Annotated in this window: 61 protein-coding genes and 1 other annotated feature (1 of these 62 only partly in view); of the genes, 41 read left to right on the top strand and 20 right to left on the bottom strand. The window is 48.3% G+C overall.

What is annotated here, in order from left to right; all coding sequences use genetic code 11:
* A protein-coding gene (locus B3S86_RS11220; protein WP_214852417.1) for an SGNH/GDSL hydrolase family protein crosses the window boundary here: on the bottom strand, positions 1 to 649 show its 5' portion. 92 nt of this gene lie to the left of the window's left edge; only the first 649 of its 741 coding nucleotides appear in the window; it begins with the start codon at positions 647 to 649; its stop codon lies off the left edge, out of view.
* A gap of 42 nt (positions 650 to 691) precedes the next feature.
* Between B3S86_RS11220 and B3S86_RS11215 the strand changes: the two genes are divergently transcribed.
* Together B3S86_RS11215 and B3S86_RS11210 are read left to right on the top strand one after the other, a co-directional pair.
* Positions 692 to 1,753, top strand: coding sequence for an acyltransferase family protein (locus B3S86_RS11215; protein WP_035410164.1), 1,062 nt, complete (start codon positions 692 to 694; stop codon positions 1,751 to 1,753).
* Between the two features lie 56 nt (positions 1,754 to 1,809).
* Positions 1,810 to 2,142 (top strand): Asp23/Gls24 family envelope stress response protein, encoded by a 333-nt coding sequence (locus B3S86_RS11210; protein WP_029342549.1) that lies wholly within the window; start codon positions 1,810 to 1,812, stop codon positions 2,140 to 2,142.
* Between the two features lie 38 nt (positions 2,143 to 2,180).
* Here the strand turns inward: B3S86_RS11210 and B3S86_RS11205 are convergent, their stop codons facing one another.
* Entirely contained in the window at positions 2,181 to 2,942 is a 762-nt protein-coding gene (locus B3S86_RS11205; protein WP_290752527.1) for an SLAP domain-containing protein, read from the bottom strand.
* The gene (secA2, locus tag B3S86_RS11200; protein WP_290752524.1) at positions 2,926 to 5,289 is read right to left on the bottom strand and encodes an accessory Sec system translocase SecA2; all 2,364 of its coding nucleotides are present in this window, start codon (positions 5,287 to 5,289) and stop codon (positions 2,926 to 2,928) included. Before secA2 ends, B3S86_RS11205 begins: the two co-directional genes overlap by 17 nt.
* 278 nt (positions 5,290 to 5,567) lie before the next feature.
* Between secA2 and pgmB the strand changes: the two genes are divergently transcribed.
* Positions 5,568 to 6,239: a beta-phosphoglucomutase gene (gene pgmB, locus B3S86_RS11195; protein ID WP_035410155.1), complete on the top strand. Its 672-nt coding sequence runs from the start codon at positions 5,568 to 5,570 to the stop codon at positions 6,237 to 6,239.
* 91 nt (positions 6,240 to 6,330) lie between these two features.
* Here pgmB and B3S86_RS11190 read toward each other — a convergent pair whose 3' ends face one another.
* The gene (locus B3S86_RS11190) at positions 6,331 to 7,815 is read right to left on the bottom strand and encodes an N-acetylmuramoyl-L-alanine amidase (RefSeq protein ID WP_290752521.1); all 1,485 of its coding nucleotides are present in this window, start codon (positions 7,813 to 7,815) and stop codon (positions 6,331 to 6,333) included.
* 293 nt (positions 7,816 to 8,108) lie between these two features.
* Between B3S86_RS11190 and B3S86_RS11185 the strand changes: the two genes are divergently transcribed.
* The 4 genes from B3S86_RS11185 to chrA are packed head-to-tail and all read left to right on the top strand — an operon-like array spanning position 8,109 to position 11,979.
* The gene (locus B3S86_RS11185; protein ID WP_035410150.1) at positions 8,109 to 8,510 is read left to right on the top strand and encodes a hypothetical protein; all 402 of its coding nucleotides are present in this window, start codon (positions 8,109 to 8,111) and stop codon (positions 8,508 to 8,510) included.
* Positions 8,511 to 8,569: 59 nt separating this feature from the next.
* A complete protein-coding gene (locus tag B3S86_RS11180; protein ID WP_290752517.1) occupies positions 8,570 to 9,613 on the top strand; it encodes a glycosyltransferase family 4 protein in 1,044 nt (347 codons plus the stop codon).
* Positions 9,614 to 9,671: 58 nt separating this feature from the next.
* A complete protein-coding gene (locus B3S86_RS11175) occupies positions 9,672 to 10,775 on the top strand; it encodes a DUF418 domain-containing protein (RefSeq protein ID WP_290752515.1) in 1,104 nt (367 codons plus the stop codon).
* Between the two features lie 52 nt (positions 10,776 to 10,827).
* A complete protein-coding gene (gene chrA / locus B3S86_RS11170) occupies positions 10,828 to 11,979 on the top strand; it encodes a chromate efflux transporter (protein ID WP_290752513.1) in 1,152 nt (383 codons plus the stop codon).
* A gap of 49 nt (positions 11,980 to 12,028) precedes the next feature.
* Here the strand turns inward: chrA and B3S86_RS11165 are convergent, their stop codons facing one another.
* The 3 genes from B3S86_RS11165 to B3S86_RS11155 all read right to left on the bottom strand — a co-directional run bounded on the left by B3S86_RS11165 (position 12,029) and on the right by B3S86_RS11155 (position 14,162).
* Positions 12,029 to 12,445: a GNAT family N-acetyltransferase gene (locus B3S86_RS11165; protein ID WP_290752510.1), complete on the bottom strand. Its 417-nt coding sequence runs from the start codon at positions 12,443 to 12,445 to the stop codon at positions 12,029 to 12,031.
* On the bottom strand, positions 12,420 to 13,451 hold the full coding sequence (locus B3S86_RS11160; protein WP_290752507.1) for an LCP family protein: 1,032 nt from the start codon (positions 13,449 to 13,451) through the stop codon (positions 12,420 to 12,422). The genes B3S86_RS11165 and B3S86_RS11160 overlap by 26 nt, the downstream gene beginning before the upstream one ends.
* A gap of 69 nt (positions 13,452 to 13,520) precedes the next feature.
* On the bottom strand, positions 13,521 to 14,162 hold the full coding sequence (locus B3S86_RS11155; RefSeq protein ID WP_035410134.1) for a YigZ family protein: 642 nt from the start codon (positions 14,160 to 14,162) through the stop codon (positions 13,521 to 13,523).
* 99 nt (positions 14,163 to 14,261) lie between these two features.
* Here B3S86_RS11155 and B3S86_RS11150 point away from each other — a divergent pair, with 99 nt between their 5' ends.
* The 14 genes from B3S86_RS11150 to B3S86_RS11085 all read left to right on the top strand — a co-directional run bounded on the left by B3S86_RS11150 (position 14,262) and on the right by B3S86_RS11085 (position 25,176).
* Positions 14,262 to 15,434: a sensor histidine kinase gene (locus B3S86_RS11150; RefSeq protein ID WP_035410131.1), complete on the top strand. Its 1,173-nt coding sequence runs from the start codon at positions 14,262 to 14,264 to the stop codon at positions 15,432 to 15,434.
* Positions 15,431 to 16,123, top strand: coding sequence for a response regulator (locus tag B3S86_RS11145; RefSeq protein ID WP_029342537.1), 693 nt, complete (start codon positions 15,431 to 15,433; stop codon positions 16,121 to 16,123). The genes B3S86_RS11150 and B3S86_RS11145 overlap by 4 nt, the downstream gene beginning before the upstream one ends.
* Before the next feature lie 134 nt (positions 16,124 to 16,257).
* Positions 16,258 to 17,106: a DegV family protein gene (locus B3S86_RS11140; RefSeq protein WP_290752500.1), complete on the top strand. Its 849-nt coding sequence runs from the start codon at positions 16,258 to 16,260 to the stop codon at positions 17,104 to 17,106.
* Between the two features lie 243 nt (positions 17,107 to 17,349).
* Entirely contained in the window at positions 17,350 to 18,561 is a 1,212-nt protein-coding gene (locus B3S86_RS11135; RefSeq protein WP_290752497.1) for a helicase-related protein, read from the top strand.
* A gap of 233 nt (positions 18,562 to 18,794) precedes the next feature.
* Positions 18,795 to 19,199 (top strand): ComF family protein, encoded by a 405-nt coding sequence (locus B3S86_RS11130; protein WP_290752494.1) that lies wholly within the window; start codon positions 18,795 to 18,797, stop codon positions 19,197 to 19,199.
* A 144-nt stretch (positions 19,200 to 19,343) separates the two neighbouring features.
* Positions 19,344 to 19,622, top strand: coding sequence for a hypothetical protein (locus B3S86_RS11125; protein WP_155960182.1), 279 nt, complete (start codon positions 19,344 to 19,346; stop codon positions 19,620 to 19,622).
* A 36-nt stretch (positions 19,623 to 19,658) separates the two neighbouring features.
* A complete protein-coding gene (gene flgM, locus B3S86_RS11120; protein WP_035410118.1) occupies positions 19,659 to 19,907 on the top strand; it encodes a flagellar biosynthesis anti-sigma factor FlgM in 249 nt (82 codons plus the stop codon).
* A gap of 96 nt (positions 19,908 to 20,003) precedes the next feature.
* Positions 20,004 to 20,411, top strand: coding sequence for a flagellar protein FlgN (locus B3S86_RS11115; protein ID WP_056063071.1), 408 nt, complete (start codon positions 20,004 to 20,006; stop codon positions 20,409 to 20,411).
* Positions 20,412 to 20,423: 12 nt separating this feature from the next.
* Positions 20,424 to 21,950: a flagellar hook-associated protein FlgK gene (gene flgK, locus B3S86_RS11110; RefSeq protein ID WP_290752487.1), complete on the top strand. Its 1,527-nt coding sequence runs from the start codon at positions 20,424 to 20,426 to the stop codon at positions 21,948 to 21,950.
* A 7-nt stretch (positions 21,951 to 21,957) separates the two neighbouring features.
* Positions 21,958 to 22,896, top strand: a complete 939-nt coding sequence (gene flgL / locus B3S86_RS11105; protein ID WP_290752484.1) for a flagellar hook-associated protein FlgL — start codon at positions 21,958 to 21,960, stop codon at positions 22,894 to 22,896.
* A 13-nt stretch (positions 22,897 to 22,909) separates the two neighbouring features.
* On the top strand, positions 22,910 to 23,488 hold the full coding sequence (locus B3S86_RS11100) for a DUF6470 family protein (protein WP_290752481.1): 579 nt from the start codon (positions 22,910 to 22,912) through the stop codon (positions 23,486 to 23,488).
* Between the two features lie 4 nt (positions 23,489 to 23,492).
* Positions 23,493 to 23,933, top strand: a complete 441-nt coding sequence (fliW, locus tag B3S86_RS11095) for a flagellar assembly protein FliW (protein WP_290752478.1) — start codon at positions 23,493 to 23,495, stop codon at positions 23,931 to 23,933.
* A complete protein-coding gene (gene csrA, locus B3S86_RS11090) occupies positions 23,933 to 24,157 on the top strand; it encodes a carbon storage regulator CsrA (RefSeq protein ID WP_035410102.1) in 225 nt (74 codons plus the stop codon). The genes fliW and csrA overlap by 1 nt, the downstream gene beginning before the upstream one ends.
* Before the next feature lie 194 nt (positions 24,158 to 24,351).
* Entirely contained in the window at positions 24,352 to 25,176 is an 825-nt protein-coding gene (locus B3S86_RS11085; RefSeq protein ID WP_035410098.1) for a squalene/phytoene synthase family protein, read from the top strand.
* A 49-nt stretch (positions 25,177 to 25,225) separates the two neighbouring features.
* Here B3S86_RS11085 and B3S86_RS11080 read toward each other — a convergent pair whose 3' ends face one another.
* The 5 genes from B3S86_RS11080 to B3S86_RS11060 form a co-directional block, all read right to left on the bottom strand.
* Complete coding sequence (locus B3S86_RS11080; protein WP_290752472.1) at positions 25,226 to 25,393, bottom strand: hypothetical protein; 168 nt, start codon at positions 25,391 to 25,393, stop codon at positions 25,226 to 25,228.
* A gap of 15 nt (positions 25,394 to 25,408) precedes the next feature.
* A complete protein-coding gene (locus B3S86_RS11075; RefSeq protein WP_290752469.1) occupies positions 25,409 to 26,305 on the bottom strand; it encodes an alpha/beta hydrolase in 897 nt (298 codons plus the stop codon).
* 23 nt (positions 26,306 to 26,328) lie between these two features.
* A complete protein-coding gene (locus B3S86_RS11070) occupies positions 26,329 to 27,210 on the bottom strand; it encodes a YitT family protein (RefSeq protein WP_035410093.1) in 882 nt (293 codons plus the stop codon).
* A gap of 86 nt (positions 27,211 to 27,296) precedes the next feature.
* Positions 27,297 to 30,122 (bottom strand): sensor domain-containing protein, encoded by a 2,826-nt coding sequence (locus tag B3S86_RS11065; protein ID WP_290752465.1) that lies wholly within the window; start codon positions 30,120 to 30,122, stop codon positions 27,297 to 27,299.
* A gap of 197 nt (positions 30,123 to 30,319) precedes the next feature.
* Positions 30,320 to 31,474 (bottom strand): hypothetical protein, encoded by a 1,155-nt coding sequence (locus tag B3S86_RS11060; RefSeq protein ID WP_290752462.1) that lies wholly within the window; start codon positions 31,472 to 31,474, stop codon positions 30,320 to 30,322.
* 130 nt (positions 31,475 to 31,604) lie between these two features.
* Between B3S86_RS11060 and B3S86_RS11055 the strand changes: the two genes are divergently transcribed.
* Together B3S86_RS11055 and B3S86_RS11050 are read left to right on the top strand one after the other, a co-directional pair.
* The gene (locus B3S86_RS11055; RefSeq protein WP_290752459.1) at positions 31,605 to 32,261 is read left to right on the top strand and encodes a response regulator transcription factor; all 657 of its coding nucleotides are present in this window, start codon (positions 31,605 to 31,607) and stop codon (positions 32,259 to 32,261) included.
* Positions 32,258 to 33,523: a HAMP domain-containing sensor histidine kinase gene (locus tag B3S86_RS11050; RefSeq protein WP_290752456.1), complete on the top strand. Its 1,266-nt coding sequence runs from the start codon at positions 32,258 to 32,260 to the stop codon at positions 33,521 to 33,523. Before B3S86_RS11055 ends, B3S86_RS11050 begins: the two co-directional genes overlap by 4 nt.
* 242 nt (positions 33,524 to 33,765) lie before the next feature.
* Here B3S86_RS11050 and B3S86_RS11045 read toward each other — a convergent pair whose 3' ends face one another.
* Positions 33,766 to 34,269: a hypothetical protein gene (locus B3S86_RS11045; RefSeq protein ID WP_035410079.1), complete on the bottom strand. Its 504-nt coding sequence runs from the start codon at positions 34,267 to 34,269 to the stop codon at positions 33,766 to 33,768.
* A gap of 137 nt (positions 34,270 to 34,406) precedes the next feature.
* On the opposite strand from B3S86_RS11045, the gene B3S86_RS11040 reads away from it, so the two are divergent.
* The 12 genes from B3S86_RS11040 to B3S86_RS10985 all read left to right on the top strand — a co-directional run bounded on the left by B3S86_RS11040 (position 34,407) and on the right by B3S86_RS10985 (position 45,513).
* The gene (locus B3S86_RS11040; RefSeq protein ID WP_290752453.1) at positions 34,407 to 34,889 is read left to right on the top strand and encodes a hypothetical protein; all 483 of its coding nucleotides are present in this window, start codon (positions 34,407 to 34,409) and stop codon (positions 34,887 to 34,889) included.
* Positions 34,890 to 34,952: 63 nt separating this feature from the next.
* Positions 34,953 to 35,783 carry a GNAT family N-acetyltransferase gene (locus B3S86_RS11035; protein WP_290752450.1) on the top strand — a complete coding sequence of 277 codons (831 nt, stop codon included), beginning with the start codon at positions 34,953 to 34,955 and terminating at the stop codon, positions 35,781 to 35,783.
* Between the two features lie 185 nt (positions 35,784 to 35,968).
* Positions 35,969 to 36,361: a hypothetical protein gene (locus B3S86_RS11030; protein ID WP_035410070.1), complete on the top strand. Its 393-nt coding sequence runs from the start codon at positions 35,969 to 35,971 to the stop codon at positions 36,359 to 36,361.
* Positions 36,362 to 36,423: 62 nt separating this feature from the next.
* Positions 36,424 to 36,661 (top strand) — a binding site (T-box leader).
* A gap of 95 nt (positions 36,662 to 36,756) precedes the next feature.
* Positions 36,757 to 38,265: a peptide ABC transporter substrate-binding protein gene (locus tag B3S86_RS11025; RefSeq protein WP_290752446.1), complete on the top strand. Its 1,509-nt coding sequence runs from the start codon at positions 36,757 to 36,759 to the stop codon at positions 38,263 to 38,265.
* A gap of 164 nt (positions 38,266 to 38,429) precedes the next feature.
* Positions 38,430 to 39,713 carry a methyl-accepting chemotaxis protein gene (locus B3S86_RS11020; RefSeq protein WP_290752443.1) on the top strand — a complete coding sequence of 428 codons (1,284 nt, stop codon included), beginning with the start codon at positions 38,430 to 38,432 and terminating at the stop codon, positions 39,711 to 39,713.
* 214 nt (positions 39,714 to 39,927) lie between these two features.
* On the top strand, positions 39,928 to 41,142 hold the full coding sequence (locus B3S86_RS11015; protein WP_290752440.1) for a flagellin: 1,215 nt from the start codon (positions 39,928 to 39,930) through the stop codon (positions 41,140 to 41,142).
* 125 nt (positions 41,143 to 41,267) lie between these two features.
* Positions 41,268 to 42,500: a flagellin lysine-N-methylase gene (gene fliB, locus B3S86_RS11010; protein WP_290752437.1), complete on the top strand. Its 1,233-nt coding sequence runs from the start codon at positions 41,268 to 41,270 to the stop codon at positions 42,498 to 42,500.
* 129 nt (positions 42,501 to 42,629) lie between these two features.
* On the top strand, positions 42,630 to 42,986 hold the full coding sequence (locus B3S86_RS11005; protein WP_035410058.1) for a flagellar protein FlaG: 357 nt from the start codon (positions 42,630 to 42,632) through the stop codon (positions 42,984 to 42,986).
* A gap of 17 nt (positions 42,987 to 43,003) precedes the next feature.
* Positions 43,004 to 44,575, top strand: a complete 1,572-nt coding sequence (gene fliD / locus B3S86_RS11000; RefSeq protein WP_290752434.1) for a flagellar filament capping protein FliD — start codon at positions 43,004 to 43,006, stop codon at positions 44,573 to 44,575.
* A gap of 15 nt (positions 44,576 to 44,590) precedes the next feature.
* Complete coding sequence (gene fliS, locus B3S86_RS10995; protein ID WP_035410054.1) at positions 44,591 to 44,959, top strand: flagellar export chaperone FliS; 369 nt, start codon at positions 44,591 to 44,593, stop codon at positions 44,957 to 44,959.
* Entirely contained in the window at positions 44,923 to 45,309 is a 387-nt protein-coding gene (locus B3S86_RS10990; RefSeq protein WP_290752428.1) for a hypothetical protein, read from the top strand. The genes fliS (B3S86_RS10995) and B3S86_RS10990 overlap by 37 nt, the downstream gene beginning before the upstream one ends.
* 27 nt (positions 45,310 to 45,336) lie before the next feature.
* A complete protein-coding gene (locus tag B3S86_RS10985) occupies positions 45,337 to 45,513 on the top strand; it encodes a hypothetical protein (protein ID WP_290752425.1) in 177 nt (58 codons plus the stop codon).
* 308 nt (positions 45,514 to 45,821) lie between these two features.
* On the opposite strand, the gene B3S86_RS10980 is transcribed toward B3S86_RS10985, so the two are convergent.
* From B3S86_RS10980 to B3S86_RS10950, 7 genes are all read right to left on the bottom strand, one after another.
* Positions 45,822 to 46,484 (bottom strand): DUF2225 domain-containing protein, encoded by a 663-nt coding sequence (locus tag B3S86_RS10980; protein ID WP_290752422.1) that lies wholly within the window; start codon positions 46,482 to 46,484, stop codon positions 45,822 to 45,824.
* Positions 46,485 to 46,509: 25 nt separating this feature from the next.
* On the bottom strand, positions 46,510 to 46,950 hold the full coding sequence (locus B3S86_RS10975) for a YaaR family protein (RefSeq protein ID WP_058705025.1): 441 nt from the start codon (positions 46,948 to 46,950) through the stop codon (positions 46,510 to 46,512).
* A 13-nt stretch (positions 46,951 to 46,963) separates the two neighbouring features.
* Entirely contained in the window at positions 46,964 to 47,854 is an 891-nt protein-coding gene (locus B3S86_RS10970) for a flagellin (protein WP_290752419.1), read from the bottom strand.
* Entirely contained in the window at positions 47,851 to 48,243 is a 393-nt protein-coding gene (gene fliS, locus B3S86_RS10965; protein ID WP_290752416.1) for a flagellar export chaperone FliS, read from the bottom strand. The genes B3S86_RS10970 and fliS (B3S86_RS10965) overlap by 4 nt, the downstream gene beginning before the upstream one ends.
* The gene (locus B3S86_RS10960; RefSeq protein ID WP_290752412.1) at positions 48,240 to 48,530 is read right to left on the bottom strand and encodes an EscU/YscU/HrcU family type III secretion system export apparatus switch protein; all 291 of its coding nucleotides are present in this window, start codon (positions 48,528 to 48,530) and stop codon (positions 48,240 to 48,242) included. The genes fliS (B3S86_RS10965) and B3S86_RS10960 overlap by 4 nt, the downstream gene beginning before the upstream one ends.
* Before the next feature lie 14 nt (positions 48,531 to 48,544).
* On the bottom strand, positions 48,545 to 50,398 hold the full coding sequence (locus tag B3S86_RS10955; RefSeq protein WP_290752409.1) for a hypothetical protein: 1,854 nt from the start codon (positions 50,396 to 50,398) through the stop codon (positions 48,545 to 48,547).
* A 108-nt stretch (positions 50,399 to 50,506) separates the two neighbouring features.
* Positions 50,507 to 51,013, bottom strand: coding sequence for a competence protein ComK (locus B3S86_RS10950; RefSeq protein ID WP_029342501.1), 507 nt, complete (start codon positions 51,011 to 51,013; stop codon positions 50,507 to 50,509).
* A 251-nt stretch (positions 51,014 to 51,264) separates the two neighbouring features.
* Between B3S86_RS10950 and B3S86_RS10945 the strand changes: the two genes are divergently transcribed.
* The 6 genes from B3S86_RS10945 to B3S86_RS10920 all read left to right on the top strand — a co-directional run bounded on the left by B3S86_RS10945 (position 51,265) and on the right by B3S86_RS10920 (position 56,920).
* A complete protein-coding gene (locus tag B3S86_RS10945) occupies positions 51,265 to 51,465 on the top strand; it encodes a cold shock domain-containing protein (RefSeq protein WP_023469248.1) in 201 nt (66 codons plus the stop codon).
* 280 nt (positions 51,466 to 51,745) lie between these two features.
* Positions 51,746 to 52,309, top strand: a complete 564-nt coding sequence (hpf, locus tag B3S86_RS10940; RefSeq protein ID WP_035410035.1) for a ribosome hibernation-promoting factor, HPF/YfiA family — start codon at positions 51,746 to 51,748, stop codon at positions 52,307 to 52,309.
* A gap of 216 nt (positions 52,310 to 52,525) precedes the next feature.
* A complete protein-coding gene (gene secA / locus B3S86_RS10935) occupies positions 52,526 to 55,045 on the top strand; it encodes a preprotein translocase subunit SecA (protein ID WP_214852501.1) in 2,520 nt (839 codons plus the stop codon).
* Positions 55,046 to 55,113: 68 nt separating this feature from the next.
* Positions 55,114 to 56,214: a peptide chain release factor 2 gene (gene prfB / locus B3S86_RS10930; protein ID WP_023469245.1), complete on the top strand. Its 1,101-nt coding sequence runs from the start codon at positions 55,114 to 55,116 to the stop codon at positions 56,212 to 56,214.
* 60 nt (positions 56,215 to 56,274) lie between these two features.
* Positions 56,275 to 56,430, top strand: a complete 156-nt coding sequence (locus B3S86_RS10925) for a hypothetical protein (protein WP_290752403.1) — start codon at positions 56,275 to 56,277, stop codon at positions 56,428 to 56,430.
* Complete coding sequence (locus B3S86_RS10920) at positions 56,417 to 56,920, top strand: GNAT family N-acetyltransferase (protein WP_290752400.1); 504 nt, start codon at positions 56,417 to 56,419, stop codon at positions 56,918 to 56,920. The genes B3S86_RS10925 and B3S86_RS10920 overlap by 14 nt, the downstream gene beginning before the upstream one ends.
* Positions 56,921 to 56,972: the final 52 nt, after the last annotated feature.

Genomic DNA, 56,972 nt, shown 5'->3' with positions numbered 1-56,972 from the left:
CATACGTCAAGCGATTCTGAAGATACCCTTGTTTGTTCGTCAAGACAGGTCTCAAGTCGACGAATGGGATTTTAAGCGATTGAGCGAGATTTTGTAAATTTCGGTTCAACGCTTCGACATCACGATTGATTCGGACAGAGTCCGAATATTTTGGAGCCACAGGAACGGTTGACTGGAGGACGACGTCGATGTTATTTTTTCGAAGTGTCGTCACGATCGTCGTCATGTTCTCGGTAATTTGTGGAATCGGCGTATAGTGACGGATGTCATTGATGCCACCCATCAAGAAGACGCGTTTTGGTTTCATCTCGAGAATCAGGTCGAGGCGAGTCAAAAAGCCTTCTGTCGTATCGCCAGGAATCCCGAAATTAATGATTGTCGGATCCTCCATCAAGATGCGCCAATCGGCAAAATTCGTCATCGAGTCACCTAACATGACAGCGTTCGCTGATTTTGGGTATTGATAAGTATGGAATAGACTATTCAAACGGACATAGTTCGGGTTCTTATCGTATTGGAATGTCGTGACTGGAGTCGTACTCTTTGCAGGTAAGACGCTTCCGAAGGTTTCGAGCGGTTTACGTCCCAGTAACAATGCAAGGAGAACGACGTTCAAGACGATGGATAGAATCAGGAGTGTCTTTTTCATAAACATTCGTTCCTTTCGAGGGAGTATAAGGGGTAGTGTAACATGAATCGGAATCCTTGGTTTGATAATATCAAAGGTTTTCTTGTCATTTTCGTCGTCATCGGTCACATGCTGACGGATTTACGATTTGATTATGACGGAAAGTTGCTCGAGACGGTCTATCTATTAATTTACTCGTTTCATATGCCATTATTCATTATCTTAAGCGGTTATTTCTTCCGCGAAAATAAATACTTACGCGTCATCCAATTATTTGCCGTCTATTGTGTCTGGCAAATTTTAATTGGTTCTTGGGCGACACTTGGAGAAGGACTACCACTGTTGTCCGGGGAAAATATCGGAACACATCTACTACGTCCGTATTGGGCACTTTGGTATCTGTTCGTTATGGTCGTCTGGTATATCGTAACGCCGTATGTCGTCCGCTTGCGAGGATATGTCTGGTTTGGTCTCGCGTTCGCTTTGTTATATGGGTTCGAGCTTGAGAACACGGGCTTCTTAGCACTTCGCAAGTTGATCATGTTCTATCCGTATTTCTTACTCGGGAACTATCTATCGGAGCACGAGTTCATCCGGATTTTCGAGATGCCGAAGAATTTCAAGCGGCGGATGAACGTCCGTTTGATTGGTGGTATCACGTTCGCAGCCGTCATGGGCTTCCTGTTATTCGAAGCATGGCGTGATACGCCGAAAGAGATCGTTGACTTTGCAAATGCGTTCAAGCATCGTTTCCCATATGTCGAACAATATGATAGTGACGCGTGGGTTGGTGTACTCAAGCATAGCGTCATCTACCTCTTATCGATTGCGGCTTCGCTCGGTTTCATGATGTTAATTCCAATGCGTCGTTTGCCGCTCATCACGCGAGCAGGGGAACTCAGTCTCTATGTCTACTTGCTTCACGTCTTCTTCGTCATGGCATGGCGCCAATACGTAACGGATGCGTTCGTTCCGCAAGCATGGCTTGCCTTACTGATCATGATTGGCGTCGCCTTACTAATCGTTGGCATCATCATACACCCGCTCGTCGTCCGTGTCCTCCGTCCTTTGATTGAGATCGATATTCGTCCGATCGTCGAGAAGCGGGAAGACCTTTCAAAATAAAGCGGAATGCATTACACTTTAGATAGATGGATTACTAGACGAAGGGCGTGGAAGGTATGTCATATAATTTAAATAATGCGGATGGTGTCGTGAACGTCTCGCAACAAGTCATCGAGGTCATCGCAGGTGTAGCCGTTCAAGAAACAGAAGGCATTGCCTTTACAGCAGATGATTCGAAATTACAGGAAAAACAGATGGTCAAACTTGTAAAAGTCGAAGATGTCGGCGGCGACATCACGGTCAGTTTATCTGTGCATATCAAATACGGCATGTCGATCATCAAGACAGCTGGAAAAGTCCAAGAACGAATCGCACAAGACATGGAAAATATGCTCGCGTTCCAACCAAAAGCAATCAACGTCCGTGTCATCGGACTCTTAAAAGGATAAGGAAAACGTCTCGGCATCTTGTGTGCCGAGACGTTTTTTTATGAAGAAGATGGGAGATAGCGGAGTCCGAGAGCATCGACGTGCGGGGCGGTGCAGGAAAAACGGAAACGAATTGCTTGTTGGCTATAAGCAGGTAAGGATAGTCCGGGATGGGTGACGTCTGCGATTGGCGTTTCGTCATCCATTAGTTCAAGTGTTAGCGCCTCGAGTGTCAGCGTCTGATCGCTCGCATTACGGACGAGAACGATTGCTGTCACAGTGTCTAGCTCGCGCGTGATTGAAACTGGTAAGAGGGACCAACCGTCTGCGGGTGGTGTCGGATGCGAATAAGCGACTTGGCGGATCATCCGTTGCTCGAGTTCCGTGGAGTCGTCTTCGATGAAGAGCTCCGTCAGAGTCTCGCTTGAGAAGACGAGTTGTAGCGGCTCCGTCAACTGTTCGAGGTCGACGAAACATTCGTCTTCTTCAAACGTCAACCAGAGCGGTAACGTCGCCATCGGAAGGATGACCGGGACCTCCTCGATACTGAGAACTTTACGAGCAACAAGTTCATCACCGGATAAAGCAAGGACGACGAGGTCATTCAGGTGGAACGACCGAGACAACGTGTTTTGGAACAAGGCGATGACATGAAGCGGACGGTGTGATAAGACTTGAAACAGATGGATTGCCATCTGATTGTCTTCTAGATCAGGCAGTTGTTTCACGACGTGACGAAAGACGTATTCATCTTCCTTGACGATCGGCATGTCCTCCGTGAAGTAGAGCGGGGGACGGAACACTTCATTCGACGTGTGCATGGTGCAGTTCTCCTTCGCTATCGTGTGTCTGTTCGGCGCGGCAGATGCCTGAAAGGACCTGTTTCTCGAAACTTGCAATGGCATATTCAAAATAATCCATGCCTTCCCGTTCGAAGATGCGGACCGGTTGTTCTTGTCCGTAACTGCGGAGATGAATCCCTTCTTTTAAAGTGTTCATCGCCGTCAGGTGGCGCGTCCATTGCTCGTCCAGTGCAAGGAGGATGAAACGTTTGACGGTCTCTTTTTCAGCTGTGACATGGGCAACAAGTAGGGCTTCGGTTTCAGCAATCAGCGGCTCGAGTTGTCGTTTCATCTCGTCGATCGTCTCCAGTCGTTTTAACGTGACTGGTTGATGTAACAGTTGCTCGAGTTCTGTCATGACGAGAGCCAGTGGCCATTCTTCTGGAACGAGATCGTCAGAGAGTGTTTGGTCGAGGATCGACGGCAAGACACGTCCTGCAAATGGCTGAACGATATCCTCGAGTGACGTCGCATCAACGATTCTGTTTCGGAGATGATAGATCGCTTGCCGTTGTTCACTGATGACTTCTTCGAGCTGAACGAGTTCATCCCGAACACTTCGGTTGACAGATTCACATGTCGACTGAGCGAACTGCAATAGATCCCGGACGTCACGCGAAGTGAGCGGACCGGCAGTATTTCGTACTTTTTGTTGCACACGCTCGAGGCGATCGCGCGCGAAACGGCGTGGCAGTTCATCTTCGAGCGAAAGATAAAACTGCGTCAATCCAGGATCACCCTGGCGACCTGCCCGACCACGCAACTGGTTGTCGATCCGGATCGATTCATGGCGTTCGGTACCGATGACGAACAAGCCGCCTTGTTGTCGTGCCGCTTCATCGAGTAAAATATCCGTTCCGCGACCTGCCATATTGGTCGCGATCGTGATTCGACCAGCTTGTCCGGCAGCCGCAATGATCCGGACTTCCTGATCGACGGTTTTAGCGTTCAGGATCTCGTAGGTGAGTCCGTGCGCATCAAGTGTCTTCGCGACGCGCAAGGACTGTTCAATCGATGAAGTCCCGATCAAAACCGGTCGTTCCGTGACGTGTGCCGATTTTGTTGCTAGCGCGATGGCTTCTAGCTTTTCGTCGCGTGTTGCAAAGACGACGTCCTCTGCATCGATTCGAATTTTCGGGCGGTTCGATGGAATCGTCACGACGTCCATGCCGTATGTCTTTTGAAATTCTTCCCGTGACGTCGCCGCCGTACCGGTCATTCCAGCTACCTGATGATAGAGACGGAAGTAATGTTGGATCGTGATTTGGGCGGTCGTCCGGTTCTCTTCCGTGACCGGAACCCCTTCTTTTGCTTCGAGGGCTTGGTGTAAACCATCGGATAGACTGCGTCCTTCCATCAGACGACCTGTGAAGAGGTCGACGAGCGCGATTTTTTGATCCTTGATGATATAATCGACATCTCGTTTGAGAACGACATGGGCACGTAAGGCTTGAATGACGTAATGGAAGAGGACGGAATGCTCGGCGGCAAACAGATGATCAATCGCAAACGCCTCTTCGATTGTTTCGATGCCATGATCGGTCAAGGCGACGGCTTTGATTTCTTCATCAAACGTATAATCCCGCTCGTCTTCAAACGTCTGGACGACATGACGGACGAGTTGTTGTAATCCTTCGTGGACACTGTCTCGTTCCGCCATGATGAGTGGCGTTTTCGCTTCATCGATTAAAATGCTATCGACTTCGTCGATTAAGGCGAAGTGCAGGGGACGTTGCAGACGTTCCGTCGGCTCCATGATCAGATGATCCCGCAGGTAATCGAATCCGAATTCAGTCCCGACACCGTATATAATATCTGCTGCGTAGGCAATCCGTTTTTCCTCAAACGTTGCTTCAGCGGAATTGATTCCGACCTGCAATCCTAAAAAACGGTGGATCTGACCGATTTGTTCAGCATCGCGTCGTGCTAGATACTCATTGACGGTAATGACGTGAACGCCTTTTCCATATAACGCTTGGGTGAAGCTCGCGAGTGAAGCGACGAGCGTCTTTCCTTCACCTGTCGCCATTTCGGCGATTTGTCCTTCCAGTAGTGCGAGTCCGCCCATGAGCTGCACATCGTAGTGTCGTAAGCCGAGCGTCCGTTTACTCGCTTCTCGAACAAGCGCAAACGCCATTGGTGAGATTGCATCAATCCGTTCTCCGTTTCGTAGCCGTTCCCGCAACGAAATCGTCAACTCCCGTAACGCTTCATCAGATGTTTGCTCCATTTCTCGTTCTAAGCTATTGATCGTCGTTACGATTTTTTCATAACGATGAACTCTTCGACTTTGATCATTCAACAACTGTTTAACACGTTGAAACATCTTCGTCACTCCCTCATATGCTATGAAGTCATTATAGCAGTTAAAAATTGTAAAACGAATAGTAAAAAACGAAATAAGTAAAACATTCCCTTAAAATTGAAAGCGTTATCAAAAAGAAGGTATCTCAGCTTTAAAAACAAAGAATCAGAAATATTTGATAACGCTTGCAAAGAGTCGAGAGAACCAGTAAAATTATTCATGAGGCAAGTGCAATCGTTTGCGCAAAGTCATTCGATTTCTTGCCTTGCATGGACGATGGAAGAAAGGATGGATGTCGGATGGCACCAACGATCGAAGCGGTCATTTTTGATTTAGACGGCGTAATTACCGATACAGCAGAGTATCACTACTTAGCGTGGAAACAATTAGGAGAGGATTTGGATATCCCGTTCGACCGGGAATTTAATGAGACATTAAAGGGTGTCAGCCGGATGGATTCACTCGAGCGTATCCTTGCGCTTGGCGGAAAACAAAACGCTTTTTCAGAGGACGAGAAGCTAGCACTCGCCGCTAAGAAAAATGAACACTACGTCACATTGATCCAGCACATCTCTGAACAGGATCTTCTTCCTGGAATCACTGCATTCCTCGATGAAATCCGAAACGCTGGGCTGAAGATCGGAATGGCGTCCGCCTCTAAAAATGCGCTGATGGTCGTTGAGGCATTAAAGGTTCGGCACTATTTCGATGACATCGTAGACGCTGCGACTGTTGCACAATCGAAACCACACCCTGAAGTGTTTCTCCGTGCTGCAGAAGCACTCGACGTCGAACCGAGTCGTTGCATCGGTGTAGAAGATGCGACGGCTGGCATTACTGCCATCCACGCTGCCGGCATGTATGCCGTCGGAGTCGGACCGGAGTCGGCACTCCATGAGGCAGACTATCGTGTCGATTCGACAGATTTGCTTTCCCTTGAGCAAATCCTCGCTAGTCGCTCCCTTGTCTGAACCATTCCCTGATGGTGAAGGACATTCCTTGAAAGTTATGTATTTAAAAAGGATCGCTTCCCTGAGCGATCCTTTTTAATATGCGGTTGATTTAAAGCGAAGCGAGAATCCCGTCCGCGATTGCTTGCGCGTAGCGGGATTGATATGTCGGATTCGTAAGTTTCGCACGATCCGAACTGTTCGAGAGGAAACCGAGTTCCGCTAGAATCGATGGCGCTTGTGTGCCGCGAATGACAGCATAGTTCGCATAGTGAACGCTTCGGTTACGCATGCCTGCATACGAGACGAGACGTTGCTGAACGTTCTGAGCGAGGTTGATCGAAGAAGCACCCTTATAGTAGAAGGTCTCTGCTCCATATGCCTGTTCACTCGTTGAAGCATTGATATGAACACTGACGAAAGCAGTCGTCGCATGACTGTTCGCAAGGGCGCTCCGTTCTCCAAGTGACGGGTAGTAATCGTTTGTATAACGTGACATCGTCACATCGACTTTTCCGGCAAGACGTTCAGCGACTTGTTTCGTGACTGCAAGGACGATGTCACGTTCCGTAACGCCGTAACGAACCGCGCCTGCGTCATGTCCACCATGACCTGGGTCAAGGACAAGCAATGGACGGTTTGATGGTGCCGGTTGGAACAGTGTCAGATACGTCGCATCGACATAACCGCTTTGACCACTCGCTGTCCGGACGGCGACGAAGCCTTTCGTTTGATGCCGCGGATTCGTGACGACGACAGGGGTCCCCCGACCGAGACGGGCGATTTGACCACTGAGCGTTGAAGTATTCGCACGAAGAGCGACACTGTTACCGGACGAGATCAAGACATACATCTTCGAACCACTGTAGTCAACGTTTCCAGTCGTCGAGGCAGGGACGGAAGCCCCTTTTTTCAAGTATGTCCCCATGACATAACCTGTTTTCCCTTGGTACTGCACCGTATGCCAGTTCGATTTAACGGCGAGGGAGCTGACTGCTGTTCCACTCGGAATCGTTGTAAGTACTTTCCCGGACGTCGAAGGGGACGAACGGAAGTTCAAGCGATCGGTCGTCGTATAGACCGTGGTCTTAGCTGGTGCAGCTACTTTCTTCAAATAAGAACCCGAAACATAACCAATCTTGTTCGCATAGGTCACTTTATACCAATTTCCGCTTTTAAAACTCGATTGTACGCCTGTCCCTTTAGGAATCGTCAACAAGCGATTAGAAGACGTCGTTGCCGCACTACGTAAGGACAACGCATCGGTCGTCTTATAGGACGTCTTCGTAAAGGACGTACCACTCTCAATCTTTTTCAGGTAAGATCCCGTCACATAACCCGTCTTTCCTTTATATGACAACTTATACCAAGAGCCTTTACGGTAGTTTGATGTGACGTTCGTCGTCTTCGGGATCGTCAGTAGTTTCTTCGAAGAGGTCGAATTCGAACTACGTAAATTCAAAGCATCCGTCGTCTGATACGAAGTTTTCGTAAAGGTTGTGCCGGTCGCAGCCGATACAGTAGAAGTAGAAGCGAAGCAACCGGATACCAACGAAAGTACTAAAGCGGTCTGAAATGTTTTAGGTAATTTGTCCATTAAATTTCCAGTCTCCTTTTCGTTAAAATAAGAAAGATATATCTTGTATTAATAGAACTTAAGTATTATTAAAATAGTTAAATCTCGAAATTATATGTTCCGTTTTCATTCCTTTCTGTTAATATGAAGTGTAGCCAATTTATCGGTAAGGATATGAAAATATTACAGGATAATTAAATAATTAAAGAAATTATATATTATCGAGGCAAATTATAGTTTAACATATTTCAAAATACATACAATTGAAACACAACTGAAACATTAATGTATAAAATAGGAAAGAGGGGCAAGGAATGGGGAACAGTGAACACATCTACCGCGAACTAATGGAAATCGAAGAGGAATACCGTCGTCTGCAACGACGCGCCGAGTATTTGATCTCGGAATTAAGCCGTGGAACGGGAGAACATTCGCAAGAAATCGCCGTCACGCATGAGCGTCCGTTAAAGCAACGTCGCGTCAATCAACGGTATCCACTAGAAGTCTACGTGCACCAAATCAGTGATTTAATGCGCGAGCGTGAATCGATGACAGCACGTGATATCCAAATGGAACTCGAGTTACGTTATCGCCACCAAATCAGCAATATCTATCAATTGATGGCGAAAGTCGAACAGGCAAACCCTGCCATTAAGAAAGTCGGACGCGGTATCTATACATATGATCCAGCTGCTGAAGTACCGATCTTCATGTAAGAGCCGCTCGTCGGCTCTTTTTTTTTATGATATAATTCGCGCAGGAGCGTGATGTTACTATGTTATGGACTGCGTCCATCGTCTGTTTTATCGCCGCCTTACTGATCACACCCGTCGTGAAACGCTTTGCGATTGCAGTCGGTGCCGTTGACAGTCCAGACGCGCGAAAAGTACATGTCCGAATCATGCCGCGACTTGGCGGACTTGCGATCTATATCGCGTTCATGATCGGTTATTTTATCTTACAACCTTCGAGTCCGTATGCGACGCATATTCTAGTCGGCGGATTCGTTATTATTTTGACAGGTGCCTTCGATGATCGATTCCAGCTCAATGCCCGTTTAAAGCTGATGGGGCAAATCGTTGCCGCCGTCATTGTCCTCAACGGTGGGATTCGGATCGAGTTCATCAATCTACCGTTCGACCAACAATTATATCTTGGGTGGTGGAGTGTTCCGTTGACGTTCCTTTGGGTCATCGGGATCACGAACGCCGTCAACTTGATTGATGGATTAGATGGTTTAGCAGCCGGTGTCTCAAGTATCGTCTTGTTGACATTGATCAGTCTTGCCGTCATCCAAGGAAACGTCTACGTGACGATCGTCGCGATTCTCTTATTGATGAGTACGTTCGGCTTCTTGTTCCATAACTTTTACCCAGCGAAGATTTTCATGGGCGATACGGGTGCTTTGTTCCTCGGGTATATGCTCGGTGTGTTGTCGTTACTTGGATTCAAGAACGTGACGCTGTTCTCGCTTGCCGTTCCGGTCATTTTGCTTGGTATCCCGATTTCCGATACGTTATTTGCGATCGTCCGTCGGGTGTTGCAAGGAAAACCGCCATTCGCACCGGACAAAGCTCATTTGCATCACCGGTTACTTGATCTTGGCTTTACAATGCGCCAAGCGGTCCTTGTCATCTATGGACTCTGTGCAATTTTTGGGATGACGGCAGTTCTCTTTTCTCAGACGAACTCACTTGGGGCACTTGTCTCCCTCATCATGTTACTGCTTGTCCTCGATATTTTAGTCGAGTCGCTTGGTTTGCTCGGTGAACGCTATCGTCCATTATTGAATTTGTTGGAACGTTTTACATCGAGATAGCGTATGATAAAGACCGCTCAGAAAATGAGCGGTCTTTTTTTAGGAAGGAAGTGTTAGGTTGGAACAACAGTTGAATCAACGCATCGTTTATTTAGATGTGTTACGGGGTTTTGCATTATGCGGAATCCTATTCGTCAATATGCCAAGTTTTCTTGGCGATCGATCACATGCGATGATGGGGGAAGTGGACCAATGGATTCGTCTGTTTTTTGACCTTTTCATCCAGACGAAATTCTATACGCTGTTTAGTGTCTTGTTCGGAGCAGGATTCTATTTGTTCATCCAGCGTTTGCGACAAAAAGGATTATCGAAGATGATTTTTGCGCGTCGTCTAGGGATTCTTTTTCTCATTGGACTGGTACATTTATGCTTGTGGCAGGGCGATATTTTACATACGTATGCGTTGACTGGTTTCATCTTGTTATTATTTACGAAAGCAAAGCCGATTACGAAAATGTTATTTGCAGTCGTCGGTCAAGTGTATACTTTCCTGATTTACATATCGATTTACCAATATGCTAACGAATTCGGAGATGAATCGAGTATCGAAGAGAATGATTTCTTGCAATCGTTGATCGCTTCCCGGGATATTGTCGGCTTCATTCACGATGAGATAACCGTTCAACTACCGCAATCCTTTCTGAACACCGGTATCATATGGCCGCAAATTCTGTCGCTGTTCTTAATCGGGGCGTTGTTGATGGAACGTTTCAGCACACGACCGCCGACGAATCGTTTTCTCTGGTGGACGCTCGGAATCAGCCTGTTGCTGACGGTGCCATCATTCGTAGGAATCATTCATTCACATATGGACGTACCAGACGGTTCATCTAATCTCTTTTATGTCTGGTTATCAGGTCGGACGCTTGCTATCACCTATGCTTGTGCTGTCGCATTACTCGTCCGTGCTGGACGAATGCGGTGGTTTGCTGGACTGGGACGGATGGCATTGACGAACTATTTAATGCACACACTCGTCTTTACATGTTTCATCTTCCTGAGCGGTCAGTTTGAAACGACGCCTTTATGGCAAGGTCTGTTACTTGTATTCCTGATTTTGATTACGCAAGGTATCGCATCAAACAGATATCTAAAGCATCATGCACAAGGTCCCATGGAGAAATTGTGGCGAAAGGGAACATACGGGAAGAAAAATCATTGAAGTTCACGAGAACTTAACAATTTTTATGTAAAATGAAAGATGGAGGTGAAACATGCATCGTTTAATCGAAATCTTTCTAGTGTCGTTTAAGCTCGGATGGACGTCGTTCGGTGGTCCGGTCGCCCATCTCGGGTATTTTTATGAAGAATATGTCAAACGGAAAAAATGGATCGACGAGAAAGCCTATGCTGACTTAGTCGCGCTCTGTCAATTCTTACCCGGTCCAGCCTCGAGTCAGGTTGGAATGGGCATCGGGCTGATCCGTGGTGGGGTAGCAGGAGCAATTATTTCCTTCATCGGCTTCACGTTGCCGTCGAGTATCGCCTTGATTCTGTTCGCGCTTCTTGCGACACGGTTCGACGTTGCAGAAGCTGGATTCATTCACGGATTAAAACTGGTTGCGGTCGCGATTGTCGCTGACGCCGTTCTGGGTATGGGAATGAAGCTTGCGACAGGTGCTAAACGCCTGACCTTGATGTTACTGGCGCTCTCAGGCGTGCTCTTGATCGCCCATCCATTGGCGCAAGTCGGAGTCTTGTTGCTGGCTGGTCTTATTGCCTTCTTCTGGTTCAAAGAAGGAACGAAGACAGGTGGTTCGTTGTCAATTCGCGTACCACGAATGCTTAGCGTCATCGCACTCGTCTTGTTTTTCGTCTTACTCATCATCACACCGTTTCTCGCTCAAGCGACAACTGGAACCATCCAGCTGACGAGTATCATGTACAGTGCCGGAGCTCTCGTCTTTGGTGGCGGACATGTCGTCTTGCCATTTCTTGAGAAATCGCTCGTACCTGGACTCATGAATACGGATACGTTCCTTGCCGGATATGCAGCGGCACAAGCGGTACCAGGTCCACTGTTCACGTTCGCGACGTATCTCGGTACGATCATCTCTGGTATTTCTGGAGGCATCCTTGCGACGCTTGCGATTTTCTTACCCGGTTTCTTACTCGTCATCGGTGTTTTGCCGTACTGGGATCGCATCCGAAAAAATCAGTCGGTTGGTCGGATGTTGATCGGGGTCAACGCTGCCGTCGTCGGTATCTTACTCGCGGCATTGTACGATCCGATTTTTACATCGAGTATTAAAAGTGGACTCGACTTCTTGATGGCTTTCGGATTATTTTGTCTGTTACGTTTTTACAAGCAGTCACCGCTTCGTATTGTTCTGATCGGTGCAGTGCTCGGGTTTCTTTTCTTCTAATAACAAAGCAGCAGCGGACATTTGTCCACTGCTGCTTTGTTATTAGACGTCACATGCGCGTCAAGAAGACGAGTTCAATCTCATCGCGGAATACGCGTCGAACTTCCATGAAGCCGAAGCGAGCATAAAGAGCGAGCGCGGGAAGATTACGCGCGCCGGTCATGACATGTTTTGCGTGACTGTGTTCGAATAGATGTTGCAACAAGGATTGTGCAATCCCTTGCCGGAAGTATGCCGGATCAACGACGAGACGGGTGATTGTCAGAGCGTCAACCGTGACGGCACCAGTGATGTTATCGTCGATAACATAAACAAAACCAGTCGGTGCCTCTATGTTGATGTCATCAATCGTTTCGCGTAATGGCGGGAAATCAGCAGTTTCGAGTAATCGTGCTTCAATCTGATAAGCGCGGCGCTGAACGTCTAATAGTGACGTATGATCAGTTGGTTGAAGTGACCGAATCATCTGCAGCCTCCGTCGTCGTGCCGTCCGTTGTCTCATCAGTCGGTAGATTGAGCTGTTCCTTCAACGTCGTTTTTGCATCCGCAAGTGAAGTCGGATCAAGTTGGTAGTAGTAGACGCCGTTGATTTTCGTATCCGTTCCTTTTAGATCAATCTGGTTGATCGAACCGATTTTTTTGATGAATGGTTGCAATTGGAATGCTTCCGTCAACGACATGTTCGTTTTGAAGTTATCACCGGTCGCATCCATCAGACTGTTCAATTTCGTGATGGAACCGAATGAGGTGGATTGATCGACGATCGCTTCGACGATTTGTTGTTGGCGTTTTGTTCGACCGATATCACCTTCAGGATCTTGATAACGCATTCGGGCATAAGCGAGTGCTTCCTCCCCATTCAACGTTTGTTTCCCCGGCTCCAATTTGACACCATTGCGCTTATCGGATGAGTCGAGCGTATCGATTGGTAATTTGACGTCGACATCGATGCCACCTAAGGCGTCAACGATCGCGACGACACCGTTGAAGTTGATCGAGGCGTAATAGTCGATGGGGATATCAAGTAATGTCTCGACGGTTTCAATCGTTGAATCGATGCCACCGAAGGCATAGGAATGGTTGATCTTATCTTCATAACCAACCGAAGGAATCTGGACAAGTGAATCACGAGGAATACTGACCATATCGACCGTCTGATCATTCTTGTTGAATGTCGCGACGATCATCGTGTCAGCACGTGAGGAGGTATCGCCAGGTCGTTCATCCGTTCCGACAAGCAAGACAGAAAAGTGGTCTTTCGTCAAATCAATCGCAGCTTTTCGTTTCTCAGACTTGTCCCCACGAGCTAAATCGACTTTTGAGTCGTTTGCGGTCTGAAATGTCTTGTACGCGACATACGCGAAGGTCGCCCCTCCGCCAATAAGCACGATAAGAAAACTGATCACGAACACTTTGAACCAAGAACGTTTTTTCTTTATCTTTTTTTTATTGCTTCGGGTTCGCTCTTCCACGTTCATTAACCCCTAACTTTATCTGAATTTTTGAAAAACTTTAAAATTCTTTACAATCAGTATAGCAGTTCAAGAAATAATGTCACGTTCGAGGTAGCGTGTAGAGCCGCTTGACAACTCAGCTTGACCATTCGTCATATTCGTCATCCAGTCGAGAAAATCCGGAACATCGGCTGTCTTGACGAGGACGTCGATCTGGACTTGATCGAGGTAATGGATCTGATCAATTGGATGGACGCTTGCCCGCAGTTCGTTCTCGAGTTTTCCAAGCCATGTATAATCGACGGTGACGGAGACGACAGTATGTTCGATCCGTTCGACGACGCCGACTGCGTTCAGTGCTTCAGAAACGCTCGAACCATAAGCGCGGATCAATCCACCGCCACCGAGCTTGATACCGCCGAAATATCGTGTCACGACAACGACCGTATCGCGTAAGTCTCGCTTTTTCAATACTTCAAGCATTGGAACACCGGCCGTTCCGCTCGGTTCACCGTCATCATTCGCTTTTTGGATCTCATTGCGTTCACCGATGACGTAGGCGGAACAATTATGGTTCGCATCGTGGTGTTTTTTTTTCAGCTCGGAAATGAACGCCTGGGCTTGTTCTTCCGTCGTTGCACGCGCTAAATAGGTAATGAATCGTGACTTTTGGATAATGATTTCGTGGAAACCGTTTTCTTTTACTGTATAATAATTAGATAATGTCATAATCAAAAATGTCCTCCTCGTTAACTAGTTCTTTCTAGCATAACGACGTTCCAAGAGAGAGACAACCGTAGACGACTGGCAAGGAATGGAGGGAGTACCATGACGAATGAGATGAGGGAGCGGCTATCCTTGAATGATATCGTACAGAACATCATCGGCGTCGTAGAAGAGAGTCGGGAAGAAATCGTCCGGATTACGGAAAGTTCTCGCGAACAGTATGCCGAAATTCAGCAAGAACTACGCGACCTGAAGATTCGGGTGCACGACTATATAAAAGAAGCAGAACGACTTGAACGGCACATCAAGGATGCGAAGGCGCGACTCGTCGTCGTCAGTAAGAACTTCGACAGCTACTCGGAACAGGATGTCCGGTCGGCCTATGAGACTGCAAACGCGTTGCAGCTCGAATCGTTCATCAATCAACGAGACGAGATGAATTGCCGAAAACGACGTGATGAGCTCGAGCGCCGACTGATTCAGCTTGATGAGACGATAGAACGAGCAGATCAATTGATTGGACGTGTCTCGGTCGTCTTGAACTTCTTGACGGACGATATGCAGATGATGAATGAAAAATATGAAAAGGCGATGCAAAAGCAGGAGATGGGTCTAAAAGTCTTCCAGTCCGCCGAAAATGAACGCCGCCGGCTGTCGCGCGATATGCATGATGGTCCGGCACAGACGCTTGCCCATGTCTTGATCCGGGCAGATTTGATTGAAAAGATTCACCAGCACAATGGGGCAGAGGCAGCTTTTGAAGAGATTCACCGTTTACGGACGTTGATTCGGGATGGGCTTGCTGATATCCGTCGTATCATATACGATTTACGTCCGATGACGCTTGACGATCTCGGATTCGTTCCGACGCTCGAACGTTATCTTCGTCATATTCAAGAAATTTCGAATATTCCGGTTCACTTCAACTATCTTGGAGGCGGTGAACGAATCGATTCGACGTATGAAGTCGCCGTTTTCCGAATCGTGCAAGAAGCCGTTCAAAATGCAGTTAAGCATTCCAAAGCGAGTGACATTCGTATTATCATAGAACAATATCAACATTCCGTACGAATCCATGTAAAGGATAATGGCGTTGGATTTGATTTTGATTCCATCGTCGCGTCGTGTGACGAGTCATTCGGACTCGTCGGTATGCGTGAACGGATCGAATTGATCGATGGTGAATTCGAAATCGAGACGCAACCCGGAAAAGGTACGGTCATCAAGGTAAAGATTCCAATCGAGGAATCTGAAGCGAGAGGGGAAACACTGTGAACAACGAGCAAGTGAAAGTAGTCATCGTCGACGATCATCAGTTATTCCGCGAAGGCGTTAAACGAATTCTTGATTTCGAAGAAGAGTTCGTCGTCGTAGCGGAGGGGGAAAGTGGAGCGGAAGTCATCTCGCTCGTCGAAACCCACCAACCGGATATCGTCTTAATGGATATCAACATGCCGCAAGTCAATGGTGTCGAAGCAACAAAACGTCTGATGGAAGTCTATCCGGACGTCCGTGTCATCATCTTATCGATTCATGATGATGAGACATATGTCATGCATGCACTCGGTGCAGGCGCGGTCGGTTATCTCTTAAAAGAAATGGCAACCGATGAGCTCGTCAATGCGATTCGTTCCGTATACCGCGAAGGTGGCTACGTCCATCCGAAGGTCACACCGAACTTGTTACAGGAATATCGTCGTTTGATGAAGATGAAACAAACGATGGCATCACAGCCTGTTGAAAAACGAGTCGCGGAAGCACCGCTCCACGTTCTAACACGTCGCGAATGCGAAGTCTTACAGTTACTGGCGGACGGCTTCTCAAACCGCGCGATCAGCGATACATTATACATCAGTGAAAAGACGGTTAAGAATCACGTCTCATCAATCCTTCGGAAGATGAATGTACCGGACCGTACTGGTGCCGTCGTCGAATCAATCCGCCGTGGATGGGTCGTCGTCTAACATCTCGAAAGACAGGAGCCGGGGCTCCCGTCTTTCTTTTTTTATCCAAGGAAAAATGCTACACTTAAAAACGATTGTGGCGTGTCACATTCGGCAGCGTCACGACGGAACTATAAAAGCGAGGAAATTCACGGATGAGCCAGATTGTGATCTTAACGGATAGCACAGCCTATCTGCCAACTACCTATTGTGAAGAACATCAAGTGCACGTCGCACCACTTAGTGTCATCTTCGACGGTGACGCCTATCGAGAAGGGTTTGACATCTCAGTAGCTGAATTTTATAAACGCATCCAGACGGGCAGCCTCCCGACGACATCACAACCGAACATCGGTGATCTCGTTGCGTCGTTCGAGCAATTGCCGGAAGGAACGGATATCATCGGTATCACACTATCGAGTGGGATCAGTGGAACGTATCAAGCGTTACATACGATCAACATGATGGTGGAGCATGTTAACGTTCATCCAATCGATTCACGTATTTCCTGTATGCCGCAAGCGTTTCTCGTCCAAGAAGCCGTTCGTTTGCGAGATGCAGGAGCGACGGCAGAGACGATCGTTAATCGTCTGGAGACATTAAAAAAACAGATTCGAGCCTACTTCGTCGTCGACGATCTAGCCCACCTTCAGCGTGGTGGACGTTTGAGTGTCACACAGGCATTCGTCGGCTCGTTTCTGAAGATAAAACCGGTCCTTCACTTCATCGACGGGAAAATCGTTCCGTTCGAAAAAATCCGGACGTTCAAGCGAGCGGTCAATCGAATCGAGGAAATGATGAAGGAAGACATCAAAGGGGACGGAGCAGGATATGTCATCGGTGTCATCCATGCGGAGGATTCTATGAAAGCAGAAGCAGAAATTGCCGAACTAACGGCACTTTTCCCGCAGGCGCGCATCGAGATGAGCTTCTTCGGACCCGTCATCGGGACACACCTCGGACCTGGTGCAATTGGTATCACATGGTATCATGCAGCGGAATGAACAACATAACCGATAAAACAGATGAGCAACAGGAATTCTCTTACATTGAGAATACCTGTTGCTTTTGTTTTGTCAAAATCCTCGATTTTCATGAATGATTCTACTTACGAGGACTTTTAGAGGCATAATGTACGCTATTCTCTTAAATTGACTGAGGAAAAAAGCGATGGAGCAGGAACGTATGCGGACAAGGAGATACCAGGCATATGCGAGAAAGGAACGTCACAGAAAGGAGAGGTCATGATGATGGATCTTCGAGGACGACTCGTACCTGCTGAATGGATAGATACACCAAACGAAACATATCGATACATGCCAGCCGTGACATGGCGTTGTCAACGGTGTGGCGCACTACCAGTACGAGGTGCCTGTACATGTGGAAAAGCCTGTTATTATTGTCGAAAATGTCTCGCTTATGGCAAATTGCGAAGCTGCGGGAGGCTCGTGACGGATTTGGAGGCGCTTGATCCAGTGATCCCGTCGCAACACGGACCATTGTTGTTGACGCCGGCGCAACTGCGCATCGCACAAGCAATCCAGCAGACCGTCTTGCGTCCGAAACGACTTCTTGTCCATGCCGTGTGTGGTGCCGGAAAAACGCCGATGCTCTTTCCAGGAATCGCCGACGCCCTTACAAACGGACGACGTGTTCTTGTCGCAGCACCTCGGGCAGATGTCGTCCGGGAATTGACAGGGCATTTGAAGCGAGCATTCGCAAATACGTCCATTGTCTCTTTATACGGTGGTTCGTCGGAGCGTCTCGAGTTAGGTGACATCACGGTCAGTACGACACACCAATTGATTCATTACCGGCATTGTTTCGATGTCGTCTTCTTGGATGAGGTCGATGCCTTCCCTTACCGGATGGACCGGACGTTGCACCGGTACGTCAAACGAGCGATGACGAAAGACGCTGCCTTGATTTTATTAAGCGCCACCCCTTCGTTTTGGCATCGACGCTTTCCGATAGTCCGACTGATGCGGCGCTATCATGGGTATCCGTTACCGGTACCAAAGCTCGTCGTACCTTATACCGAACAGATCGTATTCGATTGGTTGGCGCGTCATGCTGCTGTACCACGGCTCGTGTTCGTCTCGCGTATTGCGGAGCTTGAGCGATGGCAGAACCGATTCGCAGATGCAGGCTATACCGTCGAGACGGTCCATGCCGCGGATTCAGAACGAGTCGAGAAGGTCCGACGCTTTCGACAATCGACAGGAATCTTACTGACGACGACGATTCTAGAGCGGGGTGTGACGATTGAAAACGTCCAGGTTGCGATTCTTGATGCCGATCAAGGATTCAGTACGTCAGCCTTGATTCAAATCAGCGGACGTGTCGGACGATCGTCGGCGTATCCGGATGGTGACATTTTATTTTGCGCCAATGACCGAAGTGATGCGATGTATGAAGCGATCCATCACATTAAAAAAGCGAATGCCGTGCAACCATGAATCGATGTTTATTCTGTCAAGAGGTCTATCTACCTAGTTGGGAACTCGGAAATCTCTGGACTAGGCAAGTGACCTGTCCGACCTGTAAAATAAAGTTTGTAAAAAGAGGGGAATGCGTCGATTGTGGAAAGCCGGGTTCGCCATGCTGTTCAGATTGTACGGCGTGGCGGCTGCAAGGGCTGACGCTCCAGACGACACCTCTTTATCTGTACAATGATGCAGCCAAGGAATTCATGCGTCGGTTCAAGTTTCTCGGAGATACTGCGTTGCTTGAGATGTTTACCGATGACTTGAAGAAGGTAAAAATCAAACAAGCTGTTCTTGTTCCGATACCGTTAAGCACCGAGCGTCTCGCAGACCGTCGTTTCAATCAAGCGGAGTTGATCGCACGCCAGATGCGTGGGAAAATGGCGCCGTATTTGAGTCGTTTGGAGGGTCCTGCCCAAAGTAAGGCAGGACGACAGGCTCGGCTTGCGCGAAGTAATCCGTTTTGCGTGACAAATGACGTCAAAGGGAAGAACATTGTGCTCGTCGATGACGTCTACACGACAGGTGTGACTCTTCGGCAGGCAATGTTTCGACTGAAGGAGGCAGGCGCAAAAGAAATTTCTGCTGTAACTTTATTTCGAAGTGTTTAAGAAAGCGACAATCCTGCCGATACTCTATATGAGGTGAAAGAAATGGATGTCATCAATTGTAAATCTTGCGGAAAGTTAGTTGTGCGTCAATCTTCAGAACTGTGTATTGATTGCATACGAAAGGATCATACGGATTTTGAGAAGGTGCGCGAATTTCTGCGAGAACGACGAAAAATCCGGACTTCACCTAAAGATGTCGAGATCGGAACGGGTGTCAGTCGAGATACCGTCTTCCGTTACATCAAGGAAGGGCGCTTATTGATCTCCGAGATTTCCCAAATGGAAATCATGTGTGAGAATTGCGGGAAGCCCTCCCGTGAAGGCACGATTTGTGCCGCATGTCGTGATCGTTTACGACGTGACCTCGCCCAGGCGATGCTTGACTCTTCTGACTCTTCGAAACCAAGGACGTATCGGACTTGAACTAAGAATCTTGTAGTCTAGAAAGCAGGTGTTCACATGCGAATTGATTCTACGAAATGGGTGAACATGCCCAAAACGTACGAAAGAACTCAATCAGTAGAAGGAACAAAAAACCAACGCACGAACCGTCCGGACGAAGTCAGTATCTCAACAGAAGCGCGCGCGCGTTTTAATGAGACACAGACGTCACGGACTGAAAAGATTGAATCCCTCAAGCAGGCGATCCAGGATGGAACCTATAAACCGGACGCGAAAAAAATCGCGGAACGTTTCTTGAACCTGTAAGCGGAACATCGTAGAAAATGGAGGCGACTCGGGGCACGGATGCGCGGGTCGTTTTTTATATGAATGGAACCTTTTTAATTCGGAAGGAGAAACCGAATGCAACTCATCAATCAGCTTAACGAGGCGCATGCTCAATTGCTCGCGCTCGCAGAAGAAAAGAAGCACGTCTTGATTGCAAACGACATGCGTCGCTTGTCTGAAATCGTTAAAGAAGAACCCGTACATATCAAACGGATTGAAGCATTAGAGCAAGAGCGACTTGCACTCATGGGTAGCGTGACGATGACCGAATGGATCGAGACGCACCCGGAAGATATCGACTCACTCCGGACATTGTTGCAGACGATCGGTCAGTTGCGGCAGCTGAATGCACTGAACGCAGAGCTGCTCGAGCAATCGTTGCACTATTTGGATTGGCATCTCCAACTTTTGATTCCAGAAGCAGACGACTTCACATATGGGCAGTCCGCACTGAACCAGACACACTTTAACCGAAACGCGTAAGGAGGAATACGGATGGGATCGACTTTCATGGGGCTTGAGACAGGACGTCGGGCATTAACGACGAACCAGTGGGCCCTGCAATCGACTGGAAATAACATTGCGAACGCCGGTACGGAAGGATTCTCTCGTCAGCGTCTCGTCATGGGAACAACAGAACAGCTTTCGATATCGCTTGGATCTGGCCGAAATGGTCAAGTCGGAACGGGTGTCCGCGGAGAAATGATCGAGCGGATTCGTGACATCATGCTCGATAAGCAATACCGGGATGAAGTGACGAAAGTTTCCTATTACGGCACGAAGGAAGCGGCTTTCGGACGGATGGAAGATATCATCAATGAACCGTCGGATACGGGTCTTGCGAAGGCATTCGACGGATTCTGGGAATCACTTCAGACTTTGTCGACGAATCCGCAGGACTCGGGTGCGCGCAGTGTCGTCCGGCAAAAAGCAGAGACGCTCGCACAGACCTTCAATTACATGTCGAAGGCAATCAATCAGGTCAAATCAGACTTAAAAAGTGAAATCGATGTCTCGACGAAAAAAGTCAATGATCTCTTGCAAAAAATCCATAACATTAATACGGAAATCCATGTCGTCGAACCGCTCGGTACCTTGCCGAACGCGCTCTATGATGAACGTGATCGCTACTTTGATGAACTTGCTCAATATGTCGATTTCGAAAAAGTGACGGTAGACGCTCAGGCGATTGAAACAGGGAAGATGGGGAATGCGTTACGCAATGCAGAAGGACGTATTGACGTCAACATCAAGTTTCCGAATGGGGACAAGCTGCTTGCGGTCGACTCCGACTTACCGAAAGCAGGGACACTAACCTTCACGACGAACGATCAAGGACTATACACAGGCTTCAAATCGGAGACACAAACCTACACGTTCGATCAGCTAGGCGGTTTCTCAACAGGTCGTTTGACAGGATTGATCGAGATGTACGGGCAAGAACGAAACGGTCAAGCTGTCGGTGAATACGTCAAGATGGAGAGTCAACTTGATGAGATGGCGAAGACCTTCGCCGATGCGTTCAACGCCGAGCACGCGACGAACTTGAAAAAAGACGGGACAGCGGGATCGAATGCGTTCTTTGCTTCGACAAGTGGCGACATCACGGCAGCAACGATTTCTGTTGGTACGGACATCAAAGCGAGTCTCGATAACATTGCGACGTCGACGGACGGAAACATCGGGGATAGTCAAGGGGCATTGAAACTAGCGAAGATGAAGACAGCGAGCATCGAATTCACAGAGTCGAACACGACGACGACGATCGGCTCGTTCTATCAAAACGTCATCGGCAACATGGCAGTTTCGACCGAACAAGTCGCGCGCCTTGGGAAGAGTGCCGCTGTCTTGATGGAGAGTGCGGATCAACGCCGTATGTCGATGTCTGCCGTCTCGATCGATGAAGAGATGACGATGATGATTCAGTATCAACACGCTTATAATGCGGCAGCACGAAATATTACGACCGTCGATGAGATGCTTGATAAAATCATCAACGGTATGGGACTCGTAGGACGGTGATGAATAGATGAGAGTAACACAAACGATGTTGACGAAAACAAATATCGGGCACTTATCCTCTAGCTATCAGCGCTTGAGCACGCTTCAAGAGCAATTGATCAGCGGGAAGAAAATTCAGCGTCCATCCGATGATCCGGTCGTCGCGATGCAGGGCGTGCGTTACCGGACGGAAGTACGAGAAGTCGAACAGTTCAAGAAAAATGCCAGTGAAGCAACGGGCTGGATGGATTTGACGGATTCGGCACTTAACGAAGTCACGTCGGCGATGAGCCGGATTCGTGAGTTGACGACACAGGCGGCGACGGATACGTATGATGCGACACAGCGTAAAGCGATCCAGAGCGAGGTCGGTCAATTGATCGAACACATCGGGACGCTCGCGAATACGAAATACAATGAAAAAGGGATCTTCAACGGGACGAAGACGGATACGGCATTCGTCTCGATGGACGGATTGCGTGATTACTTAGCAAGTGCTTCAGGTCCTGTTGACGGTGTCTTCACGGATGGGGATCCGACGGGCAAGGAGACGGAATCAATTCAATATGAAGTCTCTTCCGGTATCGAAGTCCAAGTCAACATCTCGCCACTTAGCGTCTTCGGACCGGGAACGTTCCAGACATTGAAAAAAGTCTACGATGCCCTAGGGACGAATGCTGACAATAATGGAGCTGCTTTATCCGGTATGTTGAAGGATATCGATGAGATGGTGAACGGCACGGTCGAGACGCGTGCGGATCTCGGGGCACGGGTTAACCGGATGGATTTGAACACATCACGGCTCGAGGATCAGGAAATCATCGCAAAGACGGTCATGTCGGATAACGAAGACATCGAGGCGGAAAAAGTCATCATGGAGCTGAAGTCGTACGAAACGTTACACCGAGCGGCTCTCAGCGCCGGAGCACGAATCATTCAACCGACGTTACTCGATTTTCTACGATAAGGGGTGAAGGCAGATGAATCTTCCACATCTTGAAATGCGTCAGACGGCAGCACGAATCGGGATGAACATCACACGTCCGCAAATCGAGCAGAAGCAGACACCTGCCTCCCTTTCGATCGAACAGCCCCGCGGGGAACTGTCGATTGAAACCGTCGCGGCACGTCTTGAGATCGATTCGACACAAGCCTGGATCGAGATGGAGCGTGTTCCTGCGCTCGAGTCCGTTCGGCAGTACGCTGCCTACGGTCGACAAAAGGGACAGGAAGCGGTCGCGCAGAGAGCTTCGGAAGGGGATCAACTGATGCGGATCGAGCAGGGTGGGGGAACGGTCGCGCGGATTGCAAAAACTAACGACGCACCGCCTGCCGAAGTGACGACACTCGGATTCATCCCGCGGAGTCTTGATCGGGTCAAGACGACTTTTACACCAGCGGAAGTCCGATTGAGCTACACCGCGAATCGTCCGAAGATCGATGTCGAAACGCATCAACCGGAGCTGACCGTAAAAGACGGACAGGTCGAGATTTTCTTACAAGAACAAAATCAATTGAATATGTGGCCGGTTGGTGGCATATTCGACGGGGAAGGATAACGACATGCAAATCGAAACCGATTTTTTTGGAACTATCACGATTAACGAGACGGAAATCATTACTTTCGCGTCCGAATTACCGGGTTTTCCGGACGCGAAGCGCTTCATCCTGCTCCCGTTCGGAGAGGGCGTACCGTTCTGGTCGTTTCAATCGATTGATCAGCCGGAGTGTGCGTTCGTCGTGACGAACCCGTTCTGGATTGATCCGGAATACGTCTTCGAGTTACCGGACGCAGCAAAAGAGCAGCTCGGGATTGAGGATACGGCGCAAGTCGCTGTCTATACGACGGTCACGTTGCGAGATCCGTTCAAGACGTCGACGACGAACTTACGGGCACCCTTCGTCATGGAGACGAAACAACGACTCGCGAAACAAATCATCTTAGACGATACATATACGAATCGTCATCTGATCGGTAGTCTGACGGAAGTAGGTGGTCGCTGATGCTCGTACTCAAACGAAAGACGGGAGAAGCGATTCAAATTGGTGACGACATTGAACTGACAATTCTTGCGATTGAAGGCGATCAAATCAAGCTCGGTATCAAGGCACCACGGCAAGTCGACATCCACCGGAAGGAAGTCTACTTGTCGATCCAAGAAGAGAACACGGAAGCCTCCCGTAGCACAGGGTTGATCGGACAACTCTTGAAACAACAGGAAAAATGATTCCATTTGAATGTCATTGGAACGTATTTTTCTTGTGAACGATACGCTTCAAACGAGGATGAAAAGACTCCCTTTGCCTGAATCTAGCGCAAAGGGAGTCTTTCTTATCATGAAACGAATGCTGAAACGCGTTGAATCGTGTATAGTAATGGAGAGAAAAGAAACCTTTTGAGCCAAAGAGGGAGTTGTCAGGAATGAATGAGACGAAGCAGCTGAAAAAAGACGCGAACCGAGTATTGAAAGCGACGAGTCGCACCTTCTATATCCCGATTAGTCGACTATCGCAAGACTTACAGGAAGCGGTCGGTGCTGCTTATCTATGCATGCGCGCCATCGATGAGATTGAAGATCATGAAGACTTGGCGACGGACGTCAAGACGATGTTGCTCCGAGAGACGGCATTGTTGATGCGGGGCACATTTTCCGCTACCGCCTATCTTGAATTGATTGCTCCGTATACGGCACATCTACCAGAAGTGACGCTCCGTTTACCGGAGTGGATCGCCTATTGTCCGGCTGCGATTCGTCCGAAAGTGCTCGATTCGACGGCTGAGATGGCAGAAGGCATGGCGGTCTGGGCTGAGCGTGACTGGACGGTCGAGACGGAAGCGGATCTTGATGAGTACACATACTATGTCGCGGGACTTGTCGGTGTTATGTTATCCGACATCTGGTACTGGAAGGCTGGTATCGTCACCGATAAACAGCAAGCGATCGGATTCGGTCGTGGTCTGCAAGCCGTCAACATCCTTCGTAACCAACAGGAAGATGCGGAGCGTGGTGTCGGCTACTTCCCACCTGGTTGGACGACGGATACGATGTTCGCCTATGCGCGTGAGAACCTTGCAGAAGCCGATGCGTACCTTGCGTCCATTCCGAAGGAGACGACGATTTATGAATTCTGTCACATTCCACTTGCACTCGCACATGGAACGCTGGATGCCCTTGCAAAAGGGAAAGAAAAACTGAGTCGTCCGGAAGTCTTGAAGATCGTCGGCGCCGCCGTACTAAAACGATAAGTACAAACGAACAGCCGCCCGTTTCCGTCAAGGAAGTGGGCGGCTGTTTTTAACGTAATAGATAAAAAGCGAGTCCAATCAAGGCAGAACCCGTCCAAATCAAAGCGATCGTCCGTCCATAGGGCAAACGATAGCCAGCGCGACGGGAGACGAGTAGTCCGATCGTCATCACCGTCAACGCGACAAACCAGGTCAAGAACACAGATAGCTGTTGCATGTGTCTCTCCTTCCATCAATGCAAGTCAGACAGATAGGTCAACACTTTATCTTCATACGCCTTCCGGTCATGCGCGTATGACTGGACGTGTCCGCCGTTTTCCGTCACGTAGAGTTCCGAGCGCGGTGCAGCTTTTTGGATTTTCATGCTTTCCGTAACGGGAATCGCATCATCATCCTTCCCGTGAATCAACAGAATCGGGTACTCGATGCGCCGGACCGCTTCGACCGGTTTGACTCGTTCTGGATTAAGACCTGTCAACGGTGGCGTGATTTCAAGGATGATCGGTGTGAACGGGAAGTTCGGTAACCCGCTCCAGACGGGCAGGTTCGTTGCGAGATAATTCTCGAGATCGCTGAACGGGCTGTCGGCGATAACACCGACGACATCCGCTTTCGGTGCCGTTACGAGTGATGTTGCTGCGCCCATCGAGATACCATAGAGGACGACCGGTTTTGAAGAACGTGACTTCGCGTAACGAACAGCTGTCAGTAGATCATCTTGTTCCTTGGCACCAACCGTAACGCGTTTCCCGTCCGATTCACCCGATCCTCGGAAATCGAACGTCAAGACGTTGTATCCGGCATCGTGAAACTTCTTAAATAGCGGGAAGACAGGAACATCATCTTGTTCCCGGTTCTTGCCATAGCCGTGAGCGAAAACGATCGTCAACTTCGCATCTTCGCTTGGCATCCACCAGCCAGACAAACGTGTCCGGTCTTTATAAGAACGGAAGGTGACATCTTCATAGTCAAGTCCTTCTGCTTTTTTGGGTGTCGTCGTCAAGGCTTCGCGTTCCGGTTGCGTCAACGATGATCCGACATAACCGGAAATCCCGATGACAACGATGACAGCGAGCGTCACGATGACGATTACGCCGCCGATGATTTTCTTACGATGTTTTTTCCACACCCGCGTTCCTTCCCTTCGTTCGGTTAATGGATATCTTTTTTCTTGAAGCGACCGCCATGGACATCATGGATGTTGCCGATCGCAATAAAAGCTTGTTCATCGAAGTCACGAACGATGTCCTTCAGTTTAGATTCTTCGAGCCGGCTGATGACACAAAAAATGACTTTTTTGCCGTCACCGGTAAAGGCACCTTCCCCGTTTAAGTACGTCATGCTTCGACCAAGTCGGTCCATGATCGCAAGACCGATCTCTTCGTAATTCTCCGAAATGATCCAGACACTCTTCGATTGATCGAGTCCGTCGATGACGACGTCAATCGTCTTGAAGGCGACGAAATAGGTGATCAACGAGTACATCGCTCGGTCCCAACCGAAAACAAATCCAGCAGCACCGAGAATGAAGACGTTGAAGAACATGACGATCTCACCGACTGAAAACGGTGTCGAGCGGCTGAAAGAGACAGCAAGAATCTCAGTTCCGTCGAGTGATCCACTCGAACGGATGACGATCCCGACGCCGATTCCGAGAATCAAGCCACCGAATACGGTCGCGAGCAGATCAACACTCGTCAATGGACCGATGTGTTCGAGGAGTTTCGTTGCGATCGCCATGACGAAGATCGCATATAACGTTGACAGGGCAAACGTCTTTCCAATCTGCTTATAGCCGAAAAAGATGAACGGGATGTTCAAGAAGAACAGCCACAAAGCGAGCGTCGTATCTGTCACCTTTGAGCCGATGATCGAGATTCCGACGATCCCGCCATCGATGATGTTATTGGGAACAAGGAATCCTTTCAGTCCAAGTGCGAAGATGATGGCACCGATTGTTAGCATCAGTAATCGTCGAAAAAGCTGACCTTTCGTAGAGCGACGATGATGTTTCGTAGGTAGTGGTGACTGCATGCCATTCCTCCCTTCTATAGTAAAACGCTTTAGGATTACTATAACAAAAAAGCACGAAGACGTGTGTGAACGTCTTCGTGGAGAGGTCAAGGGCGATAACGTAACGACTGGAAGAAACGCATGATCTGTTCTGCTTCGATCGGATTTGTATATTCACCGATGTATTGATGATCTTGTTGTCCGGTGATCGTCACCGTACAGGAGACGAGTTGAACGCCTTCACTCAAGCGAATCTCAAACGTTGCGTCCGACAACGGTAACAACGTCTTCGACGAAAAATAGAGTGCCCGCGTACTCGTTTGATGCGCTTCAATGTCTGAGAAGGGCAGTTCGAACGACTGGGTATGATGTGTCAGCATGCGAACTTTCCCAGAGACGGAAAAACGGGGGATGGTATCGCTCGACAAGGAACAGGCTTCGATCGGATACAAAATCTCCCGCAGGAGGAACGATTCCATGACGTCCGCTGGAACCGGGCGACTGAATAGATAGCCTTGGATACTCGGACAATTGAGTGTACGGAACGTATCGAGCTGACGGAGCGTCTCGATGCCTTCTGCGACGACGGTCAGATTGAACTCACCTGCCATGTAGAGAATGCTTTTGACGATTGCTTGGGCTTTAGCGTCATCCGTGATGTGGGTCGCGAACTGCCGATCGATCTTGATGACGTCGATCGGATACCTTTGCAGGTAGACCATTGAGGAATAGCCTTTCCCGAAGTCGTCGAGTGCGATCCGAACACCGATCCGGCTGACGTATTCGAGTGTCCGACTCGTCATCGGATCATCCATGATTAAAGCCGCTTCCGTGATCTCAAGTTCGAGTAACTCAGGCGCGAGATCGTACGTCGACAGCATCCGCTCGATATGGTGTTCGAAGCCGGGGATCAAGAATCGTTTCGGTGAGACGTTGACGGAAATTGGAACAAGATCTGCTCCGGTCGCCTTCCAGTCTTGCATCGAACGGCACGCCGTCTCGACGACCCAGTCTCCGATCGCGATATGTAAAGCACTCTCTTCGGCAAGCGGAATGAAGTCGTTCGGTGGAATCCGTCCCCATTCCGGGTGTTGCCAGCGAATCAGTGCTTCGAGACCGACAATCTTTCCTGTCCAGCTGTCGACCTTCGGTTGATATTCGAGAAACAGTTGATTACGTTCGATCGCGTAATGTAAGTCCTGCTCGAGCCGGTAGCGCCGGTAATAATCGATATCGAGATTCGATGCGTAGTGGTGTATCGTACTGTGATTTTCACGACGCGATCGTCGTAAGGCGGTATAGGAATGCTTTAACAATTCGACAGCGTCTGTACTGTCTTCCGGATAGCGACTGACCCCAACAGAAATACGAGTGAACAAGGCGTATGGTTCGATCGAGATCGGTGTTTCCGATAGATCGAGTAGTGCCTCGGCGCATGCCGTCACATCCTGTTTATCGCTTGTCGGTACGAGCAGGGCATACTCATCACCACCAAGATGTCCGAGGAACGTTCCATCTGACTTTGTTTGTTGTAATAAGGCAGCCGTTCCTTGTAGCCACTGATCACCGGAGCCGTGTCCGAAGGCATTATTGATCTCAGCGATGCGGTTGAAGGAGACGGTCAGGACGAAGAACGGTTGGTCCTTCTCTTGCCATGCGTCGATTGTTCCGATCAGCGCTTGCCGGTTCGGCAGATGCGTCACGGCGTCACGTAAAGCGAGCTGCCGCAATCGTTCCTCGTACGCTTTTTGAAGCGTGATATCATGCATGATGCTGTTCGTATAAGCAATCGTACCGTCCAGTTGGAAGACGGGGATTTGTTGGTCCTCAATCCATTTGACGCGACCATCCGGGAAGTGAAGGCGGTACTGGATCGTATCAGCTTGACCGTCCACCAATCGACCGATGAATTGTTTCATTGCAGTATGATCGCGCGCGTCTAGTCGTTCGTACAACCACTCGCGACTAAGGATTAAATTCTCTGGCAATTCTTCGAAGATATGCAGAAATCCTTGCGAATGAAACAGGATCCGACCCGAGAACAAGTCGATTTGTGAGATCGCGGCATTAACGGCTTCGTAGATTTCACGTGCCTGTGCCCGTTCCGTGACGAGTTGACGTCGCGCCTCGTCGACTTCCGATAAATCATAGAGGACGACCGATAGATGATCCGGATGATGCGGACGATGGAAGGCTTTCAAGCGCAACAGCTGATAGGTATCGTCAGCGGTCAACAGGGAGACTTCCATTTCAAAACGTTCCTTTTCACCCGCAATCAAACGTTCCATCTCGAACCGGAGCGGATCGAAGTCACGTGGATGAATCCGACTAAATAATTGTGCTTGATCTAGCGTCGTTGCATCGGTTTCCGACAACCCTAAAAAATGGAGGAGTGCGGGGGAAAACTCGATCATTTGTGTGTGGATATCAAAGTGGAAGATGACGAGTTCAGGAATCTGTTCCGTCAGTTCAAGTTGGGAGCGAATGGACGAGACATCTTCTTCGAGTTGTTTCTCACGTGTGATATCACGTGCGATCCCGTAAACGCCGATGACTTGTTCGTCTTGTTCGATCGGCATGTTCGTAATTTTTAAGGTAACCCGGTGTTGATCGGCATGAAGTCCTTGTGCCGTATAATGAACGGTCTCACCATGTAACGCACGATTGAAAAAGGATGTCACCGCTTCGACTTGATCAGGTGGATTGAAGACAGCAAAGTGCTCATAGAGCGTCTCAGCGGAATAGCCGAGCATGTCCTGTAACTGTTCGTTGAAATAAATGATTGTTCCAGAGGCATCAAATAAAAAAATTGCATCTGTTTGTTGTTGAAAGAAGGCTTCCGCCGTTTCCGGACGGGACACTTCAAGTCCACCGATATAGAGTGGGGCTGTGTCGGATTGACGAATCCGATTCATCGCTTCATGAAAAGCCATCCACGTCACCTCCTTACGATACTAACGTTCTCTCTACTAGTATCGGGTGTAGGAAATGGAATTTGCAACCTTCGTTCAAGGAATAGACTTATTTTTCAAAAAAGTGAACCAGTATATGAAATTCATGATTAAAAGACAATTGTCCTAACGTGAACAAAAAAAGCCGAAGCTCCGATGAAAGAGCTTCGGTCTAAATCTTAAATCGCTAAATCGACGGATGTAGCACTCGCATTCGGATCCGCATCCGGTCCTTGATCCGGTGCGCCCGGCATGTCACCACCCGGACCAGGTCCGTGTCCTCGACCATGACCACCATCGCGTGCTGGTCCTTTCTTGAGATCAGCGTAGCTTGAGACCGCATCTGCGCGCGACTGGATGTGTTCCTTGATTTGTTTCGCTTGTTTGTCTGTCAGCTTGCCATCTTTGACTTGTTGATCAATCGCAGCAGTTTGTGCTGTCAGGACGGCTTTCTCGAAATCGGCGTAAGCAATCTTGTTCGCTTCCGCAAATTCAGGCAATGATTGATCCGCTGCTTTGAATTTCGCTTCATCGAGTCCGAGTGCTTTTAAAATTGCTGACGTCGAGTCACCGAAGACACCACCCGGTCCATGGTCACCACGCTTACCGTGTTCGCCGCGATCAGGAAGATCGTCGTAGCTCTTCGCGTCCTTATATTCTTCGGTCAGACGAGACTTGATTTCCGTTGCTTGCTTTTTCGTCATCTTCCCGTCTTTGACGAGTTGATTGAGTTCGCTTGTTTGCGCCGCAAGCAATGCTTTTTTATAGTCGGCGAACTTAATCGACTGTGCCTTCGCATAAGCAGCAAGCGATTGATTCGCTGCATCGAATTTTGACTGACTCAGTCCGAGTGCTTTCAGGACGTCAGCAATCAACGATTCATTGAAGAAACCTGGTCCACCGTGGCGACCCATCGGCATCTTGTCTTTGAGTTCATCGTAGCTCTTGACGCCACTGAATCGTTCCGTTTGGCGCTTCAACATGTCGTCTGCTTGCGTTTGTGTTAAGTCACCTGATTTAACGAGACTAGCGAGCTGTTCCTTTGCTGCTGCGAGTTCTGCCTTTTTATAATCAGCGAACGAGATCCCTTTTGCTTTTGCAAGATCTGCGATTGATTGCCCTTTCTCCCGGGCAGCATCTACCTCAGTTTGTGTCAGGTTCAATTTTTTCAAGAGTAACGTCATGTCGTGTTTTTTCATACCTTCGAAGTGGTGCCCGTGTTTCGCTTGTTTTGTCGTGCTCGAGTCGTCGTTCGTCGCAGCATATGCTGATGCGCCTCCAACGGTTAATGCGCTAATTGTCAATGCAGTGATCCATTGTTTTTTGAATGTCATGGGATGATCACTCCTTTCACCTTTTATGGTAGAGGGTCACGAAAGAGAAGTTGTGAGGAAGTTGCAAAGAAACTGCGAAGAAAGGAAAATCTGGACAAAAAGGCGCTACACTAGGAGTGGAGGGATGACCATGAATGTACTATTGATTGAGGATGAACAAAAATTAGCGCAGGTGACAGCGCGTTTCCTGCGTCACCATGCGTATGAGGTAACGATTGCCGGTTCGTTAGCAGAGGCGAAACAGTGCTTAACGACAACGTTTGACGCTGTCTTAATCGACGTCCGCTTGCCGGACGGTGACGGTTGGTCGCTCGTGCCAAGTATCAAATCACAAGTTCAGCCGCCGGTCGTCTTCATGATGACCTCGCGTGGGGAGGCAGATGATCGTGTCTTCGGACTCGAACTCGGTGCCGATGATTATCTCGTCAAACCGGTCGTCCTGAAGGAATTGACGATCCGGCTTGAACGGGCATTAAAAGTCCGGCCGGTCGCCCGTCATGTGTTCGGTGACTTGACGATCGATGAGAAGGGACGCCAAGTCAAATTGGGAGAACAGGCAGTCAGTCTCGCAAAGATGGAATTCGAACTGTTGCTCTACTTCATCGAACATCTCGGGGAGGCACTGAGCCGGGATCAGATTCTTGACGACGTCTGGGGTTACGCATTCGGTGGCGATACCCGGACGGTCGACACGCACGTCAAACAATTGCGCGATAAGCTACCCGTCATTAGACAACAATTGAAGACGGTGCACCGGGTCGGCTATCGATTGGAGGCGATTGAATGAAACGACGTCCTTTGATGCGTAAGTTCTTATACGCTGTCGTCGGTCCGCTGCTCGTGATGGGGGTCCTCAGTTTCGTCTTGACGGCGTTCCTTGTCAATCGGTTTGCAGAAGGCGAACGGTACGATCAACTCGCGCGGGAAGCGAACATCATCAAACAAGCGCTTGAAGCTGACACGCCGATTCCGCGTGACATTCAAGGGTTTTTGACGACCGATGGATTGACGCAACGGATCGGTGCGCGCGGACCGGCGGGACGGTTACCACTTCTCGACGATCTTAAGAAAGAAGATGTCATCGAAGTGCAAGACGAACGGTTATTGACGTATCAGCTGAACGTTGATGGAACGCGGATCACGACGGTGCGACAAGCGCCGCTAGCGAGTAGCGCTCTCGACGGTGTCTATGTCGCGATCGGACTCGCGTTACTTGTGACCCTGTTGCTGGCATCCTTACTCGCGTACTATATGGCACGGCACCTGACACGACCGATCGTGACGCTTCGATCCGTCGCTCAAAAGATTGGTGCTGGTGAAACGGACGTCGTCCTGCCAGCCCGACCGAAGGATGAAGTCGGGGAGTTGATCGACGCGGTCGATGAGATGCAGACACAACTCAAACAAAAGGATCATCTGCAAAAGACGTTCATCGCCGGTATCACCCATGACTTGCGGACGCCACTCGCAATCATTCGAAACGAGACCGAGGCGCTCGCAGCAGGTGTTATTCCTGTTGCCGAACTGCCCGACGTGACGACGAGTATCATCGAGGAGACGGATCGACTCGGTCATCTGATTGACGAGACGTTACTTTATTCGAAGCTTGCCGGTGGACGGATGCCGCTTGAAAAGACGGATGTGGCACTTGATGAACTCGTGCTTGCGACAGTCGAACGCCTGCGTGGGACGTTCACGCAGGCAGGACTGACGCTGGCGACGGAGCTGCAACCGGTTAGGCAATCACTTGATTCACGGATGTTCGAACGTGTCCTGATCAACTTCTTGATGAACGCCCGTTTTGCTTCACCAGTCGGAGGAACGGTCACGGTTCGCTTAACGGATGACGAATTGACGGTCGAGGATGAAGGAGCGGGTGTCCGAGCAGAAGACCGGGCAACGATCTGGAACGTCTACGTCAAACAAGAAGGCAGTGCCGGACATGGACTTGGTCTTGCGATCAGTCGGATGATTCTCGATAGTCATCAATTCGACTATGGTGTTCGCGACCGGAATGGTGGGGGAGCGGTGTTCTACGTTCGGTTTTGATGGGGTAGAATGGTAGAGGATTCTGACGAACGATTCCGTCATCCTTGCTTTCCACAGGCGGGAGTAAGCCGCGGCATCTTGCACTCCGTGCCATCTGCCGGGTCTTACTAGGTGCTGTTGGCACTTTCCTGTAGGAGTCGCGGATGAGCTGCTTCGTTCTGAAACAGACATACGAAAAAGGAGAACAGTTTCCGTATCATACAGAAGCTGATCTCCTTTTTTATGTTGGTAGAATTTAAAAATTATTCGCCTTCGTTCGCATGAACAAGACTTGGTTTGACGAGAGTATAGAACTCATCGCTCATCCCGACACGGCTCCCCATTTGGCAAGCGAGTTCGAGTGTTTCTTTATAGAAGTTCGCGACGAGATCGTGATTCTTGATGTGCTCATCTTGCATCGCCTTTTTGACCCCGAGGACGACTTTTTCGATTTGCTCATCGGCATCATTACGGACGGGCACGACGTTTTCCGGAAGATCGACTTCCTTATCGTGTCCGTTGAAGCGGAACGATGCCCCGAATCCGAGGTGCTCGAGGAAGAAGTGCGGTAACAGTTTACTAGCGAAGAACTGATGCCATTCCGTCTCTTTCATTGCTTCCATGTCACGCTTGAACGACGTCGTTGCGAGTGCATAACGATCGTGTGTATCCTTCATGAACTTCTCGAGGATCGGAACCTGCATTGCAAACGCATTCTTGAGCAAGTTATCGAGCTGTTCTTGCGTTAATTGTTCTTGTTCAGTCATCGCTTTAACCCCATTTCGTTTCGTTATCCTTATCGTAAGAAATTTAGACAATTCCGTCAAATCTTTTTCGAGAATAGAGTTTACCTATTTCGCAAAAGGGAATTCATTACTATAGATCATTTTAAGGGGGAGTCAGTATGAAACGAATCGCAATGACAGGAGTCTTACTCGGAGCATGTCTGACTCCGGTGACGGGTTTTGCCGCAAGTAACGTGACATATAGCAAAGGAGTCGTCGCGAACAAGACGTTCGGCTATACGGTCAAGACGACGGATGCGTTGAAAAAGGCAATCCAGCAAGACAAGGTCGAATTCGTCAAGAATAAGACCGTTAAATCAAAATACGGTGTCATCACGCGGAGTGGCACGTTCGCATTGTACTATAAAGTTAAGGGAGCGAATCAGTTACTCGTTAACTTAAACTACGAGCCGAAGAAGCTCTCGAAAAAACAGTTCGACCGTGAAATCGGATATGGTACATATCTCGGGACGAAAGGTAGTAAAACCTACTACTACGTCTTACCGACGGAAGCCGTTAAAGGTGCTGTCGGCAAGAAAGCGATCGAGAACTTGATCGTTAAGGACGTCCCGCAGATGATGAAGACATTCAAACTGCAATGAGCACTAGCTTTTGCTAGTGCTTCTTTTGTTCGTTCGGTATAGTTGAAAATGAGGTGAATGAATATGGAATGGAACGTCACAGACGTCAAACAAACAACAGATGTATTACAACTCGAAAAATGTGTCAACGATCACGACGGCATTGAATTAAAGGTCGCAGCCGATTGGGTCGGCGAGAATGATTTCGCAATCTATGATGGTGAGCAATTGATTGGATATTTACAAGCATTCGCGTACTTACCGACGGAATGGGAATTGAATGTCTTCGTTGATCCCGATTACCGAAAACAGGGCATTTTCACAACACTCGTTGAAGCGGCGCGCGCACGTGCTACGGAAGCAGGCGTTGAAGCATTCACGTTCGTCATTGATGACGCAAGTGAATCAGGTCAAGCCGTCCTTGAAGGGTTAGGGGCAGAGTACCGGATGACGGAGTATAACATGGTCTTGAAAAAGGCGCAGTTGTTCTTGAAAGCAGATCCGGATTTCGAATTAAGCGAAGCAACAGCGGACGACCGCCCGTTCATCGTCGAGACTCTCGGCAAATCATTTGGGAACACAGACGAGGAAGCGGAGTCAATCTATCGAGCGATTGAATCCGACGACCGGATCACGTTCATCGGCGTCGCTAATGGCAAGCCGATTGGTGTCATTCGTGCCTATCTCGCTTCCGATACACAAGCGAGCATCCATGCGTTTGCGGTTCGTCCAGAAGCACAAGGCAATGGTTACGGTAAGAAGATGCTGAAGCTGATGGTTCAAGCGTTGTTCCGGACAGGTCGGACACAACTGGAGCTCGACGTCGAGACGGATAACGAGCGGGCGCTTGATCTTTATAAAGAAGCAGGATTCGTCGTCCATCGTGGTTATCAGTTCCATGTGTTGGCAGTTTAATTGAAGCAAGCATTACGACTTTTCGGCTCGCAGAAGTCGAGTGGACGTGTGATGCCTCATCGAAGAACGGTCTCCGGATCGTTCTTTTTTTATGATGATTATTACAGAAACTAAACAAAAACGTTGGAACCTTTTCTGCAATCCGTCGTATACTAGACATATGGAAAAAAAGAGGAGGCGACGTCATGGAGAGTCGACAGGATTCATTGCGGACGTTGAAGTGGGTATCAGGTGGAATGGAAGCGGTGCTCGGGATTCCGCTCTTAGGTGGTTCAATCGTCATTTTCTCAGGTTATAATGCCCTGTGGTTGATGCTCGCATTTCACATCGTCGTTGTCGTATTGACGGCACGTGCCGGGAATGTCTCAAAAGGAAACATCGTCGGGATTGTCGCATCAACGGTCGGTGTCATTCCCGTCGTCGGGATGTTCTTACACATGGCAGCAGCGATCACGATTTTGGTCGATGCAGCACTCAGTAACCGCATCGTTACACGAACACATGTCAAACACGTCGAACCGATTCAACCACGACCGGTCCGTCGGGAACAAGAAAAACAAGAAGACCATCCGTTCTGAGTTTTTTTCGTTGACAGCGAAAAACAAGCCGTGTAAAGTAAACAACAAGTTAAGCCATATCAATTACATCGACGACGCGGAGTAAGTAACGTCAACACTGCCGACCAAGCGAGTCAGGAATGGTGAGAGCCTGACACGGTAAGCTGAACGAGAATGGACCGCTGAGAGCCTGTTGAACCTTCGAGTAGACAGGACGGTTGCCCCCGTTACCGGGCTAGCTGGTTGTTGGACCAGCGACAAGTGGAGACGATTCTTCGTCTCAATCAGAGGTGGCACCGCGCGGATACAGGCGTCCTCTATGCATTAGCTGTTAGCTATGCGTAGAGGACGCCTTTTGTTGTACGTCAAATGCCGAATCATCCAACGCTCATCATATTTCTCAGGAGGCACTACACATGAAAAAAACATTGATCGCAGCGGCGAGCACGGCAGTTTTACTCGCAGGATGTGCAACGACAGAACCAGCAGAAGATAAAAAAGCGGATAAGAAGGTCCTGCATACGATGGAAAGTTACGATCTCCTGTCGGTCGACCCGGCAGATGCCATCACGTCAAACATCTTCAACCAAATCTACGAAGGACTCTATCGCTTCGATGAGAAGAATGAACTCGTTCCGGCGGCAGCAAAATCACATAACGTGTCAGAGGACGGGAAGGTCTATACGTTCAAGCTTGACCCGAATGCAAAATGGTCAGACGGAAAACCTGTCACAGCGGAGAACTTCCGTTATGCGTTCGAACGTGTCGTAAAAACGAACTCACCGTTTGCTTACTTGCTTGAGCCGGTCGAAAAAACGACGGCAGTCGACAATGAGACACTCCAGATCGAATTGAAACGTCCGACGCCGTACTTCCTCAGCATGACGACGTTCGGCACCTATATGCCGGTCCGCGAAGATATCGTCAAAGCAGAAGGCGACCAGTTCGGAACAGATCCAAAGACGAACGTCTACAACGGACCATTCACGTTTAAGAAATATCAAGCCGAGCAAGGTTATACGCTCGCGAAGAATGCTGAGTACGCGGACCGGAAAAACGTCAAGATCGATGAAGTCGACGTTAAGATCATCAAGGATCCGATGCTTGCGATCAACTTGTTCGAGTCAGGCGATCTGGATGTCGCACCACTCAACTCAGAGAACGTCGTCACGTACAAAGGGAAAAAAGAGTACAACACGTTCAGCGATTCGCGGATGTTCTTCATCCGCATGAATGAAAAGACAGATGCCTTGAAGGATAAGAAAACACGCCAAGCGATCGACGCAGCATACGATAAAAAGGCCTTGACGGAGACGTTGCTCGGAAACGGATCACTCCCAGCGGATTACATCGTGCCGAAAGAACTTGATCCGAAATACGATAACGCGCGTCAAATCGAATCATCATATGATGCAGCAGTGGCGAACAAAGTGCTTGCGAAGCAAAACCTTGAGCTGACGATGTTGATTGAAGATGACGATGTCTCAAAAAAAATCGGCGAGTACATCCAAGGCGCATTGAAGAAACAGAACGTCGACGTCAAACTGTTGTCACTACCGAAGAAAGAGCGTCTCGCCCGTGAAGGACGAGGGGATTACGATTTGTCACTCGCGAGCTGGGCGCCGGACTATCAGGATGCGACGACATACCTGAACTTGTTCGCGACAGGTAACCCGTTCAACATGATGGATTACTCGAATAAACAATATGATCGTCTCTTGAAGCAGTCTGAAAGTGAACTCGATCAAGACAAACGTCTCGCGTTACTCAGTAAAGCGGAAAGTGTGTTGCTCGACGATCAAGCGATCTCGCCTGTCTACCAACGAAAGAATGCTTTCCTGCAAAACACGGAAGTCACGCATCTTGCCCGACACAATGTCGGAACGGATATTTCGTATAAGTATGTTGAGATTGAGCGGAAATAAGAAAGAGAGAGTGATGGATGAAGCGGTCCATCACTCTTTTTGATGTATTTTTGTCATATCGCTGGAAATCGCTTTTGAAAATCAGGTCAACTGACTTAAAACGGTTACAAAAGAAACCGATAGAGAGGACGGTGAAAGAAGATACAGGAAAGGAAGTTTCGGTTATGCGTAAATTACGAAGCAACTTGAAGGTACGGTTATTCTTTTGGGTCTTAGCCATCTCGGTCATTACGAGTGGTATTTCAGCTCAGCTTGTGCTTTATCTCCATCGTGGACTCGATGTCGCAGATACGAGTGCGATTTGGTTCGGAGCAGGGATTGGCTTATTGTTATCGTTGATTGGGACGTCGTTGACGCAATTGATTCTACGTCAACCCATCAAAGCAATCGAAAAGGCAACAGAGACGGCACGCGAAGTCGCAAATGGCAACTTCAACGTCGATTTCGAGGAAGCGAAGCGCGGCGATGAAGTCGACCAACTGATGCACGAACTAGAAGTCATGGTCTTACATATCCGCAAACAGGCGACACAGATGGGAAGTTCAAGCGATAAGCTGACAGCATCCGCACAAGAAATCGCAGCAGCAGTTCAAGAAGGCAATGCGTCGGGTGAAAGCATCCGTTCAGCGATGGCAGAGCTGTCCGCGAAGATGAACGAGAATGTCGATCAAGCGTACTTGTCGATGGATGCGCTCGGTGCTGTCAAACGGACGATGGATGAAGTCGCGAAAGAGATGAACGAAGCCTTGAAATCAGCGACGGTCATGCAGACGGAAGCCCAGAACGGGAAGACACTAGCGACAGATTCTGTCGAAGCGATGCATATGATTTCGAAGAAGATGGAACAGTCAGCGACACTAAACGGTCGTCTGACGGATATGACAGGCGAAATCTCGCGGATTACCGATGTCATCAGTGATATTTCGGCACAGACGAACTTACTCAGTTTGAATGCGTCGATTGAAGCAGCGCGAGCAGGCGAAGCGGGGCGTGGTTTTGCCGTCGTTGCAGCAGAAGTCAAAAAACTCGCGGAACAGACAGCAACATCAGCAAAAGAAATCACTGATTTGATTTCTGGTGTCAAACGTCTCGTCAATGATACGGCGAACGCAATGACCGATGTTCAAAGTGAAGTCGCAACTGGTGTCGGACTCGTTGAGCAGGCAGGTTCGTCATTTGAAGAGATTCACCATTCGACAGAGAACGTGTATTCACGCGTGAAATCGGTTGATCAGCTCGTCGTTAAATCAGATCAAGAGATCGATCAGGTTGGCTTAACGACAGCAAATATCCTCGCTATGGTTGAGGAAGCATCGAAGCACGCAGAACAAGTCTTACAGGCATCGAGCCATCAAGCAGCATCACTCGGTGAAGTGAACGGGGCGATGGAAGAGCTTGTAGCAGTAGCGGAACAATTGCAAGAAGAGACAGGTGCGACGCGTCTCTAAATTACGGAGAAATCGTACATCCGACATGGATGTACGATTTTTTTGCATTTTTTTGAAGAAAGTTGTTAAACATTTCGAGCCGACGACGATATATAAGGTGGAAGCAGTCATCGACTTCATCCACCGTGTCACTCTTGGGCCGGCCAGGGGGCACATCTCGGAGAAGACGGATCTTCAAAGAGACAAAAAACTTATCCTATGGAGGGAAATTACAATGATTATCAATCACAACGTAACTGCGCTTAACACGCACAACAAACTTTCGAGTGCTACTGCAGCTCAAAGTAAATCAATGGAGAAACTCGCTTCAGGTCTTCGCATCAATAAAGCTGGGGATGATGCAGCTGGTCTTGCAATCTCTGAAAAAATGCGTGCACAAGTTCGAGGTCTTGATCAAGCTGGACGTAACGCACAAGACGGCATCTCACTCATTCAAACAGCTGAAGGTGCTTTGAACGAGACACACGATATTCTTCAACGGATGCGTGAACTTGCTAACCAAGCGGCAAACGATACAAACACAACATCTGACCGTGGAGAGATTCAAAAAGAAATTAACTCTTTGACTTCTGAAATTAACCGTATCGGTAACACGACTGAGTTCAATACTCAGAAATTACTTGATGGTGGTAAAAATGGTGCGGCTGTTGCAGCTGTTACTGGTGTAGCTGGTGAATATGGAGTAACAGTAGGAACGTCGGATATCACTATCGATGGTGAAACATTCACTTATGATGTTGCTGGCGATGGTACAGGTGGCAAATTTAAAGATGCAGCATCTCTTGCGACAGCAATTGAAGCTAATGCAACTATTAAAGACAAATACGCTGCTACTGATAATTCAGGAGCACTGAAATTAGTACAGTCTACAGGTTCTGAATCTTCAACAGCTCCGGTTGTTACTGGCGGAACATTATCGACTACAAAAGCTGGTGTTACTGAAGTTGCAGCAGTTGCAGCAGATCCAACTAAGAGCTTGAAGTTCCAAATTGGCGCAAACGAAAACCAAAGTTTAACTTTAGATATTGCTGATATGCGTGCATCTGCTCTAGGAATTTCTACTACTGGAACAACAGATTCAAAATTAGCGGTTACTGACGGAACGAACAACACTACGACTGAACAAGCATTAGATGTCTCAACACATGCTAACGCAGCAAGTGCAGTTACAAAAATTCAATCAGCAATTGATACAGTTTCTGCTGAGCGTTCAAAACTTGGTGCAAACCAAAACCGTCTTGAGCACACAATTAACAACCTCAAAACATCTTCTGAAAACCTAACAGCGGCTGAATCACGCGTTCGTGACGTTGATATGGCAAAAGAAATGATGAACCAGACTAAAAACTCGATTCTTGCACAAGCTGCACAGGCTATGCTTGCACAAGCGAATCAGCAACCTCAAGGAGTTTTACAATTACTTCGTTAATATTAGTTAAATGATTTTAATGAATGGATAGATTAGATAATAATCTATCCATTTATTAATTTCAGTACATAATTCTTAAAAACTATTTTGTATTGAAATTAATAAATGGAGGGAGAACCTTTCAAATGAATTTAAAAACTAAAAATGAAATATTGACTCCTCAATACATGAAAAAATTCAAATGTATCGGATCATTATGTGAAGATTCATGCTGTTCAGGATGGAAAGTTACAATAGATGAGAAAACCTATCGTAAATATCGAAAATCACAACATATCGAATTAAAACCAAAGTTTAAAAAATATATAAAACGTGAAAGATCTCACTCAACAGAATCTAACTTTGCAAAAATAAAAATGAATGAAAATAATGCATGCTCTTTTTTAGATGAAAAAAGTTTGTGTAGTATACAAACTACCTTAGGAGAAGAATACCTTTCAAATACTTGTAGTACTTATCCAAGAATCGTTAATTCAGTTAATGGAGTTATTGAAAAGGCTGCAACAATCTCTTGTCCAGAAGCGGCAAGATTAATACTACTTAACCCTATCCCCATGCAATTCGATCATTTTTTAGATGAAGATTTATCAGCGAATATAAATAAAGCGGTGCAAACTAAAACTAATAAAGATACTTTACAGTACTATTTTTGGAATATAAGAATTTTTTCTATAGGGCTTATTCAAAATCGAAATTATAATATTGAGTCAAGGTTAATTTTATTAGGTTTATTTTTTCAAAAGCTTCAGAACAAAATCGATATGGGATTATGTAATGAAGTACCAAATTTAATTACTAATTTTTCTAATATGATAAATCAAGGTAATTTTGATGAAGCTTTGGAAAAAATACCTGAGAAACCAAAAGTCAATTTAATGTTATTTAAAGAAATAATCAAGAACAAATTTAGTAAAGGAATTTCTAACAAACGATACTTCGAATGTCTAAACGAAATGATACAAGGACTAAAAGAATCTAGTAATAATGACAGTATTGATAATATTGAACATTATAAAAAAATCTTAAGAGAACATTACAAACCGTTTATAAAAAATAATGAATACATGTTAGAAAATTATCTTGTAAATTATATTTTTAAAAATTTGTATCCTTTAGAGTATAATGAGCCATTTGATGATTATATGATGTTAGTTATTCACTATTCTTTAATTAAAAATCATTTGATAGGAATGTCTGCTTATCATAAAGGTCTTACTCCTGATCTAGTTGTAAAGTTAATTCAATCATTTGCGAAGTCGATAGAGCATGATCCAATTTATCTATATCGGGTATTGAAATTTGTTAAGGATAATGAATGTAATAATATGGCATATATGTCTGTGTTTATAAAAAGCTAGCTCTATTCAATGACTCTTTACTAAAAGAGTCATTTTTGATAAATAATCATTCTAATATAGGTCTAAAGCTAATAAAAAATTAGTATAGACCGATAAATAAATAGATACTAAAACAAGGAGTGACCGACTATGAATTCCATTAATACGGAAATTCGCCTTCATCTGCCTTCGAACGTCCTACCGTACGAAGCGACACGTAATGTGTTTGTGGAAGCGAATCAGGAAGCACTAGCAGAAGAAGGAGTCGTTGTCCTACCGACACCCCAACACGTTACAAAACTTGAAACAGCGATGGAACAAGCGAATATCAAGCTAGAACTGCAACGGACAGGACTTAAATTCGTCAAGCATGAAAAATTAAACGAATATTACATTCAAGTTGTTGATACGAATAATAACGTCGTCCAGGAAATTCCGAGTAAAAAAGAACTCGATTTCTTTGCGGCATTCATGGAATTTAATCAATTAATCGATAAACGGATTTAACAGAAAGGACTGATTGGATGGCAGGTATTCGACTGAGCGGTTTAGCAAGTGGAATTGATACAGAAACGATGATTAAACAATTGATGCAGGCGGAACGGGCACCGGTCGATCGTTTATCGCAAAAGAAACAGACGCTGACATGGCAACGCGATGCTTACCGGGAGATGAACCGGGCGTTACTTGACTTCCGGACAGCGGCAAGCGATATGTTGTTATCGAAGAACTATCAATCAAAAACGGTTACGAGTTCTAATCCGACGGCATTGACGGTAACGGCGAGTCCAGCAGCGTCAGCTGGCAGTGTGACGATTGACAGCATTGATCAGCTCGCGAGTGCCGCTTCGGTAACGATGGTCGCAGCAAGTGGGAAAAAGAGTGACGCCACACTTGAAGAGAGTGGATTGTTCACGAAGGATGCGAATGGCAAAATTAACGTCCAAATCAATACATTCGATGCAACAGGTGTTGCAGTGACGGAAACTTTGCAGCTGGATGCAACACAAAAAATTTCGGACTTAACAGCGGCGATCAACGGTAAAACAAGTCTCGGGATGAACGCGGTCTTCAATGATTTGACAGGAAAACTTGTCTTAACGAAAACGAGTACCGGTAACTTAAACCCCGCAGGAGCCGACATCTCTATCGTTGATGCCTCGACTAATACTGCGAAGGTTAATTCACAGGATGCAACATTCGGTCGGGAAGGACAAAACGCCAAGTATACGATTGGTGGACAACAACTCGAACAGACAACGAATACGTTCGCACAAAACGGTCTGACGATCACATTGAATAACATCTCGACGACAGCGACGACGATCAATACGACGCTCGATACGCAGAAAAACTTTGATTCGATCAAAAATTTCGTTGATAAATATAACGACGTCATCGATAAAATGAACAAAAAGGTTCGTGAAGAGAAATATCGTGACTACCAACCATTGACAGATGCCCAGCGTAAGGAACTCAGTGAGGACGAGGTCAAGAAGTGGGAAGAAAAAGCGATGAGTGGTGTGCTGAAGAATGATAGCTACTTACAGGACGGTCTCAATCAGTTCCGCAGCGCAATCTCATCAAAAATCGACAGCGGTTATTCGTACATGTCAGGAACGGATACGATTCAGCTCCAGTACATGTCGCAGATCGGAATCACTTCAACGAGTGATTTCCGTGACGGTGGGAAGCTAAAAATCGATGAGACGAAACTGAAGAAGATGCTTGAAGAACAGCCGGAAGGCGTCTATAAACTATTTACCGCTGATGCGCCGGAACCGACGAAGGATGCGCAAGGGAATACGATTCCAAATCCGAATGGACTTGACGGTTTTGTCCGGCAAATTCAAGGATTTGCGACAACACTTCGCGATAAGATTTCCGGTGTTGCCGGACGGGACGGAGCGGTTGCGACGACATATCGACTCGGGAAGTCACTCGCTGATCTCGATAAGAGCATGTTGTCGTGGGAAGACAAGCTGAAACGAAAAGAAGACAGTTACTATCGCCGATTTGCGGCAATGGAACAAGCGATGAACCAAGCAAACAGTCAGTCGTCAACGCTTGCTGGCTATCTCGGACAAGGACAATAAAGAGGAGGAAACGCGATGAACCCTTATGCGACGTATCAAACGAACTCGGTAACGACAGCGTTACCTCAAGATTTAACACTGATGTTATACGAAGGACTGATCAAATTCTCGATGCTTGCGAAAAGAGCGATCGAACAGAAGATGATCGAACAAAAAAATACGAACATCCAAAAAGCACAAGCAATCATCAGTGAGTTGCAATTGACGCTCAATCAATCAATTGCCCTGTCGAAAGACTTGAATAGTCTTTACGACTACATGCAAACACGCTTGATCGATGCCAACGTCAAAAATGACCTTGTTGCGATTGACGAAGTGATCGGCTTTGCTGAAGAATTCCGCGAGACATGGAAAGAAGCGATGAAACTCGCACGGCAACGATGAGTCCGCTCGATCCGCTTCGCCTGAAGACAAAACGATTGATTGAACTGCTTGATCAAACGCCAAATGAGGAGACGTATGACGAATGGATTGAGAAGATTCATGGTCTCTTGAACGAACGGGAAGCGTTCATCGCGGCGCACTCGAATCTGCTAGCCGGTGCCAATCAAGCCATCATCCAGGAACTCGTCGCCGATAGTCGGAAAATCGACTTGAAATTATCGGCGGAAACGGCTAAATTAGGGGTACAAATCAGTCAGTTGCGTCAGACGCAAACGAGTCGTAAATCGTACGTTGATCCGTACGAGGAAGTCGATCATAGTTTTTCACCGTATTTTGATTCTCGTCAGTAACTTTCTTGTGTGAGGGAGGGATCTTTCGTGACCAAGCGGGAAGAAAAAAAACGTCCTGTACCACGTCCGTATTTCCAGTCGGACGGCTCGTACGATCAGTTCATTGAACCGGACGTCGAATCGGAATCATGGGAAGAGTTCGAACGCCCTGTCTCCGATGCACCGGATGCCTATGAAGAAGAAAAATATCGTCGTGAGTCGTAAGCTCATGAAAAATGCCCTGTCCACTTATTTGGACTGGGCATTTTGCCGTTCATTTAAAGCGATGCGCATTCTTCTCTTCCTACTTGACGGTATGTATTGCTTCGTCGGCCCGAATCAATAATAGACTCGGCGTTCGGCCATCATCAGGGTGACGAGCGGTACCAATTGACGGCGTGACCTGCATCGCCGTCGCGTCAAAGAAGAACGGATCGTTCAAGCGAAGGAGGACGTTCTCGGCGTAGGTGATCGTCTCCGCGCGATTGCGAGCAGTGAAAAAAATCCTTGTTCCGTCTGATGACGAACAAAGATCAGTCCTGCTCTTGCACCCATTCCCAGTGGGTTCGTGCGTCTTTTTTGATTTTATCGGTCGCTGTCTTACTTTGGAACAAACGACTGTACCAGAGGCGAGCCTGCTCTTTATCTTTCATCACAGCATGCAGGTCAGCGATCCGCAATAACAGGACGTCTTCCGGAAGCCCGCTCTCTTTAACGGACGTGTAGTTGTCGTAAAGCGAGACATACTTCTCGATCGCTCGGCTCGCCCAAAGTTGTTCTTCCGCTTGTTGACCGGTCAAGCGATGCAACCAGGACAGGCGAACGCCGAGCATTGCTTGAATCGCTGGCTTCTGCTCCGTCACTTGAGCCGTGTAGAGACAAAGCTTATAAAGCTGAATTGCCTGCTCGATCGTCCGCTCTATGCCGGCAAACGGTAAGACAGGAAGCGTCGGTAGGATGTGATCTTGTAAGGTCGCTCGAACGTCCGGCGACAACTTTCCGAACGACTCGTGGAAGAAAAACCGACAATGGCTACACTGGACCGGTTCATAGAGATAGACGTTGACGCCTTGATGGCGGATGAAGCCATCAAAGTCGGTCGAGGCGACACGGATGTGTCGCGACAGAACACGTTTCGTCTCCGTCGTCTTCAAGCAGTAGGGGCAGGTGCATTTTTTAAGATATAAGTCTGGCATGTGGGGGAACTCCTCTAATTCTAGATTACACGAAGACGTTGACGAGCATCCCTTTAATCTCGCCGACTTGGTCGAGGATATCGAGCCGGCGCGATTCGCCGGAGATGACCGTATCCGTCAACTGAAGGAGCTTCGCATCGACTTGTTCGACGACTTTATAGATTTTCGTCCGACCGCGGCGATTGAAGCCGCGCTTCTCTTCGAGTTGTTGTGATTGGTCGAGGGCATCTTTTAAGAAGTCCTTGATTTTTTCTTTATAGCTTTCGAGGTGCTCGATCGTCTGGCTCTCAGCGAGCAATTGACCATGTTCTTCGACGAGGGCGAGCTTTTGTTGCAGGCGCTCATAGCCTTTGTGGTCGCGTTTCTCCTGCATCAAGGCAGAGAAGGTCGTCGACGCCTCGACTTCACGGGGACCGCCTTTTAAGGACTGGAGTCGTTGCGTTTCTTGGATGCGGCGGATATCCATCGGGTCTGCCTCCTTAGTTGAGTAGTTGTAAGACGCCTTGCGGCAAGGCGTTCGCTTGAGCGATCATCGCCATCCCCGATTGGTTGAGGATATTATATTTCGCATATTCCATCATCTCACGTGCCATATCGGTGTCGCGAATCCGTGATTCCGACGCCGTCAAGTTCTCGACGCTGACGCTGAGGACGGAAGACGTTGCTTCGAACCGGTTCTGGATCGCCCCGAGTTGTGCCCGTTGCTGAGAGATCGTATCAATTGCTTTTGTATAATGGCTGATCGCATCATTCGCGTCCGTTGCCGTCATGACGCTAAGAGCATATTCGGGTGCGTCACCGCTCGAAAAATCAAGCGGACGAATCGAGGAATCGGTTTGTGTCGTTGAACTGACACCGATCGCAAGAGCTTGCATGTCGTTAATCGTGATCGAGATGCCTTCGTTGGCGCCCGCATTCGTTTGGATGAACAGCGCACTGTCGGCATCGTTGAACTTGCCACTCAACAATTCTTTGCCGTTGAACTGGGTCGTCTTCGCGATCCGCGAGACTTCGTTCGTCAGCTGGTTGATCTCTTCTTGAATCGCTGTCCGGTCTTCCGTCGCGAGTGTACCGTTACCAGCTTGGACGGCGAGTTCGCGCATCCGTTGTAATAAGTTATGTGTCTCACTCAAACCACCTTCAGCCGTTTGAATCATCGAGACGCCGTCAAGGACGTTCTGTTCCGCTTTATCGAGCGCCTTCAAACGGTTGCGCATCTTCTCCGAGATCGCGAGACCAGCTGCATCATCAGCACCCCGGTTGATTTTTTGACCGCTCGATAGTTTATCCATCGTCGTCTTGACGTTCGTCTGGTTGATGCTGAGATTGCGATAAGCCTTTAAGGCTTGAACGTTGTTCGTGATTCTCATTCGTATTCCATCCCTTCGTATCGTTGATGATGTGCGGCGCGCACGAGTGGTCGATCGACGGTCTGTGCCGCTTGCCAAGTGACGCGTAAGTCTTCTGCCAGTTCGAGTAGTTCGTCTAAGACACGCGGCGTCTTATAAACCTGTAACGTTTGCTCAGCAAGATAGTGGTAGAGGGCATCGAGTTGTGCCGTGATGATGCCACCGTCGTCGTGTAACCCTGCCTGCAGTTTGTCGAGTAACTGATAGGCTTTTTGTAAGCGTTCGTTGACCTCGTCAAAGCGATTCGTATCACGTGCGAGAATGGCACGATCGTATTGAAGGACGAGTCCCGTCAACATGACTTCCGTCAGCTGTTGTGGGGTCATCGCGTAGAGTTCTTGTTCTGTCATGTCTGCCGTCCTTTCGCGTTGTCGAGTTCTTCGATCAGTAAGAGCAGTTCTGCCATCACGTCGTAAAGTTGCGGTGGGATCGCCGTCCCGAGGTCGAGATCAAGCAAGTGACCGAGCAGGGACGTATCGTGTTCGATCGCGACCCCGTTCGCCCGTGCTTCTTGCAGGATTCGATCGGCAGCTTGACCCCTAGCTCGAGCGACGACGACCGGTGCTTGACCGGATGCTTCATCGTAGCGGAGGACAGCCGCAGTCTTGCGTCCGGTTAAATCGATTTTCTGATACATAACGGTCTCTCCTTTTAGATACGATAGTCATAGCCATGTGGTGTCTCGTCTTGTTTGACGGTCTCTGTCGCTTGCTCACGCGTGAATGGACGGAACTGGATTCGGACGTCTTGGTAACCGGTTGCTTGCAAGGCATCCGTCGTCCGATCGAGGAACGGTGTTGCCAGTTGTTCAAGGACCGGATGATCGTTTTCGATTGTGATCTGCATCTTGCGATTGACGGTCTCGACCCGGACACCAATTTCACCGAGGCGTGGCGTATTGAGCTGGACGTACAACGTATTGTTTTCCCAGTCGATCACTTCGTCCGGCCGTTTGTTTTGCAAATGGACGTGGAGTCCTGCCGTCGCTTCAATAAGTTGGACCGGTAAGGCGAGTAAAATCTGGTTCAACTGTTGCTGACTGTCCGGTTTATTAACTTGCTGTTGTGCTGCAAGGAATGTCTGCAATTTGGCAGCTTCCGGATTTGCTGCCGGCGTACTCAGTTTCAGTTCCGCCGTCTGGAGCTGAAGCGTCTTTTGGACGGTCTCCTGCAAGAGGCGTGGACTGTTCTGTTGCGGCTCATATGGAACGGCTTTTTGTGCCGTTTGTGACGAAGGAAACGGCGCTTGTGGCGGCAGTCCCTGCATCTCTGGTAAGTAGGTCGGACGGACGTTCGCTGGCGCATAGCGGAACGCTTCAAACGCAACTCGGACTTCCTGTAAAACGGCTTTTGACTCTGTTCCACGCCCGAGTAACGCCAATTCCGCACCCCGTTCGAGTTTCGATAAAAAGTGGACTAGCTGTTTTTCATCCTTCATCGAGGTATGTAATAAGGCGTCCGTTTGCTGGAAGACTTGTTTTAAGCGTTGCGCCGTACTCTCGATGACGGCGACCATCTGGACCGGACGTGTCTCGACGAGCGGTTCGATTTGCCGGAGTTGGGAGACGATCGTTCGCTGTTGGCTCTTGAAATCATTCGTGATCTCAGCAAGCCGTGGCGTCACTTCACGGACGAGTGTTAAGGCAGAGCGGACCGGTGCCGGTTGCCCTGTTACTGGTTCCGATTGACTTGCCCGTGCCGTCAGACCGATCAGTTGCTCACGAACGCTCGTCTTCGGCTCGAGTGGCGCTTGCGGGAAATAGGGCGCCAGTTGTTTACGGACCGTCTCGATCTCGCCTTGTTCGAGCATTGCAACGAGTGCCGGGCGTTTCTCTGCTGGTATGTGTTCAATGTATTGCCGGATATGCAGGGGTGACGCTGTCTCGATCTCGCGTTGCGTCGGTAGCGTTGCACGGGCGACATCAAGGGCGACGGCTTTTTCGAACGTCGGTTGCTCCGTTAAGGCGTCGCGCTCCGGAAGGACGTCTCGATAGTCTTCCGTCGTCGCAAGGAGACTTGCGATCAAGACGTCGGCGTCAACAGGCAGTGCCGTATCCGGTCGCGATACGAGTTCGAGTGCTAAGTCCTTGTACGTTCCTTGCAGTGCCGTCACAAGCTGGGCGACGATTTCCGGTGTCTGCGGCAATTGACCGCTCGCGAGTAACTTCGCGACGGCCTGTTTCAGTTCAGCCGGTATACCTTCTAGTAACGCGGGATCGACGTTTGACGGAACAGACAGAACGGGTGGCGTTTCCGCATCTGGTGTCGCTGGTGTTAGTTGTTCAATCAGGTAACCTTCTGCTGTCTGTCCTTTGACCTTGAACTGGAAATCACCTGTCGGAACGTCGCCTGTGAAGGTCATCTCGATCTTATCCCGACCGACCTGGACGAGAGCCGTATGCGGACCAGTCTGCTCAAGGACCGTTCCTTTATAGGTCTTTGTGTCCAAAAGCGGCGTCTGACCAGGGGATTGCGCCGGACGTGCCGGGTTCAATTGGATGTTCATCGAGAAGCCTCCTTGTTTTTTAAAACTGTCATCTCATTATATATCGGCAGAAACCAAAAAGGATTGAGCGAATTCATCGCCCAACCCTGATTTTTTTACGGTTACTCTTTAAGATTTGATTGCATTAAAGCGTTCCTCTAATGTCATCGCGTTCAATTGTTGATAACGAGCCATCAGCTCGCCAGTTGCTTTCATTTGGTTGCGGACGATGTAAGGAGAGGCGTTTACGGGAAGGATCATGCCATTACGAGTCTTGAGCTTCGTCTGTCCGTCTTCCTCGATGACTTCAGACATGTGGCTCCAAGCATACCACTCGCAATCATCACGTTTCGGTGATTTCGTTGGGAAAAACACGAGGCCAAGTGTCGGTTCAATGACGACTGGGACTTTTCCTTTTACAGATGCGACACGTTTTGCTGTCACGATGCGTTCCTCAATGGAACTGTTGTATTGCCTGCAGGAAAGCTGCAGTAGTTGATACGGTCGAAGCGGGGTCATGATGGTCGAGCCATCCTCGAGTACGATGATGGATTGCTTCATCATGTCGTAGCACGGGAGAATCGCCACCGTCCGTTTCGTGATTCGATACTTTTCGTCATTATGGAATGGTCGCATTCGACTACATCCTCCTTAAGATAGGACAATGGATAAAATAGGTAATTACTAACGATATAATACAATAATACAACTGTAATGACAATGTAATTTTTTAAAATATAGAGCAATAAGTAGGGAATATTATTCATTTTTTAGAATGAATTCAAAGTAATCAGAATTTTTAATTGTCAATAATTCCTTCTTTTGATAGACTAAGCCGTAGAGAGCTTGCTCTCGAACTCTGGTTTGCGAAGGGAACGTGAATTCGAATGGAACAAGGTAAAGTAAAATGGTTTAATGCTGAAAAAGGTTATGGATTCATCGAAACGTCTGACGCGAAAGACGTATTCGTACACTTCTCAGCGATTCAAGTCGATGGTTATAAATCACTTGAAGAAGGCGAAGAAGTGGAATTTGAAATCGTTGAAGGCGATCGTGGTCCACAAGCTGCGAACGTTTCAAAGATCTAATCCAATAGCAGCCGCCACCGTTTTTAGGCTATTCGCCTAAAAGCGGTTTTTTGTTTTGAGTTCGATCAAAACGGGTATATACGTTAACATCAACATGCTTCAATATTATCGTACGCTAAGAACAGTAGTGAACGTTCATGAGAATGTCATTGTTCTCATGGTCTTCCTTCACTTATCGTGCTATAATAAAAACGAACCAAAGAATTTCGAATATTCAGAAGGAAACGACTGGAGCATCTCGAATTCATAGGTTCAACCGGTTACTTAAGGAGGAGTTTACATGATCTACAACATTCGCGGTGAAAACTTGGACGTCACAGATGCTCTCAAGGATTACGTCGAGAAAAAGCTTGAAAAGTTAACTCGTTATTTTACAACTCCTACGGAAGCGCAAACGGCTTATGTCAATCTCAAAGTCAATAATGAGAAACAAAAAGTCGAAGTGACGATTCCAATGCCAAACCTCTTGCTCCGTGCTGAGGATGTCAATGGCGATATGTATGCAGCAATCGACCTCGTAGTCGATAAGCTCGAACGTCAGATCCGGAAACACAAAACGAAATTGAACCGGAGAGGGCGCGCTAAAGAAGGCGGCATCGGAGAGTACTTCAAAACGCTCGAAGGACCGGAAGCGGAAGCGCCAGTCTATGAAGAGGACGAGGCAGAACTCGAACTCGTTCGGACGAAGCGTTTCACACTCAAACCAATGGACACGGAAGAAGCGATTCTTCAGATGGACATGCTCGGACACGCATTCTTCGTCTTCTCAGACGCAGAAACGGGCAACACGAACGTCGTCTACCGTCGTAAGGATGGTCGTTACGGTTTGATTGAACCAGAATAATGAATGCAACAGGGACTCGCTCTTACGGGCGAGTCCCTTTTTGATATGATGGAAAACTATTTCTAAACAAGGTACGTTTGCTTTACGACAAAAGACCGAGACCGCTGCTCGGTCCGCTTGTTGAAATTTGACGTCGTATTCGGTACACTGAATAAAGGAAAAATCTCGGAATTCTGTTCGTTCAAAGAATCGTTCGAAGTAAGGGGACTGTAAGGCATGGCTAATTTTCTAAAAGAATTATTTGCACCAACGAAACGTGTCCTGAAGAAAGCCGAAAAAGCAGCAGACGCTGTGGAAGCGCTCGAGACACAAATCGGTGCGTTATCGGATCAAGAACTGGAAGGGAAAGTCGTTGAATTCCGTGAGCGTCTCGCTAACGGAGAAGACTTAGATGATATTTTACCGGAAGCCTTCGCGGTTTGTCGCGAAGTGTCAACACGCGTTCTCGGCATGCGCCACTACCGCGTTCAGTTGATTGGTGGATATGTCCTGCACAATGGGGATATCGCCGAAATGAAGACCGGGGAAGGTAAGACGCTCGTCGCAACACTCCCTGTCTATTTGAATGCTCTCGCTGGCAACGGCGTCCACGTCGTTACCGTCAACGAATATCTCGCAAAACGTGACCGTGACATCATGGAGCCGCTTTATGCAGCACTTGGTCTCTCGGTCGGCTTGAACCTCTCTAGCATGTCGCGTCAAGAAAAACAAGCAGCATACAGCTGTGACATCACGTACGGAACGAACAACGAGTTCGGTTTCGATTACTTGCGTGATAACATGGTCCTCTATAAAGAAGACCGCGTTCAACGTCCACTCAGTTATGCCGTCGTCGATGAAGTCGACTCGATTCTCGTCGATGAAGCGCGGACTCCGCTCATCATCTCAGGATCGGCCGAAAAATCGACAGCGCTCTATTCGCAAGCCGATGCATTCGCGAAAATCATGAAGGCAGAGGAAGACTACACGGTCGACATCAAGACGAAGAGTGTCCTGTTGACGGAGCAAGGAATCGACCGTGCTGAAAAATACTTCGGCATTGATAACTTGTTTGGTCTCGAACACGTCGCGCTCAACCATCACTTAAGTCTCGCACTGCGGGCGAACGCCGTCATGCATCGCGACGTCGACTATATGGTTCGCGAAGACGAAGTCATGATCATCGACCAATTCACAGGTCGTGTCATGGAAGGTCGTCGTTATTCGGAAGGTCTGCACCAAGCGATCGAAGCGAAGGAAGGCGTCGAGATTCAACGCGAATCCATGACCCTTGCGACGATCACGTACCAAAACTTCTTCCGGATGTATACGAAGCTTGCCGGAATGACCGGTACAGCGAAGACGGAGGAAGAAGAGTTCCGTAACATCTACAACATGCACGTCGTACCGGTTCCGACGAACAAACCGGTCGTCCGAAATGATATGCCGGACTTGATCTTCAAGACGATGAACGGGAAGTTTGCTGCTGTCGCAGACGAAATCGAACGTGCCCACCGTGAAGGACAACCAGTCCTCGTCGGTACGGTTGCCGTCGAGACGTCGGAGTTGCTGAGTAACATCCTCAAAAAACGTGGCATTCGTCACGAAGTCTTGAACGCGAAGAATCACGCACGTGAAGCGGAAATCATTGAGAACGCGGGTCAAGCGAACTCGGTCACGATTGCAACGAACATGGCTGGTCGTGGTACCGACATCAAGCTCGGTCAAGGTGTCTTAGAAAAAGGTGGTCTCTATATCCTCGGGACAGAACGTCACGAATCACGCCGGATCGATAACCAGCTCCGTGGTCGTGCCGGTCGTCAAGGGGATCCAGGTGCATCACAATTCTATCTCTCACTTGAAGATGAATTGATGCGTCGCTTTGGTTCTGATTCGCTGCAGTCGATGATGGATCGTCTCGGAATGGATGATTCGCAACCGATCGAGAGCCGGATGGTGTCTCGTGCCGTTGAATCGGCTCAAAAACGCGTCGAAGGAAATAACTTTGATGCGCGGAAACAAGTCCTCGGATACGATAACGTCATGGCGGATCAACGGAAAGTCATGTACGCGGACCGGGCAGCAATTCTCGATGCCGGTTCCGTGTCAGATATCGTCCGTCCGATGATCGAGCAAACGATCGAAGCAGGCGTCCATCAGTATACGCCGGTCGAGTTCGTACCGGAAGAATGGAGCATTGGTGCGCTTGCGGAGTGGGCGAACCAGACGCTTGCGATCGAAGAGAAAGTCACGGAAAGCGACCTCTTCGGAAAAGAACGCGAAGAGATCATCGAGTTGCTCAAAGAGCGCACGTTCGCGCACTACGAGCACAAACGGTCAGAAGTACCAGCGGAAGCATTCGATGAGTTCGAAAAAGTCATCGTCCTTCGTGCCGTCGACCAACACTGGATGAACCACATCGATCAGATGGATCAACTCCGTGAAGGGATTCACCTCCGGGCATACGGTCAAAACGATCCGCTCCGTGAATATCAATCGGAAGGTTCGATGATGTTTGATGCGATGAACGCTGCGATCGCAGAAGAAGTGACACAATTCGTCCTTCGGGCAGATCTCGACCCGAACCTCAAACGCGAAAAAGTCGTCCAAGACGAAGTCGCCGTTTCGGGTAAGGAAGATAAAGCGGTCAAGAAAAAACCGGTCCGGAAAAATCCAAACGACCAAATCGGACGCAATGATCCGTGTTGGTGTGGATCCGGTAAGAAATATAAGAACTGTCACGGCCGTCAGGCATAAGTGATGAATCGACTGAAAGAGAGGCAGGAGATTCCTGCCTCTTTTCACGGAAAGAGAAGGTGGATTACATGGAATTAGCAGAAATTCGCAACACCGCCGAGTGGATGGAAAAAAAACTCGACGAATATAAGGCATCACTCGACCTTGAGTCGAAGATTGCTCGGATTGAAGAACTCGAAAACGAGATGACGTACCCGGACTTCTGGAACAACCAGGAATCGGCACAAAAAGTCATCGATGAGTCGAACGGCTTAAAAGCGATGGTCGACAAGTATAAAGAACTCGAAGCAGGTCACGAGAACGTCGCCTTGACGTATGAATTGATCAAGGAAGAACCAGATGCGGATCTTCAAGAAGAGCTCGAGTCAGAACTCGGCGACCTCAAGAAGAAGTTCGAAGACTTCGAATTACAAATCCTCTTGAACGGCGAGTATGACGCAAACAACGCGATTCTTGAGTTACACCCAGGTGCGGGTGGTACTGAGTCACAAGACTGGGCATCAATGCTTCTCCGGATGTACCAACGTTTCTGCGATAAGCAGGGCTGGAAAGTCGAAACGATGGATTACCAACCAGGTGATGAAGCCGGTGTCAAATCGGTCACGCTTCGTATTCAAGGGCACAATGCCTATGGATACTTAAAAGCCGAAAAAGGGATCCATCGTCTTGTCCGGATCTCACCGTTTGACTCGTCAGGCCGTCGTCATACATCATTCGTCTCGTGTGACGTCATGCCGGAATTCAATGATGACATCGATATCGAAGTCCGCACGGAAGACTTGCGGATCGATACGTATCGTGCTTCTGGTGCCGGTGGTCAGCACATCAATACGACGGACTCAGCTGTCCGGATCACCCACGTTCCGACAGGCGTCGTCGTCTCTTGTCAACAAGAACGGTCGCAGATCAAGAACCGTGAAGCGGCGATGAAGATGTTGAAAGCGAAACTTTACCAACGCGAAATCGAAGAGCAACAAAAGAAACTCGACGAAATCCGTGGTGAAAAATCGGATATCGCATGGGGTAGCCAAATCCGTTCGTACGTCTTCCACCCATACAGCATGGTCAAGGATCACCGGACGAACTATGAAGTCGGGAACACGCAAGGGGCAATGGATGGTGACATCATGGGCTTCATCGATGCGTACCTCCGTCTCATGAATATGTAAGACAACCAACCAGTCGGACGATGTTCGACTGGTTTTTTGACCGTCAAAGGGGGAAACGTGATGAAGAAGCAAAGTCGGGTCAACAAACAGGCGTGGGAATACCGAGCATATGAATTTTGGGAGAAACGCGATGGAACGGTGAGAACATCCCGACCGAGTTCACGCTTCTCGCAACCAAACCACTTGAAGGGAGCAATAACTAATGATCATCCGTAAAGAAGGCTTCAAGGACGCAACGGGAATCCGGCTCGTCCATGAAGCGGCATTCGAACAACCAAACGAAGCGAATCTCGTTGATGCGTTACGCGAGGAGGAAGCCGCGCAACCAGTCTTCGGTCGCGTCGCCGTGACTGATAAAGGAGAAATCGTTGGTCATGTCCTGTTGAGCCGGATCCATATCGATGACATCCCATCGCTTGCCTTAGCGCCGGTCGGTGTCCTGCCCGCTTGGCAGCGAAAGGGTATCGGCTCTGAATTGATCCGTCAAGTGATCGAGGATGCGCGTGACGCCGGGGAATCACACATCGTCGTCCTCGGTCACGACAGCTATTATCCACAGTTCGGCTTTGAACGGGCGATTGACTACGGTATCAAGCCGCCGTTCCCCGTTCCGCCGGAGGTCTTTCTCGTTCTTGCACTCGAACGGAATGGATTACGTGGCGTTAGCGGTATCGTTCGCTACAGTCCACCCTTTAGTGCGGTATAAAGGGAACACTGTGAGTTGTTCCGCCTGTCTAGTCGTTGTCTGACTTTTCCGC

Origin of the sequence: Exiguobacterium sp. UBA3968 (assembly GCF_002385115.1) — a bacterium.
Classification (GTDB): Bacteria; Bacillota; Bacilli; order Exiguobacteriales; family Exiguobacteriaceae; genus Exiguobacterium_A.
Note: the sequence above shows the minus strand (reverse complement) of the source record. Positions and strands in the feature narration are given on the sequence as shown.

Excerpts from the sequence above, each read along its gene's own strand:
- B3S86_RS11070 (WP_035410093.1), bottom strand. The coding sequence starts at position 27,210 with ATGCAGTCACCACTACCTACGAAACATCATCGTCGCTCTACGAAAGGT.
- B3S86_RS10925 (WP_290752403.1), top strand. The coding sequence starts at position 56,275 with ATGAAGAAGCAAAGTCGGGTCAACAAACAGGCGTGGGAATACCGAGCA.
- secA2 (WP_290752524.1), bottom strand. The coding sequence starts at position 5,289 with ATGTTTCAACGTGTTAAACAGTTGTTGAATGATCAAAGTCGAAGAGTT.
- B3S86_RS10970 (WP_290752419.1), bottom strand. The coding sequence starts at position 47,854 with ATGAGAATCACGAACAACGTTCAAGCCTTAAAGGCTTATCGCAATCTC.
- B3S86_RS11205 (WP_290752527.1), bottom strand. The coding sequence starts at position 2,942 with ATGCACACGTCGAATGAAGTGTTCCGTCCCCCGCTCTACTTCACGGAG.
- B3S86_RS11020 (WP_290752443.1), top strand. The coding sequence starts at position 38,430 with ATGCGTAAATTACGAAGCAACTTGAAGGTACGGTTATTCTTTTGGGTC.
- fliD (WP_290752434.1), top strand. The coding sequence starts at position 43,004 with ATGGCAGGTATTCGACTGAGCGGTTTAGCAAGTGGAATTGATACAGAA.
- B3S86_RS11015 (WP_290752440.1), top strand. The coding sequence starts at position 39,928 with ATGATTATCAATCACAACGTAACTGCGCTTAACACGCACAACAAACTT.
- B3S86_RS10945 (WP_023469248.1), top strand. The coding sequence starts at position 51,265 with ATGGAACAAGGTAAAGTAAAATGGTTTAATGCTGAAAAAGGTTATGGA.
- prfB (WP_023469245.1), top strand. The coding sequence starts at position 55,114 with ATGGAATTAGCAGAAATTCGCAACACCGCCGAGTGGATGGAAAAAAAA.
- B3S86_RS11080 (WP_290752472.1), bottom strand. The coding sequence starts at position 25,393 with ATGCAACAGCTATCTGTGTTCTTGACCTGGTTTGTCGCGTTGACGGTG.
- B3S86_RS10920 (WP_290752400.1), top strand. The coding sequence starts at position 56,417 with ATGATCATCCGTAAAGAAGGCTTCAAGGACGCAACGGGAATCCGGCTC.
- B3S86_RS11025 (WP_290752446.1), top strand. The coding sequence starts at position 36,757 with ATGAAAAAAACATTGATCGCAGCGGCGAGCACGGCAGTTTTACTCGCA.
- B3S86_RS11085 (WP_035410098.1), top strand. The coding sequence starts at position 24,352 with ATGAATGAGACGAAGCAGCTGAAAAAAGACGCGAACCGAGTATTGAAA.
- B3S86_RS11045 (WP_035410079.1), bottom strand. The coding sequence starts at position 34,269 with ATGACTGAACAAGAACAATTAACGCAAGAACAGCTCGATAACTTGCTC.
- B3S86_RS11055 (WP_290752459.1), top strand. The coding sequence starts at position 31,605 with ATGAATGTACTATTGATTGAGGATGAACAAAAATTAGCGCAGGTGACA.
- B3S86_RS10950 (WP_029342501.1), bottom strand. The coding sequence starts at position 51,013 with ATGCGACCATTCCATAATGACGAAAAGTATCGAATCACGAAACGGACG.
- B3S86_RS11155 (WP_035410134.1), bottom strand. The coding sequence starts at position 14,162 with ATGACATTATCTAATTATTATACAGTAAAAGAAAACGGTTTCCACGAA.
- B3S86_RS11215 (WP_035410164.1), top strand. The coding sequence starts at position 692 with ATGAATCGGAATCCTTGGTTTGATAATATCAAAGGTTTTCTTGTCATT.
- secA (WP_214852501.1), top strand. The coding sequence starts at position 52,526 with ATGGCTAATTTTCTAAAAGAATTATTTGCACCAACGAAACGTGTCCTG.
- B3S86_RS11210 (WP_029342549.1), top strand. The coding sequence starts at position 1,810 with ATGTCATATAATTTAAATAATGCGGATGGTGTCGTGAACGTCTCGCAA.
- B3S86_RS11165 (WP_290752510.1), bottom strand. The coding sequence starts at position 12,445 with ATGATTCGGTCACTTCAACCAACTGATCATACGTCACTATTAGACGTT.
- B3S86_RS10990 (WP_290752428.1), top strand. The coding sequence starts at position 44,923 with ATGGAAAGAAGCGATGAAACTCGCACGGCAACGATGAGTCCGCTCGAT.
- pgmB (WP_035410155.1), top strand. The coding sequence starts at position 5,568 with ATGGCACCAACGATCGAAGCGGTCATTTTTGATTTAGACGGCGTAATT.
- B3S86_RS11065 (WP_290752465.1), bottom strand. The coding sequence starts at position 30,122 with ATGGCTTTTCATGAAGCGATGAATCGGATTCGTCAATCCGACACAGCC.
- B3S86_RS11100 (WP_290752481.1), top strand. The coding sequence starts at position 22,910 with ATGAATCTTCCACATCTTGAAATGCGTCAGACGGCAGCACGAATCGGG.
- B3S86_RS11130 (WP_290752494.1), top strand. The coding sequence starts at position 18,795 with ATGCGTCGGTTCAAGTTTCTCGGAGATACTGCGTTGCTTGAGATGTTT.
- B3S86_RS11040 (WP_290752453.1), top strand. The coding sequence starts at position 34,407 with ATGAAACGAATCGCAATGACAGGAGTCTTACTCGGAGCATGTCTGACT.
- B3S86_RS11060 (WP_290752462.1), bottom strand. The coding sequence starts at position 31,474 with ATGACATTCAAAAAACAATGGATCACTGCATTGACAATTAGCGCATTA.
- fliW (WP_290752478.1), top strand. The coding sequence starts at position 23,493 with ATGCAAATCGAAACCGATTTTTTTGGAACTATCACGATTAACGAGACG.
- fliS (WP_290752416.1), bottom strand. The coding sequence starts at position 48,243 with ATGACAGAACAAGAACTCTACGCGATGACCCCACAACAGCTGACGGAA.
- B3S86_RS11185 (WP_035410150.1), top strand. The coding sequence starts at position 8,109 with ATGGGGAACAGTGAACACATCTACCGCGAACTAATGGAAATCGAAGAG.
- flgK (WP_290752487.1), top strand. The coding sequence starts at position 20,424 with ATGGGATCGACTTTCATGGGGCTTGAGACAGGACGTCGGGCATTAACG.
- csrA (WP_035410102.1), top strand. The coding sequence starts at position 23,933 with ATGCTCGTACTCAAACGAAAGACGGGAGAAGCGATTCAAATTGGTGAC.
- B3S86_RS11035 (WP_290752450.1), top strand. The coding sequence starts at position 34,953 with ATGGAATGGAACGTCACAGACGTCAAACAAACAACAGATGTATTACAA.
- B3S86_RS10975 (WP_058705025.1), bottom strand. The coding sequence starts at position 46,950 with ATGGATATCCGCCGCATCCAAGAAACGCAACGACTCCAGTCCTTAAAA.
- B3S86_RS11030 (WP_035410070.1), top strand. The coding sequence starts at position 35,969 with ATGGAGAGTCGACAGGATTCATTGCGGACGTTGAAGTGGGTATCAGGT.
- B3S86_RS10955 (WP_290752409.1), bottom strand. The coding sequence starts at position 50,398 with ATGAACATCCAATTGAACCCGGCACGTCCGGCGCAATCCCCTGGTCAG.
- B3S86_RS11150 (WP_035410131.1), top strand. The coding sequence starts at position 14,262 with ATGACGAATGAGATGAGGGAGCGGCTATCCTTGAATGATATCGTACAG.
- B3S86_RS11190 (WP_290752521.1), bottom strand. The coding sequence starts at position 7,815 with ATGGACAAATTACCTAAAACATTTCAGACCGCTTTAGTACTTTCGTTG.
- B3S86_RS10960 (WP_290752412.1), bottom strand. The coding sequence starts at position 48,530 with ATGTATCAGAAAATCGATTTAACCGGACGCAAGACTGCGGCTGTCCTC.
- chrA (WP_290752513.1), top strand. The coding sequence starts at position 10,828 with ATGCATCGTTTAATCGAAATCTTTCTAGTGTCGTTTAAGCTCGGATGG.
- B3S86_RS11140 (WP_290752500.1), top strand. The coding sequence starts at position 16,258 with ATGAGCCAGATTGTGATCTTAACGGATAGCACAGCCTATCTGCCAACT.
- fliS (WP_035410054.1), top strand. The coding sequence starts at position 44,591 with ATGAACCCTTATGCGACGTATCAAACGAACTCGGTAACGACAGCGTTA.
- flgM (WP_035410118.1), top strand. The coding sequence starts at position 19,659 with ATGCGAATTGATTCTACGAAATGGGTGAACATGCCCAAAACGTACGAA.
- flgL (WP_290752484.1), top strand. The coding sequence starts at position 21,958 with ATGAGAGTAACACAAACGATGTTGACGAAAACAAATATCGGGCACTTA.
- fliB (WP_290752437.1), top strand. The coding sequence starts at position 41,268 with ATGAATTTAAAAACTAAAAATGAAATATTGACTCCTCAATACATGAAA.
- B3S86_RS11005 (WP_035410058.1), top strand. The coding sequence starts at position 42,630 with ATGAATTCCATTAATACGGAAATTCGCCTTCATCTGCCTTCGAACGTC.
- B3S86_RS10980 (WP_290752422.1), bottom strand. The coding sequence starts at position 46,484 with ATGCCAGACTTATATCTTAAAAAATGCACCTGCCCCTACTGCTTGAAG.
- B3S86_RS11050 (WP_290752456.1), top strand. The coding sequence starts at position 32,258 with ATGAAACGACGTCCTTTGATGCGTAAGTTCTTATACGCTGTCGTCGGT.
- B3S86_RS11135 (WP_290752497.1), top strand. The coding sequence starts at position 17,350 with ATGATGGATCTTCGAGGACGACTCGTACCTGCTGAATGGATAGATACA.
- hpf (WP_035410035.1), top strand. The coding sequence starts at position 51,746 with ATGATCTACAACATTCGCGGTGAAAACTTGGACGTCACAGATGCTCTC.
- B3S86_RS11115 (WP_056063071.1), top strand. The coding sequence starts at position 20,004 with ATGCAACTCATCAATCAGCTTAACGAGGCGCATGCTCAATTGCTCGCG.
- B3S86_RS11180 (WP_290752517.1), top strand. The coding sequence starts at position 8,570 with ATGTTATGGACTGCGTCCATCGTCTGTTTTATCGCCGCCTTACTGATC.